General features: G+C 59.8%; 47 protein-coding genes and 1 pseudogene. 28 read left to right on the top strand and 20 right to left on the bottom strand.

The window, feature by feature from the left end:
• Positions 1-16 precede the first annotated feature (16 nt).
• The 8 genes from ACEWPJ_RS14925 to ACEWPJ_RS14890 form a co-directional block, all read right to left on the bottom strand.
• Positions 17-1,159 carry a serine hydrolase domain-containing protein gene (locus ACEWPJ_RS14925; RefSeq protein ID WP_416513912.1) on the bottom strand — a complete coding sequence of 381 codons (1,143 nt, stop codon included), beginning with the start codon at positions 1,157-1,159 and terminating at the stop codon, positions 17-19.
• Complete coding sequence (locus ACEWPJ_RS14920; RefSeq protein ID WP_416513911.1) at positions 1,156-3,246, bottom strand: acetate--CoA ligase family protein; 2,091 nt, start codon at positions 3,244-3,246, stop codon at positions 1,156-1,158. Before ACEWPJ_RS14920 ends, ACEWPJ_RS14925 begins: the two co-directional genes overlap by 4 nt.
• A complete protein-coding gene (locus ACEWPJ_RS14915; RefSeq protein WP_416513910.1) occupies positions 3,243-4,403 on the bottom strand; it encodes an acyl-CoA dehydrogenase family protein in 1,161 nt (386 codons plus the stop codon). Before ACEWPJ_RS14915 ends, ACEWPJ_RS14920 begins: the two co-directional genes overlap by 4 nt.
• 12 nt (positions 4,404-4,415) lie before the next feature.
• Positions 4,416-5,213, bottom strand: coding sequence for an ABC transporter permease (locus ACEWPJ_RS14910; protein WP_416513909.1), 798 nt, complete (start codon positions 5,211-5,213; stop codon positions 4,416-4,418).
• A complete protein-coding gene (locus ACEWPJ_RS14905) occupies positions 5,210-6,058 on the bottom strand; it encodes an ABC transporter permease (protein ID WP_416513908.1) in 849 nt (282 codons plus the stop codon). The genes ACEWPJ_RS14910 and ACEWPJ_RS14905 overlap by 4 nt, the downstream gene beginning before the upstream one ends.
• 56 nt (positions 6,059-6,114) lie before the next feature.
• Positions 6,115-7,221, bottom strand: coding sequence for an extracellular solute-binding protein (locus tag ACEWPJ_RS14900; RefSeq protein WP_416513907.1), 1,107 nt, complete (start codon positions 7,219-7,221; stop codon positions 6,115-6,117).
• 75 nt (positions 7,222-7,296) lie between these two features.
• Positions 7,297-8,298 (bottom strand): ABC transporter ATP-binding protein, encoded by a 1,002-nt coding sequence (locus ACEWPJ_RS14895; RefSeq protein ID WP_416513906.1) that lies wholly within the window; start codon positions 8,296-8,298, stop codon positions 7,297-7,299.
• On the bottom strand, positions 8,291-9,181 hold the full coding sequence (locus ACEWPJ_RS14890) for a 3-keto-5-aminohexanoate cleavage protein (protein ID WP_416513905.1): 891 nt from the start codon (positions 9,179-9,181) through the stop codon (positions 8,291-8,293). The genes ACEWPJ_RS14895 and ACEWPJ_RS14890 overlap by 8 nt, the downstream gene beginning before the upstream one ends.
• Positions 9,182-9,324: 143 nt before the next feature.
• On the opposite strand from ACEWPJ_RS14890, the gene ACEWPJ_RS14885 reads away from it, so the two are divergent.
• The gene (locus ACEWPJ_RS14885; protein ID WP_416513904.1) at positions 9,325-10,371 is read left to right on the top strand and encodes a GlxA family transcriptional regulator; all 1,047 of its coding nucleotides are present in this window, start codon (positions 9,325-9,327) and stop codon (positions 10,369-10,371) included.
• Here ACEWPJ_RS14885 and ACEWPJ_RS14880 read toward each other — a convergent pair.
• Genes ACEWPJ_RS14880 through ACEWPJ_RS14865 form a run of 4 tightly spaced genes read right to left on the bottom strand, consistent with a single transcriptional unit; the run spans position 10,353 to position 14,685 of the window.
• Entirely contained in the window at positions 10,353-11,300 is a 948-nt protein-coding gene (locus ACEWPJ_RS14880; protein ID WP_416513903.1) for a 3-hydroxyacyl-CoA dehydrogenase NAD-binding domain-containing protein, read from the bottom strand. The genes ACEWPJ_RS14885 and ACEWPJ_RS14880 overlap by 19 nt on opposite strands.
• Positions 11,300-12,103 (bottom strand): carnitinyl-CoA dehydratase, encoded by an 804-nt coding sequence (locus ACEWPJ_RS14875; protein WP_416513902.1) that lies wholly within the window; start codon positions 12,101-12,103, stop codon positions 11,300-11,302. Before ACEWPJ_RS14875 ends, ACEWPJ_RS14880 begins: the two co-directional genes overlap by 1 nt.
• Before the next feature lie 4 nt (positions 12,104-12,107).
• Positions 12,108-13,148 (bottom strand): LLM class flavin-dependent oxidoreductase, encoded by a 1,041-nt coding sequence (locus tag ACEWPJ_RS14870; RefSeq protein WP_416513901.1) that lies wholly within the window; start codon positions 13,146-13,148, stop codon positions 12,108-12,110.
• A gap of 55 nt (positions 13,149-13,203) precedes the next feature.
• Entirely contained in the window at positions 13,204-14,685 is a 1,482-nt protein-coding gene (locus ACEWPJ_RS14865) for an aldehyde dehydrogenase (RefSeq protein WP_416513900.1), read from the bottom strand.
• Positions 14,686-14,930: 245 nt separating this feature from the next.
• Between ACEWPJ_RS14865 and ACEWPJ_RS14860 the strand changes: the two genes are divergently transcribed.
• From ACEWPJ_RS14860 to ACEWPJ_RS14820, 9 genes are all read left to right on the top strand, one after another.
• Positions 14,931-15,698 carry an alpha/beta fold hydrolase gene (locus tag ACEWPJ_RS14860; RefSeq protein WP_416513899.1) on the top strand — a complete coding sequence of 256 codons (768 nt, stop codon included), beginning with the start codon at positions 14,931-14,933 and terminating at the stop codon, positions 15,696-15,698.
• Entirely contained in the window at positions 15,695-17,803 is a 2,109-nt protein-coding gene (locus tag ACEWPJ_RS14855) for a CoA transferase (protein ID WP_416513898.1), read from the top strand. Before ACEWPJ_RS14860 ends, ACEWPJ_RS14855 begins: the two co-directional genes overlap by 4 nt.
• 13 nt (positions 17,804-17,816) lie before the next feature.
• Entirely contained in the window at positions 17,817-18,419 is a 603-nt protein-coding gene (locus ACEWPJ_RS14850; protein WP_416513897.1) for an amino acid synthesis family protein, read from the top strand.
• 319 nt (positions 18,420-18,738) lie between these two features.
• Complete coding sequence (locus ACEWPJ_RS14845; protein ID WP_416513896.1) at positions 18,739-20,268, top strand: ABC transporter substrate-binding protein; 1,530 nt, start codon at positions 18,739-18,741, stop codon at positions 20,266-20,268.
• A 2-nt stretch (positions 20,269-20,270) separates the two neighbouring features.
• On the top strand, positions 20,271-21,233 hold the full coding sequence (locus ACEWPJ_RS14840) for an ABC transporter permease (RefSeq protein WP_416513895.1): 963 nt from the start codon (positions 20,271-20,273) through the stop codon (positions 21,231-21,233).
• Positions 21,230-22,054 carry an ABC transporter permease gene (locus ACEWPJ_RS14835; RefSeq protein ID WP_416513894.1) on the top strand — a complete coding sequence of 275 codons (825 nt, stop codon included), beginning with the start codon at positions 21,230-21,232 and terminating at the stop codon, positions 22,052-22,054. The genes ACEWPJ_RS14840 and ACEWPJ_RS14835 overlap by 4 nt, the downstream gene beginning before the upstream one ends.
• The gene (locus tag ACEWPJ_RS14830) at positions 22,051-23,685 is read left to right on the top strand and encodes an ABC transporter ATP-binding protein (RefSeq protein WP_416513893.1); all 1,635 of its coding nucleotides are present in this window, start codon (positions 22,051-22,053) and stop codon (positions 23,683-23,685) included. Before ACEWPJ_RS14835 ends, ACEWPJ_RS14830 begins: the two co-directional genes overlap by 4 nt.
• Positions 23,686-23,693: 8 nt before the next feature.
• Positions 23,694-24,770, top strand: coding sequence for a hypothetical protein (locus tag ACEWPJ_RS14825; RefSeq protein ID WP_416513892.1), 1,077 nt, complete (start codon positions 23,694-23,696; stop codon positions 24,768-24,770).
• A gap of 104 nt (positions 24,771-24,874) precedes the next feature.
• Positions 24,875-25,480, top strand: coding sequence for a helix-turn-helix domain-containing protein (locus ACEWPJ_RS14820; protein ID WP_416513891.1), 606 nt, complete (start codon positions 24,875-24,877; stop codon positions 25,478-25,480).
• A 3-nt stretch (positions 25,481-25,483) separates the two neighbouring features.
• On the opposite strand, the gene ACEWPJ_RS14815 is transcribed toward ACEWPJ_RS14820, so the two are convergent.
• From ACEWPJ_RS14815 to ACEWPJ_RS14800, 4 genes are all read right to left on the bottom strand, one after another.
• A complete protein-coding gene (locus ACEWPJ_RS14815; RefSeq protein WP_416513890.1) occupies positions 25,484-27,010 on the bottom strand; it encodes a trimethylamine methyltransferase family protein in 1,527 nt (508 codons plus the stop codon).
• 217 nt (positions 27,011-27,227) lie between these two features.
• Positions 27,228-27,809, bottom strand: a complete 582-nt coding sequence (locus ACEWPJ_RS14810) for a thiamine pyrophosphate-dependent enzyme (protein WP_416513889.1) — start codon at positions 27,807-27,809, stop codon at positions 27,228-27,230.
• Complete coding sequence (locus ACEWPJ_RS14805) at positions 27,806-28,354, bottom strand: decarboxylase (protein ID WP_416513888.1); 549 nt, start codon at positions 28,352-28,354, stop codon at positions 27,806-27,808. The genes ACEWPJ_RS14810 and ACEWPJ_RS14805 overlap by 4 nt, the downstream gene beginning before the upstream one ends.
• Complete coding sequence (locus tag ACEWPJ_RS14800; RefSeq protein WP_416513887.1) at positions 28,354-29,448, bottom strand: pyridoxal phosphate-dependent aminotransferase; 1,095 nt, start codon at positions 29,446-29,448, stop codon at positions 28,354-28,356. Before ACEWPJ_RS14800 ends, ACEWPJ_RS14805 begins: the two co-directional genes overlap by 1 nt.
• 253 nt (positions 29,449-29,701) lie before the next feature.
• Here ACEWPJ_RS14800 and ACEWPJ_RS14795 point away from each other — a divergent pair, with 253 nt between their 5' ends.
• The 6 genes from ACEWPJ_RS14795 to ACEWPJ_RS14770 are packed head-to-tail and all read left to right on the top strand — an operon-like array spanning position 29,702 to position 36,240.
• A complete protein-coding gene (locus tag ACEWPJ_RS14795) occupies positions 29,702-31,111 on the top strand; it encodes an aldehyde dehydrogenase (protein WP_416513886.1) in 1,410 nt (469 codons plus the stop codon).
• Between the two features lie 33 nt (positions 31,112-31,144).
• Positions 31,145-32,503, top strand: coding sequence for a Rieske 2Fe-2S domain-containing protein (locus ACEWPJ_RS14790; protein WP_416513885.1), 1,359 nt, complete (start codon positions 31,145-31,147; stop codon positions 32,501-32,503).
• Positions 32,500-33,135 carry a hypothetical protein gene (locus ACEWPJ_RS14785; RefSeq protein WP_416513884.1) on the top strand — a complete coding sequence of 212 codons (636 nt, stop codon included), beginning with the start codon at positions 32,500-32,502 and terminating at the stop codon, positions 33,133-33,135. The genes ACEWPJ_RS14790 and ACEWPJ_RS14785 overlap by 4 nt, the downstream gene beginning before the upstream one ends.
• The gene (locus ACEWPJ_RS14780) at positions 33,135-33,761 is read left to right on the top strand and encodes a hypothetical protein (protein WP_416513883.1); all 627 of its coding nucleotides are present in this window, start codon (positions 33,135-33,137) and stop codon (positions 33,759-33,761) included. Before ACEWPJ_RS14785 ends, ACEWPJ_RS14780 begins: the two co-directional genes overlap by 1 nt.
• Positions 33,758-34,951 carry a DUF1116 domain-containing protein gene (locus tag ACEWPJ_RS14775; protein WP_416513882.1) on the top strand — a complete coding sequence of 398 codons (1,194 nt, stop codon included), beginning with the start codon at positions 33,758-33,760 and terminating at the stop codon, positions 34,949-34,951. Before ACEWPJ_RS14780 ends, ACEWPJ_RS14775 begins: the two co-directional genes overlap by 4 nt.
• Entirely contained in the window at positions 34,948-36,240 is a 1,293-nt protein-coding gene (locus ACEWPJ_RS14770; protein ID WP_416513881.1) for an amidase, read from the top strand. Before ACEWPJ_RS14775 ends, ACEWPJ_RS14770 begins: the two co-directional genes overlap by 4 nt.
• Here the strand turns inward: ACEWPJ_RS14770 and ACEWPJ_RS14765 are convergent.
• From ACEWPJ_RS14765 to ACEWPJ_RS14755, 3 genes are all read right to left on the bottom strand, one after another.
• On the bottom strand, positions 36,237-37,628 hold the full coding sequence (locus ACEWPJ_RS14765) for an MATE family efflux transporter (RefSeq protein ID WP_416513880.1): 1,392 nt from the start codon (positions 37,626-37,628) through the stop codon (positions 36,237-36,239). The two genes, ACEWPJ_RS14770 and ACEWPJ_RS14765, sit on opposite strands and share 4 nt — an antisense overlap.
• Before the next feature lie 6 nt (positions 37,629-37,634).
• The gene (locus tag ACEWPJ_RS14760) at positions 37,635-37,760 is read right to left on the bottom strand and encodes a hypothetical protein (RefSeq protein ID WP_416513879.1); all 126 of its coding nucleotides are present in this window, start codon (positions 37,758-37,760) and stop codon (positions 37,635-37,637) included.
• Between the two features lie 137 nt (positions 37,761-37,897).
• Entirely contained in the window at positions 37,898-38,788 is an 891-nt protein-coding gene (locus tag ACEWPJ_RS14755; RefSeq protein ID WP_416513878.1) for a LysR substrate-binding domain-containing protein, read from the bottom strand.
• 210 nt (positions 38,789-38,998) lie between these two features.
• Here ACEWPJ_RS14755 and ACEWPJ_RS14750 point away from each other — a divergent pair, with 210 nt between their 5' ends.
• Genes ACEWPJ_RS14750 through ACEWPJ_RS14735 form a run of 4 tightly spaced genes read left to right on the top strand, consistent with a single transcriptional unit; the run spans position 38,999 to position 43,911 of the window.
• On the top strand, positions 38,999-40,249 hold the full coding sequence (locus ACEWPJ_RS14750; RefSeq protein ID WP_416513877.1) for an FAD-dependent oxidoreductase: 1,251 nt from the start codon (positions 38,999-39,001) through the stop codon (positions 40,247-40,249).
• A 12-nt stretch (positions 40,250-40,261) separates the two neighbouring features.
• Positions 40,262-40,519 carry a sarcosine oxidase subunit delta gene (locus ACEWPJ_RS14745; protein WP_416513876.1) on the top strand — a complete coding sequence of 86 codons (258 nt, stop codon included), beginning with the start codon at positions 40,262-40,264 and terminating at the stop codon, positions 40,517-40,519.
• Entirely contained in the window at positions 40,509-43,415 is a 2,907-nt protein-coding gene (locus ACEWPJ_RS14740; RefSeq protein WP_416513875.1) for a sarcosine oxidase subunit alpha family protein, read from the top strand. The genes ACEWPJ_RS14745 and ACEWPJ_RS14740 overlap by 11 nt, the downstream gene beginning before the upstream one ends.
• Before the next feature lies 1 nt (position 43,416).
• A complete protein-coding gene (locus ACEWPJ_RS14735) occupies positions 43,417-43,911 on the top strand; it encodes a sarcosine oxidase subunit gamma (RefSeq protein WP_416513874.1) in 495 nt (164 codons plus the stop codon).
• 148 nt (positions 43,912-44,059) lie between these two features.
• Here the strand turns inward: ACEWPJ_RS14735 and ACEWPJ_RS14730 are convergent, their stop codons facing one another.
• Positions 44,060-45,478, bottom strand: a complete 1,419-nt coding sequence (locus ACEWPJ_RS14730) for a helix-turn-helix domain-containing protein (protein ID WP_416513873.1) — start codon at positions 45,476-45,478, stop codon at positions 44,060-44,062.
• Between the two features lie 302 nt (positions 45,479-45,780).
• Here ACEWPJ_RS14730 and ACEWPJ_RS14725 point away from each other — a divergent pair, with 302 nt between their 5' ends.
• The 8 genes and pseudogenes from ACEWPJ_RS14725 to phbB all read left to right on the top strand — a co-directional run bounded on the left by ACEWPJ_RS14725 (position 45,781) and on the right by phbB (position 57,563).
• A complete protein-coding gene (locus ACEWPJ_RS14725) occupies positions 45,781-47,313 on the top strand; it encodes an acyl-CoA carboxylase subunit beta (protein WP_416513872.1) in 1,533 nt (510 codons plus the stop codon).
• 11 nt (positions 47,314-47,324) lie between these two features.
• Positions 47,325-49,325: an acetyl-CoA carboxylase biotin carboxylase subunit gene (locus ACEWPJ_RS14720; protein WP_416513871.1), complete on the top strand. Its 2,001-nt coding sequence runs from the start codon at positions 47,325-47,327 to the stop codon at positions 49,323-49,325.
• 48 nt (positions 49,326-49,373) lie between these two features.
• Positions 49,374-51,518 carry a methylmalonyl-CoA mutase gene (scpA, locus tag ACEWPJ_RS14715; protein ID WP_416513870.1) on the top strand — a complete coding sequence of 715 codons (2,145 nt, stop codon included), beginning with the start codon at positions 49,374-49,376 and terminating at the stop codon, positions 51,516-51,518.
• 26 nt (positions 51,519-51,544) lie between these two features.
• Positions 51,545-51,733, top strand: a pseudogene (locus tag ACEWPJ_RS14710) (hypothetical protein); the annotation flags it as partial.
• 95 nt (positions 51,734-51,828) lie between these two features.
• Complete coding sequence (locus tag ACEWPJ_RS14705; protein WP_416513869.1) at positions 51,829-53,724, top strand: propionyl-CoA synthetase; 1,896 nt, start codon at positions 51,829-51,831, stop codon at positions 53,722-53,724.
• Between the two features lie 28 nt (positions 53,725-53,752).
• Positions 53,753-54,937, top strand: coding sequence for an acetyl-CoA C-acyltransferase family protein (locus tag ACEWPJ_RS14700; RefSeq protein WP_416513868.1), 1,185 nt, complete (start codon positions 53,753-53,755; stop codon positions 54,935-54,937).
• Between the two features lie 93 nt (positions 54,938-55,030).
• On the top strand, positions 55,031-56,797 hold the full coding sequence (locus ACEWPJ_RS14695) for a PHA/PHB synthase family protein (protein WP_416513867.1): 1,767 nt from the start codon (positions 55,031-55,033) through the stop codon (positions 56,795-56,797).
• Positions 56,798-56,837: 40 nt separating this feature from the next.
• The gene (gene phbB / locus ACEWPJ_RS14690) at positions 56,838-57,563 is read left to right on the top strand and encodes an acetoacetyl-CoA reductase (RefSeq protein ID WP_416513866.1); all 726 of its coding nucleotides are present in this window, start codon (positions 56,838-56,840) and stop codon (positions 57,561-57,563) included.
• The last annotated feature ends 108 nt before the right edge of the window (positions 57,564-57,671 follow it).

Raw genomic sequence — 57,671 nt, 5'->3', positions numbered from 1 at the left:
TTGCTAGAAACGGCTCCTACCCTGACCCACAGCAGACCAGCCGTAAAATACGCGCGACGTTGCTCATGTAGTCGTCGTCATAGCCGGCTTCGTTCTCAAGAACGCTAAGGAATGCGCAAGACGTGCCGGTTTTCATGTCGACCATCAGAAACTGGCCCCCATACCCCGCATGACCCACCACACGACCATCTGTCATGGTTTGGTTTGAATATCTCAGCCACTCTTTGGGTGGCGTCATTTCGGGTGTAGGTCGCGTAAGGCTATGCTCCAGAAAGGCCGCATTGCCGATGGGCTGGCCATGCAGATTGTGGCCTTTGCGCGCCAGAAACAATCCGAACCGGGCCAGATCACGCGCGCTTAGACAGCCGCCACCCGAAAACGCAGGGTGGCCGTCTGGGCTGCAACTGATGTGAAAAGCACCTTCATAGCCCACGGCGTCAGCTATCCGCTCGATATGCGCAGCAAGCGGGATGGGCGAGACCTCCGCGGCGATCAACGTCAGCACATCGGTGTTCGCGGATTTATACTCTGCCTGCGAACGCGCCGCAGTCGCCCGGAAACCGGTAATGCCGGACGCAAAATCCCCGAGCGTGATTTCTTCAAGGCCGGGGCCCGGCAGGCGCCACCCCAAAGCAATCTCTTCAAGGTAGCAATCCGACATTGGGTCACTGTAGTCTTCGGTAAAGTCATTGGTGACGGCCATATCCAACAAGGCCTGAACCGTGGCATCGCGGTAACCCGACCCGATGCCGGGCAGATAGTCCGAGACTTTTGCGTCAAGTGACAGCAGCCCCTGTTCCAGCAATTGACCGATAATCAGGTGAATGTGCAGTTTCGTCACCGATTGAATGGAATGGGGCTGCGTTGTCGAAAAATCGGGCGCGGCGGCCTCCATGACGATCTCATCGTCGCGCAGGCAACAGAATGCTGAAAAGGCGGGGTGTTGGATAAGGCTGGCCAGTTCCGGAACCTGCTTTGTCAGGTCTTGCGCCGCAGGTTCCAGCATAAGCACGTCACGCGACCGCACCATAAAAGCACGGCGAAAAAGGCGATGTGCATTGTGGAAACCGTGGCGGCGGTGGGCTGGCTGGTTCCAGCGCTGCTTGTTGTCGGGGCCGACCGAGAGGTCCGGGTTTGGGGTGGTTTTATGCGTGCTCATTGGGGTATCACATGGATCAGCGCATCAACTGCGACGATGTGGTCCGTGTATATGAACATCGGGTTAATCTCAATTTCGGACAGGGCCTCATGTTCCTGAACGAAGACACCACAAAGATGGTGCAGCGCTTTAGTAACCTTGTCGAGATCAGCGGAGTCGCGACCTCGAAACCCGTTCAGCAGACGCGCAACCCGCAAGGATTTCAGAGCCTCGGCGATCTCCGCCGGTGTCGTCGGCAGCAGAAGTGTCACGGCATCACCGACAAGTTCGGTTAACACCCCCCCGCTTCCCATCACCAAGGCCGCACCGAATTGCGGATCAGACCGTAGGGTCACGATCATCTCCGCCAAAGGCGGTCGCAGCATGGTTTCAACCAGAAAACTGTCTGTCACAGACTGCGGGTCAAAAGCCCGGATCGTTTCTGTCATCTGGTTGAGTGCAACAGCCAACGCCGCCGCGTCCGTAACGCCGAGGGCCACAGCCCCGGCCTCTGTCTTATGGGCAAGGTGCGGCGACATCATCTTGAGCACGACGGGATAGCCGACTTCAGCGGCAGCGTCTTCAGCGTCTTTGGCGGTCACGGTCCTGCCTTCAGGGACCGCGACCCCGCGTGCTGAAAGCCACGACTTTCCTGCATCCTCGGTCAACATCTGCGGCGCGGCCAGCGCACCCACCGCCAACAATGGCGCGGGCCGCGCGGCCGTGATGCGTTTGCGCCGTTCCGACCACGTTGCGGCATCTCGGATTGCGTTCAATGTTTCATGGATCCCCTGCATTGGGGCCACCCCGAGCGAGATCAGATGCCGACGCGTATCTTTGTCGAGATTCTCGGGCAGGGTTGCGCAGATCGCGGCTGGAATCGCCTGTTCCTTGGCCGCTTGTGCAAAGGCTTCGGCGTCATTCTGATAGTATAGTTTTGAGGCATCCAGCCCCTCCGCCGGATAGTCTTGCACCAGAACCGCGGCATCCGCTGCGATAGATTCCATCGCCTTGGCAAAGACCGGATAGGTGCGATCCGCCTGTCCCCAGATCGGCGTCGTGTAGTCCAGCGGGTTCGACACCGTCGCAATGTCGGGCAACAGATCGGCGAGGGCCGGGTTCTCATCGCACCTGACCTCAGGGAAGGTCAGCCCGATCTTTTCGGCGTGATCGGCCAGCATCGTGGCGCCACCGCCCGAGCAGGTAAACCCCGCGACAGCGGGCCCAGCCGGAGCGCCCACGACACAGAGATACTTCAGCGTTTCCAGAAACTGCGCAGGGCTCGTCACGCTGATCACACCTGACCGCGCAAACAGTGCTTCGTAAAGGTCATCCGGTCCCGAGAGTGAGCCTGTGTGGCTTACCGTCAATGTCGCGCCGATGGCTGAGCTGCCTGTCTTGAGCGCCACCACCGCGACGCCCTGCTCAATCGCCTTTAAGGCCGCACGTTCAAAGGCCGGGATGTCTTGCAGCCCCTCGATATGCAGCCCGATGGCGCGCACCGCCGGGTCGTCTGCGAAAACGTCCAGAAAATCTTCCAACCCCAACACCGCCTGATTGCCCGCCGAAACCATGTAGGCCAACGGCAGGGAACGCGCGCTCATCGTGATGTCTGACGAAAACATACCCGACTGGGTGATGATCGCGGCGCCGTATCCGGGGGTCCAACCGCCATGTTCGAAAGACCAAAGCGCTGTGTTGTCGATGTAGTTGATCAACCCGTAGCAGTTAGGCCCGATCAGGGCCATGTCACCTGCTGCCCCAACCAGTGCCTGTTCAGCCTGCGCGTCGCCTGTTTCCTTGAACCCCGCCGAAAAGCACACCACGCCGCCGACGCCCATAGCTGCCAATTCGCGCAGTGCAGCGACGACACCGCCCGCTGGAATAGCAAGGTAAACCGCGTCAGGCACCCCCGGCATATCAGCGATAGAGGGCACGCAAGGCACACCGTCCAAATCAGCACGGTTTGGGTTCACCGCCCACATTTGTCCGGCGAACCCGCGCCTGTGCGCCTCGCGCACCGCGATTGTGGCGTCCCGCCCGCCGACAAAGGCGATATGGCGCGGCCTGAGCAGACGTTGGAAATTCGCGCGACGTTCCGGGGTCATGCACCAAGGGGCCGCAGGATAGAACGTGTGATGATATGGCGTTGGATTTCGCTGGTGCCGTCCCAGATGCGCTCCAGCCGACTATCGCGCCAGAAGCGCTGGATCGGCAGTTCTTCCATCAAGCCCATGCCGCCGTATATCTGCACCGCGTCATCTGCAATCTTGCCCAGCATTTCCGAGCAGAAGACCTTGATCATCGCCGCATCCGCATCGCTCATCACGCCTTTCTCGGCCCGGGCGACGGTATCTTGGACCATCAGGTCAGCCGCCCGCAGTTGGATTGCGCCATCGGCCAGCCGGAACCCCGTGGCCTGAAACGCGCCGATGGGTTTGCCGAACTGCTTGCGCGAGGCGGCCCATTCGGTGGCCATCTGAAGGATACGTTCCGCCTTGCCGCAGCAGGTCGCCCCGACCCAGATACGCCCCATGCCAAGCCATTTGCCGGACAGTTCCAGCCCCGTGCCCTCTTCGCCCAGCACTTGGCCGGGACCAAGGCGCACGTTGTCGAAATGAAGCTCAAACGTCTTGTAGCCCCGGTAGCTGACGCATTTCGTGCCTTCGCGGCAGTCGAAACCCTTGGTACCTACATCTACCAGAAAGGCAGTCACCCGTTTGCGCGGGCCGCGCGGGGTTTCATCCTTGCCCGTGGCGGCAAAGACGATGGCGAAATCGGGCATACACGGGCCCGAGATAAAGTGTTTGGACCCATTGAGTATCCAGTCATCTCCATCCCGTCGCGCGTTGGTTTTCATGCCCATCACGTCTGATCCGGCGTCTGGTTCAGTCAGGGCAAACAGCTCGCGTTTTTCACCGCGCACGGCGGGAAACAGGTATTGTTCTCGCTGATCGCCCTCGCAGGCCATCAACAATTCGGTCGGCCGCGCGGCCCAGCTTTGCAGCGCGTGGCTGGTCTTGCCATATTCGCGTTCAACCCGTGACATCGGGCCATAGCCCAGACCACCGCCGCCCACGTCTTCGGGCAGGTTGCAGGCAAAAAGCCCCAGTTCATGCGCCTTGGCTTCGATCCGACGGCCAATTTCTTCGGGAACATGGCCCAGACGGTCGACCTCCTCCTCATGAGGATACATCTCGGTTTCCACAAAGCGGCGGACAGTGCTGACCAACAGGTCGGTTTCGTGACTGGTTTCCATGTTCATTCTTAGCCTCGTCTATTTGGCCTCGGATTTGGCATTGCGGCGGGACATGATCGAAAAAATCACGAAGGCGATAATGGTGATGGCGATCAGCACGACGGCGGCGGCGGCCACGGTTGGATCGGTGTTTTCGCGGATGCCGTTCCACATCCGGCGCGGCAGCGTGTAGACGTTGTATTTTGAGATGAACAGCGTCACGACAATCTCATCCCAGCTAAGGATGAAGGCGAATAGCGCCCCTGCAAAGACACCCGGTTTGATCGAGGGCAGGATCACCCGGCGCATAGTCGTCCAGTTAGAAGCGCCGAGATTTTTTGAGGCCTGTTCCAACTTCGGATCAAACGTCGCCAGCGATGCGCTGACAGTGATCAGCACCATAGGGGCCGCCAAAATCGTATGCGCGAAGATCAGCCCGGCATAACTGTCAAGCAACCCAAGCGGTATCCACAACCGATAGAACGCCATGGCCGAAATGATCTGCGGGATAATCAGCGGCAGCAGCAGGAAGGCGCGCACCAATTCCGAGTACTTCGACGACACGCGCCACAGTCCGATGGCACACAATGTCCCGAGGAAGGTCGCCAACAGGGACGTTGACACCGCGATCACTCCGCTTTGGAAAAAGCTCGACAGCCACTCCTCAGACGTGAACAGTTTTTCGAAATGGCGCAGGGACAGCTCATCCTTGGGCATCGAAAGGAACCGTTTCGGCGTCAGCGATACCGGAATCGCGATCAACGCCGGCGTCGCCAGAAACAGCAGCAGCACCCATGCGCCCACGCGGTTGAATTTGGCGAACAGACCCGAGGTCATCGCGCCGCCCCCCCGAACACCGTGCTGAGCTTCATGAAGCGCGACATTACCCACAGCATTGCCAGCACGCCGAACAGCATCAGGGCCGCAAGCATCGCCGCTGTGCCCCACTTCAGCGTGACCAGCAATTGCACCGAGATGTATTCCGCCACCATCAGCACCTTGCCCCCACCCAGCACGGCGGGCGTGACATAGAACCCGAGGCTAAGGATGAACACGAGCAGCGTCGAAGCGACCAGCCCCGGCGTGGTCAGCGGCAGGTAGATGCGCCAGAACGTCTGTGTCCCGGTGGCCCCCAGATTGCGCGAGGCATCCATCACTCGGGTATCAAGCGATTGCATCGACACCAGCAGCGGCAACACCGCGTAAGGTATCATATAGTGCACCATGCCGATCAGCACGCCCAATTCGTTGCGCATAAAGGCAATGGGTTCGGCGATCAGCCCGATGTTTTCCAGCGTCCCGTTCACCAGCCCCTTGCGCCCCAGCAGCATCAGCCAGGAAAAGGTGCGGACAAGAATGGATATCCAGAAAGACACAAGCAGCAGCGTCAGCATGTAGTTCTTCTGGCGTCGGTGGCAGTGCACCATGGCGTAAGCGATGGAATAGCCTAAGATCACGCTGAACAAGGTGGTGATGATACAGATGCGCACCGTGGTCCAGACAATGCGGATCAGCGCATCGCTTTCCCCCAATTTGGCGTAGTTGCCAAAACCTGGCTCGGGGTCGGTCACGCTCAGCCACAGGATGTTCAGGATCGGCCCCAGATACAGCGCCACCACCATCGCCAGCAGCGGCGCGACGATCAACCATCCGGGATGTATATGTCGGGTGACGGCTTGCATGAGGTAAAGCAGCTGGGTGCGTGCCGCCGGATCAAATCGGCAGCACGTTTGTCAGCTTAGCTGATCGCTTCGAGGAACGCGTTCACGGCATCCCCGCCATTATTGCCCCACCAATTGGGATCGTTATAGACGATCTTGTCGATGTTCCTGGCCGACGTAATGGCGTAATCCTGTTGATCCTCCGGGATCTGGTCGAACGCCTCGGGGTTTGAGGGCGTCATGCCCAGACAATCAAGCAGCGCCAGCTGCGCGGGGACTTCCTGCGCGGTTGCGATGAACTCCATCACGGCGGCCCCGGCCGGGTTGCCCTTCGGCACGATGTAGGCACCGGGCATCGCCATGGCCTGATTGTTCACCAGCTTGTAGCGCCCATCGGTATCGTTTTCGATGTTGCGACCCCGGTTTTGCCAGACCATCCCCATGGAGACTTCGCCGTTCACGACCATGGAATGCGCCTCGGAACCTGATCCCCAATAAAGGCTGTCGTCCTTGATAGACGTCACCTTGGCCAGCGCACGATCCATGTCGAGAGGATAAAGCGCATCACCTGCCACGCCGTCCGCCATCAAAGCCGCCTCAAGCGAGCCATTGGCCCATTTGTAAAGCGAGCGCATACCGGGGAAATTAGCGGTGTCAAAGAAATCCGCCCAGTTCTGGGGGGGATTGTCGCCATAGGCTTCGGTGTCATAGACGAACGCGTATCCATAGAGGATCACGGAAACACCATGCTCCAGCGCGTAGCCAGGCAGAGTCTTGTCCTTGGACACGACCGAGTAATCAATCGGTTCAAGGTGGCCGGTTGGCCCCAGCGATACGGCGTTGAACAGGTCCGCATCCGCCACGTCCGCCGTGACATTACCGCTGTCGACCATTTCCCTGATCTTGCCTTCCAGCGGGCCGGAGGTGTCGAACTTCAGCCCCTTGCCGGTCTTGGCCGTGAAGGCATCCCCGATGGCGGACCCATGGCATTCCTCGGACTGGCCACCCCAGTTCCACATCACCACGTGATCAACCGCAGCCTTTGCATCGCCCGCCATTACAGCGTTCAGCGCAACGCCTGACGCCCCGCAAAGCGCCAGAAACGTGCGGCGGTCCATGCGGCCTTCCTTGTAGGCGTGGGCGCTGTCTTGCAGCGTTTCTTTCATGAATTGTTTATCGTGCATTTTCTTCCTCCTATTGGGCCCGGATTTGCCCGGTTTCTTCGTCACGACGCCTTTGTGGCGCTCTGTCTTGGGGCCTCAGCCCGTCATCAATTCGACCGCTGCTTCGTCTGTCCAAAGCAGATTGACCGCATCCCCGGCGCTCAGCGTCTCGTTGTTGCGCCAGACGTCGATATCAACTTCAATCTCGGTCCCGTCTGCCGCATCCACAATGACGCGCTGCATGGACCCGAAGTAGGTGACAGACCGCACCGTCCCGCCCAGCCGCGCGTCGGCATGTCCAGAGCCGAGGCGTAGATCAATCTTTTCGGGACGCAGGGCGCAGGTTTTGCCATTTTGTTGAATGAAGTTCGATTTCCCAAGAAAACTGGCTGTGAAGCGGTTGATCGGCCGCTCGTAAAGATCCTTGGGCGTGCCGACCTGTTCAATCGCGCCATCCCGCATGATCACGATACGGTCCGACATCGACAACGCCTCTTCCTGATCGTGGGTGACGTAGATGAAGGTCGTGCCGACGCGACGGTGAATGTCCTTAAGCTGTTCCTGCACCTCGACGCGCAGTTTCTTGTCCAACGCGCCAAGGGGTTCGTCCAGCAGCAACACCGGCGGCGCGAAACACAAGGCCCGTGCCAGCGCGACCCGTTGCTGTTGCCCGCCCGACAATTGCCCCGGCTTGCGGTCTGCAAAATCCTGCAACTGGACGAGTTCCAGCATCTCATCGACACGCGACTTGATCTCTGCCGCGGGGCGTTTGCGCACGCTCAGCGCATACCCGATGTTGTCGCGCACCGTCATATGCGGGAACAGCGCATAGCCCTGAAACACCATGCCAAAGTTGCGCTTTTCCGCAGGCACCTCAGCGATTGAGGCTCCGTCCAACGCGATATCCCCTTCCGAGATATCGAGGAATCCAGCAATCATCATCAAAAGCGTGGTCTTGCCGGACCCTGATGGCCCAAGCAGCGTCAGGAACTCTCCCTTACGGATATCAAGGCTGATATCATTGACCGCCCGAAACGTCCCGAACAACTTTGAAACGTTGCGGACCTGTAAGCTGCCGGTTTGGGTCGGATCAGCCATCCGCGCCCCGCAGGTTCAGCTTGTTGCGGGCCTCTTGCGGCGTGACCACGCGGCCCCCCATGCGTTCGATGATTTCGCGGGCTTTCGTGACCAATTGCCCATTGGTCGCAAACACACCACGCTCCAGATAGATGTTATCCTCAAGACCCACACGGACATTGCCCCCCAGCGCAACCGAGGCGGCCACCATCGGCATTTGCCCCCGGCCAATGCCAAAACTCGCCCAGCTCGCCCCGGCAGGCAATTGCGCTTTCATAGCCGCCATCGTTTCAACCGTCTGGTCCGCGCCCCACGGAATGCCCAGACACAACTGGAACATTGGCGGGGCATCAATCAGACCCTCATCGACCATCGCCTTGGCAAAACGGATATGGCCAAGATCGAAGACTTCCAATTCGGGCTTCACGCCCCATTCCTGCACCATTGCCGCCATCTTACGCAGTGTCGGCGGGGTCGAGATATAGATCATGTCCGTGTCGGAAAAATTGAGCGTGCCGCAGTCAAGCGAGCAGATATCCGGCAGACATTCCTTGATGTGGGCAAGCCTTTCTTCGGGGCCGATCATATCGGTGCCGGGGCCGGGCATTGCAGGATTGGCCGGGTCAGACACCCAGTCGCCGCCCATGCCCGCGGTCACATTGATAACCACGTCCGTGTCGCTGTCGCGCACGCGGTCCACGATTTCCTTGAACAGCTTTGGGTCACGAGAGCCCTGCCCGGTTTCCGGGTCCCGCGCGTGGATATGCGCGGCAGAGGCACCGGCCTTAGCCGCCTCAATCGCGGCGTCGGCAATCTGCTTTGGCGTGACAGGCACATGGGGGCTTTTGCCCGTCGTATCACCAGCGCCGGTGACAGCGCAGGTCAGCACAACGTCGTAGTTCATCTATAAAAGCCCCCCTTTGCCTCAGCTTGGCGCGGACTCGATCAAGAAAGGTGTCGATTATCCGACGAAGTTGGGGCTAATATGACGAAAAAACGCACCATCCGCTAAAGGCTGATCCTGTGAAAATTGATATGAAACCTGAAATGCGGCGCGCGCCGAACCATGCTGTTTTCGTTGTGGTTCCACGGTTCAACATCACCACGCTGATTACGATGATCGAAACCATGCGCATTGCGAATTACCTCGCGCCGGAGCCTATTTTTTCATGGGACATCGTGTCCTTTGACGGGGCCGAAGTGGTGGCAAGCAACGGCATGGCGACAACCGTTACCACCAACACGGACGCCTTGCCCCAAGCGGAATTCGTATTCGTTCTTGGCAGTTGGGGGACAGAACACTACGACAACCGCACCCTGACGGCCTGGCTGCGCAAACGCGCGCGGGATGGTGCAGGCATCTGCGGCGTCGAACTGGGCTGCTATATCGTGGCGCGGGCCGGGTTGCTGGATGGCAAACCTGCGACGCTCCATTGGTCGTGGCTCAGCGGGTTTCGGGAACGGTTCGACCGGGTGGACGTTCAGGAATGTCTGTTCACTATCGAGGGACGGATCATGACCTGTTCCGGGGGGCTTGCCGGAGTTGATCTGATGTTGCGCCTCATCGAAAGCAGTCATGGCAGCGGCTTTTCCGGAGAGATTGCCGACCAGATGCTATATCATCCCATCCGCACGGCCGGTGCGCCCCAGCGCAGCACGATGGGACGCAGCACCGAAACGATGTTGCCACTGGTGCGCGAGGCGATGACCCTGATCGAAGAGAACATCGAGGAACCGCTGAGCGTTCCGGAAATCGCTGAAACGCTCGACGTTTCACAGCGGCAGTTGGAACGCCAGTTCAAGAAACACGTGGGCTGCACGGTGGTGCAATTCGGGCTGCTGAGGCGATTGCAGAACGCCCGACTGTTGTTGATTTCGACCGACCTCAGCGTGCGTGAAATCGCGACGGCGTCCGGGTTCAACACCCTTTCGCATTTCGCGTTTTCCTTTGGCAAATTTTTTGGCCGCCGCCCTTCCGAATACCGCGAGGCTTGGCCCGCGAACGAACCGGCGCCAAGCTGGCCGGGCTCCTTATCGGATTTCCTGTCGACGCTCAGGGATATGCCCGGTCGCGCTCAGCCCGACCGCGACTGACGCAGCGCGCGTAACACGGCGACGATCTCTCGGTCCCGTTGTGCGGCCATATCCTCAAAATGCCGGTCGCCGGCGATGGCGTTGCAGCCATCCACCATGCGGTCCCGCAGATCGCGGGTCAGCTCGGGCGCTTCCAACCGGGTCCAAGGCAGTTTCAGGGCCGGGCCGAACTGATCGAGATTCGTCGCCATGCCGCCTGCCCCACAGGCCACGTGAAACGCCATGCACTGTCCCTGACTGACCATGCGTGGCGCGGGGCCGTTCATCAACGCGATGTCGATGTCCTCTGGCGTTGCTTCGCCGTTGGCCACCATATGCAGGGCCTCGCGCCACAACGCCTCTTGCAGGCGGGTGGCCACGAATCCGGGGATTTCCTTTTTCATCAACAGAGGCGCCTTGCCCGCGATTTCGTAGAACCGCCCCGCCCAGTCCACCGCGTCTGGGGCGGTCTTGTCCCCGCCGACGATTTCAACCAGCGGCAACAGGTAGGGCGGGTTGAACGGATGCCCGATCACAGTGCGTTCCGGGGTGGCGCAAGTGGCCTGAATCTCTGTCATTGTCAGGCCAGAGGTTGACGACCCGACCACCACGGACGGTGGCAGAATATCCCCCATCCGCTTGTAGAGGGCTTGTTTGATCTCCAACCTTTCCGGCGCGCTTTCCTGAACGAACTCGGCCCCGTCCAGTGCGTCTTCCAGATCGGTTACGATCCGCAAAAGATCTAACGAGGCCCCTTCAGCCAGTCCCAGATCCGTCAGGGAACCCCACGCAGTTTGCAGGATGGAGTTGAACGCATCTCTCTCTGCCTCGTCATGCAGATAGGCGGTCACGTCATAGCCACGCGCCAAAAAATGCGCCGCCCAGCCGCCGCCGATGGGCCCCGCGCCAATGCTGGTCACGCGGGTTATGCTGCCGGGATCAGGGTACATCATTCGCCCTTGAACCTCGGTTCGCGTTTTTCGACGAAGGCGGCGACGCCTTCAGCGGCATCGTCCGATTTCAGCATCTTGCGATATACCGGCATCGGGTCCGTGCGCATCTTGTGAAACGCCTGCTCCAGTGGCACGCATTCGATCTCGCGTTGCACTTCCTTGACCGATTGCATCGCCAAGGGGGCCGACCACGCGATGGAGGCTGCCCATTCGCGCGCGGCATCCATCAACTGTTCTTTCGGCACGACCTTGTTGACCAACCCGTAATGCGCGGCTTCCGCTGCGGTCATGCGACGGCCCAACAGGAACATTTCCATCGCGATGTTATGGGGGATACGGCGCGGCAGGCGTTGCAATGCGCCCGCATCCGGCACAATTCCCAGCGGCATTTCGGGCAGCCCGAATTCGACGTGATCCGCGGCAATCAACAGATCGCAGCCCATCGCCATCTCGAACCCCCCGCCAATCGCAAGCCCGTTGATCGCGGCGATGACGGGCTTGTTCAGCGCCCAGTTCTCGGTGAGCCCCGTAAACCCTCCGAAGCCATATTCATCGGCCTCCCACCAGTTATCGAGCTGCATCTCACCATCGTTCAGCGCCTTGAGATCCCATCCCGCCGAAAAGATTTTCTCGCCGCCCCCCGTCAGAATGGCGCAGCGCAGGTCCTTGTCCTCGTGCAACTCCTGAAACGCAGCCGCCAAGGCCTGCGACGTCGGCACGTCGATGGCGTTGACCTTGCCGCGCTCCAACGTGACCTCCAGAACGTGGCCGTCCCGGTGGACCTTTACCCCATCCGACATCTCTCTATCCTTCCTTGAACTCAGGCATGACCTCTTCGCAGAACATCTTGAGAGAGCGCTGCTGCGACGCGTGATCAAGCCCCATCGAGGCGTAGTAGATAAACTCGTTCACGCCCAATGCCTGATAGCGCTTCAGCTTTTCGATGACCTGATCGGGCGTGCCAAACATCAGGTTTTCCTCAAGCATCGCCGGATCGTATTGGTCGCGCCCCTCCAACTGATTCAGCGGAATAGACGCCGGAAAACCATTATGCACGTCACCGGCATTGCGAAACAGGTTCTCGAACTGGCTAAGCACCGTGCGAATGGCGTTAAGCGCGACTTGCCGGTCGGCTTCGTTTCCGTAGACGCAGGAATGCCGCATCAATGCGAACCGGGGTTCCCAGCCGTTGTCAGTCTTTGCAATCGCCTCGTCCAGTTGCTGCTTGTAAAGCTCGGCCTCGGCGAACGGACGCGTCAGGGGCCAGCAATTGACATGGCATTTGTTGCGGATCGCGTAGTCATAGGTGATGGGTGACCGCGCGGCGACCCAGACCGGAACGTCCTCCTGCACGGGCTTCGGCACGGACGTCGACGTCGGAAACTGCCAGTATTCCCCGTCATGGGCATAATCCCCCTGCCACAGTGCGCGCACCGCAGGCAGCATCTCTTGCATATAACGCCAAGCGTCCGATTGCTTCAGGCCCGGCTTCATGCGGTCGAATTCGCGCTGATACGCACCCGATCCGATGCCGAATTCCAACCGCCCGCCGCTGATCAGGTCGGTAAACGCCGCCTCTCCTGCCAGATTGATCGGATGCCAATAGGCGGCGGTCGCCACCGCGGTGCCAAGGCGAATACGGCTGGTTTCGGTCGACCACCATGTCAGCAATTGAAACGGGTTGGGTGCGATGGTCATTTCCAGCGCGTGATGTTCTGCCGACCAGACGATGTCGAAATCGCCCTGTTCGGCAATCTGAACCATCTCAAGCGTGTGGCGGGCGACATCTTTCATATCCAGACTGTCGTCAATCCGCTCCATGTTCACGGCAAGTTGGAATTTCATGTCTGGTCCTTTCGCAGCCTAAGGGCGTTTGGGGAGTAGGTAGGGATCACGCGGGTCATCGCATGACAAACGGGTTCGCCATCGGCGCATCCGACGTATTCATCCAAATCGTCTTGGGCCGCGTGTAATCATAGATCGCTTGAAACCCGCTTTCGCGGCCATAACCCGACCCTTTGACCCCGCCAAATTCGGCAATCGGCGACACCACGCGATAGGTATTCACCCAGACAATCCCTGCCCGCACCGAATTGGCCATGCGCAACGACCGGGCAGAGTCTTTGGTAAAGATACCCGCCGCCAGCCCATGTTCGCTGTCATTGGCAAGCGCCAACACCTCCTCCTCGGTCTTGAAACGCTGCACGGACAGAACAGGGCCAAACAGTTCCGTGTCGACAATCCGCAGATCCTGACGCGGGCATTCGATGATCGTGGGCTCGTAAAACAGCCCCGACATGCCATCGGGCTGCTTGCCACCCACCAGAACCTTGCCGCCCTCTTCTTCGGCGTGGGCAACCTCGCGCTGGATATGTTCCAACTGGCCGGTGGTGCATAACGGCCCCATCTGGGTTTCCTCCGCCAGCGGATCACCGATGACAATCTCGCGCGCCTGCGCGGTCATCTGTTCAAGGAATTCATCCGCGATATCTTCTTGCAGATAAAGCCGCGATCCCGCTACACAGCTTTGCCCTGTTGCGCCGAAAATTCCCGCGATGGAGGCGTTCACAGCGCTTTCGATATTCGCATCGTCAAAAACAATGAACGGGGATTTGCCGCCCAGTTCCAGCGACACTTCGGCAAAGTTGCGTTTGACGTTTTCAAGCACATGCCGCGCCGCGTTCGGACCGCCCGTAAACGACACCCGTGCAACCAGCGGATGGCTTGTCAACACGCGACCGCAAGGCTCTCCGTGGCCTGCGACGATGTTGACGACGCCGGGGGGAATGCCAGCCTCTTCGATCAGCTTGCCAAATTCCAGCATCGCGGCGCTGGCGTGTTCGGACGCCTTAAGCACCACGGTGTTGCCCGCCGCCAGCGCCGGGCCGATCTTCACGGCGACCAAGAACAGTTGCGAATTCCACGGCACCACGGCTGCCACCACGCCCAGGGGTTCGCGCTTGGTAAAGACAAACATGTCGGGTTTGTCGATCGGCAAGGTCTCTCCGCTGACCTTGTCCGCGCACCCGGCGAAAAAGTGGAAGAACTCAGCGATGTATTTCGCCTGCCACCGGGTTTCCTTAAGCATCTTGCCGGTATCGACAGACTCCGTGCGGCCCAGCCCTTCGGAATGGTCGGCCAACAGATCGCCCAGTTTGCGCAGACATTTCCCGCGTTCGGTGGGCGTCATCCCCGCCCAAGGCCCGGTGGTAAAGGCGGCGTGGGCGGCCTCGACCGCTCGGTTCACGTCGGCTTCGGTCGCTTCGGGCACGCGGCTCCAGATCTTGCCATCCGCCGGGTTTACGCTGTCGAAGGTGCCGCCATCTGCGGCATCGACCCACTCCCCGTCGATCAGCATCTGATAGCTTGTGATATTCGCCATGGCGCAATGCTCCCCCTTATGTGCCTTTCCATTCATGTCCGCTTTCGCGTCGGATGTGCCGGAAAATACGACATAACGTGTCGAAAAAACCAAAGGTTCGTCGCAGCGATCAGGGCAGGCTGGCCGCGAGGGAGGCGCATCCATGGCCCGGAAAATGCAAGTTATCGGTGGCACGGTCGAGGTGGAGGCGGTCGCTTGTCGACCGCTTGACGATGCCTAAGGCACCGAATGGCACTGCATATCGGTTGAGCGGACCAGCGACCGGTCCGGTCGTGGTGATGATCCACGGGCTGGGATTGAATCAGGACTGCTGGCAATGGACCACCCCGGCGTTCGAGGATGACTACCGCGTCCTGACCTACGATCTTTACGGTCATGGACAAAGTGCGCCGCCACCCGAAACGCCCAGCCTTTCGCTGTTTTCAAATCAACTGGCCGCGCTTTTGGATCATTGCGGGGCCCAGTCCGCAATTCTCGTCGGTTTCTCTCTCGGTGGCATGATCGCGCGGCGCTTTGCGCAGGATGCGCCGGGCAGAACCCGCGCGCTTGCAATCCTGCATTCGCCGCACAAACGCAGCCCCGACGCGCAGGCCGCAATCCTCAAGCGGGTCGCGCAGGCCCGCCATGACGGGCCTCAGTCAACCGTAGAGGCGGCGCTGGAGCGTTGGTTCACCGCCGATTTCCGACAGGCCAATCCAGACATGATGGACGAGGTCCGCCGCTGGGTGACAGCCAATGACATCGCCATCTATCACACGATCTACCGTGTGCTTGCCGATGGGATCGACGAAATCGTGGCACCCACGCCGCCAATCACCTGTCCAACGCTGGTCATCACCGGGGTCGAAGACTTTGGCAACGGCCCCGAAATGACCCATGCCATTGCGGCCGAAATCCCCGGTGCGAAGGCTGTGATCCTGCCGGGCTTGCGTCACATGGCACTGGCCGAAAATCCCGCCGCAGTGAACAACCCATTGCGGGCTTTCATTAATCGTCTGGATCTCACCTCATGAGTACGAAAATCCTCCAGGGCCTACGTGTGTTGGACCTAAGCCGTATGTTGTCCGGCCCCTATTGCACCATGCATCTGGCCGACCACGGGGCCGAGGTGATCAAGATCGAGGGCGGCGCAGGCGATACCAGCCGGGGCAACGGTCCCTTCCGCGACGATGATCCGTCGCACGACTGGGCTGGCTATTTCGTCAGCCTGAACCGAGGCAAGAAAAGCGTCGCACTTGATCTGAAATCGGATGAAGGCCGGGAACATTTCCGCGCGCTCGCCGCAACGGCGGACGTGGTGGTCGAGAATTTTCGCCCCGGCGTGATGGATCGTCTGGGCCTGTCCTATGAATCGCTGGCCGAGTCGAACCCCCGGCTGGTCTATGCCGCGATCCGGGGCTTCGGTGATCCGCGGACCGGGGAAAGCCCGTATGCGACATGGCCGTCCTATGACGTAGTCGCGCAGGCCATGGGCGGGCTGATCGCGATGACCGGACCGGACCCCGATACGCCGACCAAAACCGGACCCGGCGTGGGCGACATCTTCGCCGGGATGATGATGGCCTTCGGCATCATGGCGGCGCTGCGGGAAGCCGAGGCCACCGGCAAGGGGCAGTTCGTCGACGTCGCCATGTACGACGCGATGATATCGCTCTGCGAACGCATGGTGTATCTGCACGACATGACCGGGAAAGTGCCGCAACCGGAAGGCAACGGGCATCCGTTTCTGACGCCGTTCGGCCTTTATCCTGCTGCTGACGGTCATGTCGCCTTGGGGATCGTTGACGATGCGTTCTGGCAGCGTTTGGCGACGATCATGGAGCGGGAAGAACTGGGGACAGACCCGCGTTTTGCCAGCCGCGCCCTGCGGGCGCAGAATGCGGCAGAGGTGGATAAGCTGGTCTCGCGCTGGACCTCAGGGCGTAGCAAGGCCGATCTGACAACCCTTTTGGGCGGACAGGTGCCGTTCGGTCCGTTGAACACCATCGCCGATATCGCCGCGGACCCGCATGTTGCGGCGCGCGGAATGCTCGCACAGGTCAAAGGCCCGGACCCGGCGCATAAGCCCTGGACAGTCGCCGCCAACCCCCTGCGGTTCGGTGCGCATGGTCACGGCGAACTTGCCGCACCACCAGCCCTGGGCGCGCATGACGCGATCCTGAAGGGTCTGGACCCGGTGCAACCGATGGACGCCGACTCAATACGCAAGCTGCGAGATGCCTTTGGCCGCTTCGCGACGGGGGTCACGGTCGTGACGACGCGTCAGCCCGACGGCACACCGCGCGGTTTCACGGCGAATTCATTTACGTCCGTTTCGCTCGACCCGCCGCTGCTGCTGGTGTGTATCGGCAAGCGTGCCCTGTCATGTGACACTTTCGCCGGGTGCGATAACTTTGCGGTCAACATCCTGGCGGACGATCAAAAGGAAATCTCGGGTCTTTTCGCCTCGCAATCCCCGGACAAGTTCGACACCGCCGACTGGCACCCGGATGCGCAGGGGATTGCGATTCTGGACGGGGCCCTGACCAGTTTCAGCTGCGCGCGCCACAGGCTCGTGGATGCGGGCGATCATCTGATCCTGATCGGGCGGGTGCTGACGTTCGAGACTGGGGACGGCCAACCGTTGGGCTATTACAAGGGCGCCTATTTCGACATCGGGCTCGACCGCGCGCTGACCGATGCGGCGGCCTCGGGGGGCGGCCGACTGGGCGCGGTCCTTGAATGCGAGGGCTGGCTTTTGCTGGCTGAAGAGCCCGACGGCGGGATCACCGTTCCCACTGCTCCGATCAAGGACAATTCCGTCGATGGGTTGGTCAAGACCCTCACGTCACTGGGGCTGTCGCCCGAACTGACGCATCTTTACGCTGTTTACCAAATCACGCGGGCCGACACACAGCGGATCATATACCACGGCACGGTCCGCGGTGAACCATCCCAAGGTCTGCAATACTTCGACCTGAACGCATTACCGCTCGACCGCGTCGGGAACGACGCCGAACGCTCCATGCTGCGGCGCTATGCACAGGAAAACCGGCACGGCAGCTTTGGCATTTACCACGGAACTGAGGTGGAAGGCGTGGTGCACACACTCGCCGGACACCGAAAATATCATATCTGACAGGAGAGACTACATGCTTCCCGAATTGCGCAAGGTCGTCACCTTTGACGAAGACATCCATACCGAAGGAGGCCGCGCATCCGATCCCGTATTGCGGATGATCGGCGTTGCCGCCGTGGTCACGAACCCCTGGTCCGGGCGTGGTTTCGTCGAAGACCTGTCACCCGAAATCAGGCGCATGGCCCCGGTGCTGGGAGAGATGCTGTCCGATCGGCTGATTGCGCTGGCCGGATCGGGGGACGCAATCGAAGCCTACGGTAAGGCCTGCATCGCGGGCACCAGTTGCGAGGTCGAACATGCCTCCGCTCTGATCCACACGCTGCAATTCGGGAATTTTTACCGCGAAGCCGTCGGTGCCAAAAGCTATCTCGGCTTCACGAACACACGGGGTCCAGCGAACACGCAAATACAGATCCCGTTGATGGACAAGCACGATACCGGGCGACGGTCGCATTATCTGACGGTGCAATTCTCGATCTACGATGCGCCGGCGGTTGATGAGCTTGTCGTCGCGCTTGGCGCCGCAACCCGCGGGCGCCCGCATCACCGCATCGGCGACCGATACTCCGATCTGGCAGCCTTGGGTCGGGACGTCGAAAATCCCGCTGGCGTCTGAATTACCGCCGACCCTAACCGCAACTCGAAACGCGGCGGACCATTGAAACTCTCTCAAAAGAACTGGCACCGCATCACATCTGACTGAAGCCACCGAACAGGCCTGCCGCGGACGATGACGGCAGATAAAAAGTAGACAAATGTTCACCCTTATGCAAGAAATTGAGTAAAGGGAACCACGACATCTTCATTCAAGATGTCAGAACTTTTGGAAGAACGGCGTGGCCGAACGTGGCATCAGCCGGTCTCCCTCGCAAGAATAGTAAGAACTTGCGCACCGCCTGAAACGGTGCAGATCGCCAATTGAATGGGAGGCTACTATGATTAAACGCAGAGACTTTCTGAAAACCTCGGCGGCAACGGCGGGATTGCTCGGCCTGAGCGCCACCCTGCCGGCCCGCGCAGCAGCAACCAAGGGCGGGCATCTGGTGATCGGAACCACCGGCGGCAGTGCCGGAGATACGCTCGACCCGACCAAGCTGACCTCAGTCGGTCACGGTGTCATGGGCTACACGCTTGGCAACTGCCTGACGGAGATTGAGGAAGGTGGCGAACTGGTTGGCGAACTGGCGGAAAGCTGGGAATCCTCTTCCGATGCGGTCACCTGGACGTTCAGCCTGCGACAAGGCGTAACCTTCCACAATGGGCAGCCGATGACGGCGGCCGATGTGATTTATTCCATCAACCTGCACCGGGGTGAGGATTCGACCTCTGGCGCCAAGGGCCTGCTGTCGAATATCGCGGATGTGACGGCGGACGGGGATCATACGATCGTGGTGACGATGACGGCCGGAAACGCGGATGTGCCCTATTTGATGGCGGACTTCCATCTGCTGGTCGTGCCTGCCGGCACCGAGGATTATTCAGCCGGAGTGTTTACCGGCCCCTACATGCTCAAGGAATTTGTGCCCGGTGAACGCCTGAGCGCGACGCGTAATCCCAACTACTGGAAGGCCGACCGTGCGCATGTTGAGTCAATCGATGTGCTCTTTGTCGACGACACGACCGCCCGTATCAGCGGTTTGATCACGGGCGAAATTCACATTGCGGGCCGTGTTGACCCGCAATCTGCCGCACTGATCGACGGTGCGCCGGGTGTTCACACGGAAAACCATCCGGCTGCCGGGCATCGCCCGCTGCTGATGGCTTGTGACCGTGCGCCCTTTGACAATCTGGACCTGCGGCTGGCGGTGAAGTATTCGCTGGACCGTCCGCAAATTCTGGAAAACGTGATGGCCGGGTTTGGGTCATTGGGGAACGATCACCCGATCCCGCCCTCTGATCCGTTCCACGCGGCCGACATACCGCAACGTAAATACGACCCGGACAAGGCCGCGCATCACCTGGGGAAGTCAGGGTTTGATGGCACGCTGGAGCTACATACCTCCAACACCACGTTCTCGGGGGCCGAAGCAATGGCGGCGCTGTTCCAGCAATCCGCCGCGGCGGCTGGGCTGAAAGTGGATATCAAGCGTGAGCCGGCGGATGGGTTCTGGTCTAATGTCTGGATGCAAAAGCCCTTTGTCAGCGGCGCATGGGGCGGACGCCCCACGGCGGATATCATGCTGACCACGGCCTATTCGTCCGAAGCCTCCTGGAACGATACCGCATGGCGGCGCGACGATTTCGACCAGAAGCTGGCGATGGCCCGGGCCGAGACGGATTTTGACACGCGCAAGGCGCACTATCACGATCTGCAACTCATGATCCACGAAGATGGCGGCGCGGGCATTCCGTTCTTTGTCAACAACGTGGACGGGGTGCGGGATGAAGTGAAGGGCTTCTATCCGGCCGGCTCATTCGAACTGTCGGGGATGCGCGTGGCAGAACGTATCTGGCTTGAAAGCTAGGAGTGTCTGACACCTCGATTACGGCACTGGTCCTGAAGCGGTTGGCTTCGGGGCTGGTGACGTTGTTGATTGTGTCGCTGCTGGTGTTTGTCGGCACGGAAATTCTGCCGGGCGACGTCGCACAGGCCGTGTTGGGCCAGCAGGCCACCCCCGAAGCGGTTCAGGCCATTCGCGACGAACTGGGGTTGGAGCGCCCTGCCCTTATACGATACTTCGAGTGGCTGGGTGGTTTTGTCCAAGGCGATCTGGGTCGGTCGCTGGTCAGTGGTCGCGAAATTTCGGAGATGATCGGGCAGCGCCTGCGCAACACCTTCTTTCTGGCAGCCATGGCGGCTGTGATTGCGATCCCGCTGTCTGTGGGACTGGGCCTGCTCGCAGCCCTTTATGAGGGGCGACTGACGGATAAGAGCATCAGCATTTTCACGCTGATCTTCGTATCGCTGCCCGACTTCCTGCTGGGTTATATCCTGTTGCTGGTGGGTGCCGTGGTCTTGGGCTGGTTCCCGGCCTTGTCAAAACTGACGGACTCCATGACGTTCTGGCAGCAGCTCAACGCGGTTGCCCTGCCCTGCCTCACATTGGCGCTGGTGACGTCGTCGCATACCATGCGCCTGACCCGTGCGGCGGTGCTGTCGGTCATGCACCAGCCTTACGTAGAGATGGCCGCGCTCAAAGGTGCCTCGCGCCGACGCATCATCCTGCGCCACGCCCTGCCCAACGCGTTGTCCCCCATCCTCAACATCGTGATGCTGACGCTGGCTTTTCTGGTCGTCGGCGTGGTGGTTGTCGAGGCGGTCTTCAACTATTCCGGCATGGGGCGGTTGATGATCGATGCGGTCTCGAAACGAGATATGCCGCTGGTGCAGGCCTGCGGGCTGATCTTTGCGTCGGTCTATGTGCTGCTGAACCTGACGGCTGACATTTTGTCCCTGCTGACCAATCCCCGTCGCAGGAGGCCGAAATGAACCAGCTGCTGCGCGATCTGGATACCGGGGCCCGCATTGGGCTGCTGATCGTGCTGGGGTTTCTGGCGGCGGTCTTTGTCGGCCCCTTCATCATTCCCTATTCCGAGGTTGAGATCGTCGGTTCCGTCTTTTCGCCGCCCAGTGCCGCGCATTGGCTGGGCACGGACAATGTCGGGCGCGATCTGTTGGCACGTATTCTGGCGGGCGGGCAGATGACGATCATCATTTCGTTTCTGGCGACCTGCGGTGCCTTTGCCATCGGTGTGCCGCTTGGCATTGTTTCGGCCATTCTCGGCGGTTGGTTTGACTTGACCGTCACGCGCATAGTGGATGCGTTGATGGCGTTCCCTGGGCTGATCCTTGCGCTGATACTCCTGTCGGCCCTCGGCACCTCTCTGCCCGCGCTGCTCTTGGTGATGTCGGTGCTTTCTTCGACCATCGTGTTTCGCCTGACCCGGGCGGTTGCCGCTGATGTGGCGGCAATGGAATACATCGAGATCGCCCGCCTGCGCGGGGAAAACATGCGCTGGTTTCTGTTCAAGGAAGTGCTGCCCAATGTGGTCCCGACCCTGCTCACCGAATTCGGATTGCGCTTTGTCTATGCGGCGATCCTTATCTCATCGCTGTCCTTCCTCGGCATCGGTGTGCAGCCGCCCTATGCGGACCTTGGCGGGATGGTCAAAGAAAACTCCCTCGCGATCACCTTTGGTCGTCCGGCTCCCATCCTGCCGGCCCTCGCGCTCGCGATCCTCGCGATCGGGATCAATCTGGTGGTGGATGGCCTGTTGAAACGCAACGCTGATCTGGACCTGCACAAATGACTGAACCGCTTTTGCAGATGCGTGATCTCAGGATCGAGACAGAAGTCAATCCGCGCGACAAAAATGCCCGGCCGGTCGAGATCCTCAAAGGCATCGATCTGACCCTGAACCGGGGCGAGGTCCTGGGCCTGATCGGTGAATCCGGGGCGGGTAAATCCACCATCGGGCTGGCGGCGTTGGGTTTTGCCCGGCGCGGCTTACGGCTGTCCGGTGGCGAGGTCTGGCTTGACGGGAAAGAGCTGCGCCGCGCGCCCGAAGATGTGCTTCGCAATATCCGGGGGCAGAAGGTGGCCTATGTCGCGCAAAGTGCGGCGGCGGCGTTTAACCCCGCCCACCGGCTGTTGTCTCAGGTGCTTGAGGTGACGAACATCCACCACCAGATGGACACCGGAAAGGCCGCCAAACGCGCGGTGGAGCTGTTCGGCCGCATGGGCCTGCCCCACCCCGAAGAGTTCGGTAAGCGCTATCCGCATGAGGTTTCGGGCGGTCAGTTGCAACGGGCGATGACGGCGATGGCACTGGCAGGCGAACCTGATCTGCTGGTCTTTGACGAACCAACCACCGCGCTGGATGTCACGACGCAGATCGACGTTCTGGCGATTATCAAGGACGTGATCCGCGACTTCGGCAGTGCCGCCCTCTACATCACCCACGACCTTGGGGTGGTGGCGCAGATCGCCGACCGGATCAAGGTGCTGCGCCATGGGCAGGAGGTCGAAGAACAAGAAACCGCCGCTCTGCTGGCAAACCCGCGCGAAGACTACACGCGCGACCTGTTGAATGTGCGGCGCGCCTCGACCGACGCGAACGGCACCGACAGGGATGAAACGATCCTCGCGCTCGATCATATCGATGCCGCTTATGGCGCGGTGCAGGTGCTGTGGGATGTGTCCGTCGCATTGCGACGCGGAACCTGTCTGGCGATTGTCGGAGAATCCGGCAGCGGAAAATCCACGCTGGCGCGCGTGATTATGGGGCTGCTGCCACCCGTGAAGGGGCAGATCACCTATCAGGGGGACGCATTGTCCGGCGCGCTGGTCGGCCGGTCGACAATTTCGCGCAAGGCCATCCAGATGGTCTATCAACTGCCTGACGTCGCCATGAACCCCCGCCAGAACGTCGGAGAGATCATAGGCCGTCCGGCGCAGGTGTTCCTGGGCCTGTCAAGAACCGCCGCGCGGGAACGCGCCAAGGAACTGCTGGAACTCGTCGATCTGCCGCCCGACATGATCGACAGATTCCCCAACCAGTTGTCGGGCGGACAAAAGCAACGGGTCTGCATCGCCCGCGCACTGGCGGCCGAACCTGATACGGTCATTTGTGATGAAGTCACGTCGGCCCTTGATCCTCTGGTCGCGGAAGGCATCACCGAGTTGTTGCTGCGGCTGCAACGCAAACTGGGCGTGTCCTACATCTTTATCACCCATGATATGGCGATGGTGCGCGCGATCGCGGATGACGTGGTCGTCATGCAGAACGGGCGGGTGGTTGAGCAGGGTCCGAAGGATACCATCTTTGAGCCCCCCCATGCCGACTACACCCATCTGTTGATCTCCTCGACACCCGAGATGAGAACGGACTGGCTTGAAACGGTCTTGCAGGAACGTCGCATGGAAGCGGCCGGAAACTAGGGGGACGGATGGCATTTAACCCAAGGGCAGGAGCGAAATCGCTGATCGAGGACGCGATCGGTGCAAAGCCGGGTGACACACTTGCCATCGTGGCGGAAGACCCCGGATTGGGTATCTATGACGCGCTGGTGCCCGATTGCGTGGCCGAGGTCGCAGGCACCCTTGGGATCAGCACAACAATCATTCCCGTGGGCGATCACGCCGGGCTTGAGGACATTCCCCCCGAGGTCGCTGACGCGCTGAACACTGCCGATCATGTGCTGTTCCACTCCCGTCTGGGCGACACACTGCGATTTTCGAATATCCCCGGTCAGGCCAGCAAGACGATGAGCTATGCGCTGGATCTGTCGATCCTTGGCGGGCCGTCCTGCACCGTGCCCCACCGGGTAATGGAGGAGGTTCGTGCGGCCTATGACCGGATCGCCGATACGGCGGAAACCTGGCGGATCACCTGCGCGAACGGCACGGATATCTCCGGCACCCAAGACATCGCCCGCGTGGCCCGTGGCGAGGCCGAGGACTTCACCGTTACCCGGTATCCGGTCTGTGCGCCGCGCCCCCTGCCCTGTGACACAGCAAACGGCGTCGTGGCGCTTAGCCATTGGTTGATGGCATCGGGAAACCGGCAATACCCCGATGACGAAGTGCTGCTTCCCAACCCCGTGCTGGGCCATGTCGAGAATGGCCGCATCAAGGGGTTCGACGGCCCCGCCGATCTGGTGGCCCAGATTGAACGCCACTACCTACGGGTTGGCGATACCTTGGGCATTGATCCCTGGATCGTGCACAGCTGGCATGCGGGGATAAATCCGGGGACCAGTTACCCGATCAACGGCACACATAACATCGAACGCTGGGGCAAGGTCGCCTTTGCCAATCCGCGCTACCTGCACTTTCACACCTGTGGCGGCTACGCACCGGGAGAGATCGCGTGGTCGATATTCGATGCCGATGTGACCTTTGGGGACGTTCAGATGTGGGACAAGGGTGAGTTGCTGTTTCTAAATGGCCCGGAAGTGCGGGACATTCTCGCCAGCAACGACCTTGGACAGCTTGAGTTCTACCGCAACATCGGGATCGACTGACCACACAACGCGTCAGGCTTCACCGGTGGCATGCGGTGGCGGTCTGCATTACATTGCCCCCAGCCCTGAGCGGGATAGGCTGCGATATTGATAGGATCACGAGCTTGGACCAACACTCTTCACATGACACACCTCCTGAGAAGGTTGACCTGTCTGTCACGGTCGGCCATGCGGTAAAGCGGCAACGCGAAATTGCGCATATATCCCTGCGCAAACTGGCAGAGCTTTCGGGGATTTCCTCGGCGATGGTGTCGCGCATCGAAAACGGTCAGGTCTCGCCCTCGTTGACGACGCTGGAATCGTTGGCCGATGCGCTGTCATTGTCCGTCATCACCTTCTTTGCGGACAGCGTTCAGACCGCCGATGTGATCCACGTAAAGGCGGGGCAAGGGCTGCCCGCAACCCGCAGCTTTGCGGATCACCAGCACGAATTTCGCATTCTGGGGCGACACCACAAAAACCCGCTGGAGTTCGAAGCAGCGTCGGTTACTCATGGGCGACGCAAGGACGATACATATCCCAAATACATCAACCGAGGTTATGTCTTTGTGACGATCACCAAGGGGGAATGTATCTATCAATGCGGGGACGAGGAGTTTCCCATGGCCGTCGGGGATTCCCTGAGCTTTGATGCCGAATTGCTGCACGGCCTTAAAGAGGTGATTACCAAGTCGGTCACCTTCTCGACCATTTCCGCCAAGATTGTCTGATCGCTAGGCGGCGTTCTCCGCCGAAATCTCATGTTTGCGGCGGGCGACAAAGTCCTTCAACTGGTCTTCCACGCCGGCATCCATCGGTGGTCTTTCATATTCGGCCAGCATCTGTTTCCAGATCCGGTTGGCGCGGATTTCGGCGGATTCACCGCCCTGCTCCGCCCAAGTCTCGTAATTGCGCGTGTCGGTCAAAATCGGATGATAGAACGCATGTTCATAGCGTTCGAGCGTATGGGGTGAGCCAAAGAAATGCCCGCCGGGACCAACCTCTTTGATTGCGTCAAACCCCAGCGTGTCGGTGTTGACCAGCATCGGCTGCATACTTTCGGTCATAAGCTGCAATATCTCGGCATCGAGGATCAGCTTTTCATATGACCCCGATAGTCCTCCTTCGAGCCAGCCAGCGGACGCGAAGATGATGTTGGCGTGGCCCATGACAGCGGCCCAAAGGCACATTTCGGTTTCATAGGCGGCCTGAGCATCCACGGAATTGGAGCCGGTGTTCAGGGAGGATCGGAATGGCAGCCCATAGTGCCGCGCAAGCTGGCCGGAGGCCCACGTCGTCTTGGCAAACACCGGTGTCCCAAAAACAGGCGATCCGCTGCGCATGTCCACATTCGTCAGATAGGACCCGTAAACAACCGGCGCGCCGGGCCGAACCGCTTGCGCCAGGGCACAGGCTGCCAGCGCCTCTGCGTTCTGGACAGATAAGGCACCGGCCTCGGTTGCCGGGCTCATCGCGCCTGCCATCGTGAAGGGTGCAATGATCAGCGGCTGACCAACCCGCGCCATTTCGACAATGCCTTCGGCCATGGCCGTGTCGATCATCAGGGGGGAATTGGTATTGATCGGGGCGGTGATTACGGGACGGGCGGCAAGGCCGTCGTCGTCGCACTGCATCATGATCTTAGCAATCTCGATCGCGTCCCTGGCACGGGTTTGTCCGTTGCTCCAGAACTTCCAAGTCTTGTCAGTAAGCGTTGCATGGGCAAAGGCCACGTCCAGATGCCGCGTTTCTGCGGGCAGGTCGAGCGGTTCAAACCCGCCACCGCCCGCCTGATGCACGGCGTTGATAGCATGAACCAGTTTGACGTATTCGCGCATTTCCTCAAATGTCCCGGCGCGTCGCCCCCGATCAAGATCATTGGCGAATGGCGGGCACATGACGGATGAAAAAACGATCTCGTTTCCGCCCAGCGTCAGATTGTAGTCAGGGTTGCGGGCATGAAGATCAGCCGTTGCCGGCGCGAGGGAAACCAGCTCCATCACTCTGTCGGGATCAAAGCGCACCATCTCTTCCGCCTCATCGACCGTGCAGCCGGCCTGCGCCAGATAGCTGCGGGATCGCGCGTCCAGCACCCTGATCCCTATATCGCTCAGGATGCGCATGGAATTGTCGTGGATTTGTTGCAGCTGATCTGGTGTCAGAATTTCGATCGGCGCATAAGGGTTCTTGAACCGCCGCCACGGTGTCTGCTCAAGCCCGGCATTCGGGTCCCTGCGTTTTCGGGTGGAACGTCGTGCCATGGGTGCTCCTACATCGGCCCTGCGCCTTTTTGGAATGGAAATTCCCGTGCCTCGGCAAATCCGGGCTGGTTCAGGATCGGGAAACGCGTCACCGGACGACCATTCGCTGGCAGCCTATGGGAACGTTGCTTTCAGAGCAACATATTACTTTTCATGCAACACTTCTTTGAGGCCTTGCTGTGCCCGACGTTTCGTCAAAGCGTCATAGGCCGCCACGCTATGCCGGTACCTTACGCGCAAGTGCGCGGCGAAAACGGGTGCGGGCTTCGGCACTGTGGATATGGTTGTAGTCTCTGGGATAATCCTCCCCCGCGACCCACTCAAGGGCTGCAAACTGCGGTCCGGGCTGGGCGAAGATGCGCGGCAGCCCATCTCGAAAGCCCTCCAGCGTCGAGATGCTGCGCGATCCCGCGTATCCTGCCGCTGTCGCCAGTCCCGCAAAGTCCACGGTCTCGGCCCCCGGCAACGGATGCGCGCCGTTTACTTCATAGACCCGGTTCGCCGACAGGAAGTGATAGAAATTGGTCACACCGGCATTGGCAACGGTGACCAGCGATCCAAGGTTCATCAGCAGGCTGCCGTCCCCGTCCAGCACGATCACGCGGCGGCCCTTATTGGCCAAAGCCAGCCCCAATCCGTGGGAAGACGCCTGCCCCATCGCCCCCACCGCGACGTAGTTCAGGTCGCGCGGGTTCAGCACCAGCCAGTCAAAACAACTTTGATAGACTGCCACGACAATGTCGTCCTGTGCCACATGGGGGATCAACGCGCGCAGGGCGTCGTCACGTCGGAACGTCATGCTGCCTCCGGTGGTCGGCCAATCAGAAAGATGTGGGGGCGGGATTGGGCATAAGCCGCCTCAATCGCGGCCGGGATATGGGTCACGTCCCCCGGCTCTTCGATCGGGGAATGTGACAGACCCATCGCATCCAGCACCGGGCGGACAATGCGCACCCCGTAGGACGCCGAGGCATCGGGATGCAAATGGGGTTCCTTCCCCTGCAAACCCACCAACATCACGATTGGCAATTCGTAATCCACACCAATCGCACGAATGGCATTGAGAGAATCCATCAACCCGGTTTGCTGCATCATCAACACGGCCCGCGTGCCGTTATATGACATCGCGCCACAAATGCTGACGCCTTCGTCTTCCTTGCAGATCCGTGTCAGGCGAAAATCCGGGTCTTTCGAGATCGGCCAGAGCAACCCGTCGCTGGTGACGATATCGGGTAGGGCTACGATCTCGCCTATACCTGCGGCCTTGAGCTGACTAATGATCCCGGAGCCTGACGGATGTGCAATATGCGGCGCCTCAGGCGATGAAGGGGCGGCAACACCCATCAGGACGCCCCCGCCAGGAATCTCGCAATCGCATCGCGCACCAGCGTCATGTCGGTCGGATGCCCGATCGTAATGCGGATGTAATCCCTATAGGCCGGGGCCACCATGCGCCGGATCGCAATGCCCTGCTGGCGAAGCACGGTGTCACAGGCCGCGGCGCTGAAATCAGCATCGGGCATGTGAACCAGAATGAAATTGGTTTGACTGGGAATCACTTCCAACCCCAGATCGGTCATTTGATCGGTCAGCCAACAACGCCCCTCAAGGTTGGCGGCACGAACGGACCGAACATGCTCAACATCATCCATCGCGGCAATCACCGCCGCGACAGAGGGGGAGGCCACGGGAAATGTCAGCGCAAGACGGCGAGCGGTGTCAACAACATCTTCGGGCCCGTAGAGCCAACCGACGCGTGCGCCAGCAAGACCATAGATCTTTGAAAACGTCCGACACATGACCACATTCTCAGCCTCCTCGACCAGCACATGCCCCGGTTCATAGTCAGGTGCGTCAACATATTCCTCATAAGCGCAATCCAGAACCAGCAGTGCAGTGTCAGGCATCGCCGCGTGCAGCTTTCTGACTTCGGCACCAGTCAGATAGGTGCCCGCCGGGTTCTCGGGGTTGGCCAGATAGACGATCCGCGTCCGCTCCGTCAAACCTGCAATCAGGGCGTCTACCGACGGTTTGAAGTTGATGTCCGGCACCGACACGACATCGGCATCATTGGCATGGGCATAATTGGGCACCTTGAGGTAGCTGTTCGCACTACGCAGTAATTCGGTGCCCGGCCCCAGATAACCACGGGCCAGCCGGGCCAGCAGGTCATCCGAGCCTTGCCCCGTGGTGATCCGCGCGGCGTCCAGCCCAAAATGTTCTGCCAGCGCGGGCACAAGGAAATGATCGACGTTTTCCACATATCTTTCGATGTTTGCCGCCGCAGCACGCGCGGCCTGACGTGCAAACGGGCTGGCCCCGAACGCGCTTTCGTTTGAATTCAGCAGGATAGAGGCCGGCGGCACAGCGTCAGCTTGTCCCCCGATCATATGCGGCTTTATCCGCTCTATCCCCTGCTTTGCACGAGAAACGGCCATCGCTTCCTCCGGCTCACTTTTCAATACATCACATAGGCAGTATGATTAATCAATTCACTTCCAAAAATATTATGATAGAAGACTTTTACCAGCATCAGAATGAAAGAAGCGCACCGCCTTGCCCGCGATATCGGACAGCCTGATCTTAACAATCGACCCGGGGGCACCCGGCCGACATGTTACGGCAAAGGAAAACTGAATGCAGGTTTTCTCCCCTTTCATTGATGGCGCCGATGTCGATTGGGAGGGTCCAATGATTGACAGCATTGACCCGGCAACCGGTAAGGTCTGGAGCAAACTGGCCCGCTGCGGCGCGGTTGAGGCGGACGCAGCAATCCGATCCGCTGACCGCGCCTTTCGCAGCGGTCCATGGGCGGCAGCCGACGCCGAAACCCGCGCGGCAATGCTGGAGGGTTTGGCCGATGTGCTTGAAGCCCGTTGGGAAGAACTTGTCGAACCAGAGGTGCGCGACAACGGCAAGCGGATCAGCGAAGTGCGCGGCCAGTTTGCAGGGCTGCACAGTTGGTATCGCCATTTTGCCAATGCCGCGCGACACTTGGGGCCGGAGCCGCAGACCAACACCATCCCCGGTGTCGAAAGCGTCGGACACCGGATTCCCTACGGCGTGGTCGTCGCGATAACGCCGTGGAATTCACCGCTGATGATCCTTGCGTGGAAACTTGCCCCGGCACTGGCGGCGGGCAATACTGTGGTTGTCAAACCGTCCGAGATGGCCACAGCCTCTACCGTCGCCTTTGCCAGAATGGCCTTTGAGGCCGGATTGCCCGAGGGCGTGCTGAATGTCGTGACGGGCCTCGGCCCTGAAGTGGGCGAAGCGCTGGTCCGCCATCCCCTGACCCGCAAGGTGACGTTCACAGGCTCTGTCGCTGGGGGCCGCAAGGTTGCAGAAGCCGCAGCCGCGGGGGTGGTGCCGACAACGCTGGAACTGGGAGGCAAGTCCGCTCAGGTCGTGTTTGCGGATTGCGATCTTGAGAGCACCGTGAACGGAGTCATGTCCGGTATCTTCCTGTCAAATGGACAGACCTGCGTGGCGGGTTCCCGGTTGATTGTTCAGTCCTCCATCAGGGACGCTTTGGTCGCCCGATTGCTCGAATGCGCCCGCGCGTTGAAACCCGGTGATCCGATGGACCCCGCGACGCAGATCGGCCCGCTCGCCAACGCCCCGCATTTCCAGAAAGTCACCACGATGATCGCCCGCGCGAAAGAAGAGGGCGCGGACTGTCTGTTGGATGGCATCGAGACAGGAAAAGGACAGGCCGGATATTACGTCGGCCCCACGATTTTCGACAAGGTGACCCCCGACATGCAGCTGTGGCGCGAAGAGGTGTTCGGGCCGGTGCTGGCAATCACATCGTTCGAGGACGAGGCGGAGGCGATCCGATTGGCCAATGACACCAATTACGGCCTTGCGGGCGGCGTTTGGACCAGCGACGCTCAAAAAGGCCAACGTGTGGCAGAGGCCATTCATACCGGCACGGTCTACATCAACCATTACCGCAGCGTCGACCCGGGCAGCCCGGTCGGCGGCGTCAAACTGTCGGGTTATGGACGAGAGCTGGGGCCAGAGGCCATCAAAGACTTCCTGCAAACCAAGTCCATCTGGACGGGGTCCCAACCCGTCCCAGATCCCTTTTCCGCGTGACAGCACCTGCACCAAGAGTCGTCGGAGACCCCTATGAGTGAGACATTCAAAGCCCCAGAGGGTGATTTTCGCGGCCATGATCGCCAATCGGTCTGGTCACAAACCCCGGACCCGGAACTGACCGAAATTGGCCCCGGGACACCCTGCGGCGAATACCAGCGCCGGTTCTGGCTGCCCGTCGCGATGACCGATCAGGTGAGCGATCTGCCCTATCGCATTCGTATTCTGGGTGAAGATCTGGTGCTGTTCCGTGAACCCGGCGAAGGCAAGTTGGGCCTGACACATCTGCACTGCGCGCACCGCAACATGAGCCTTGAGTTCGGCATTATCGAACCGGGCGGCATCCGCTGTTCTTACCACGGCTGGAAATACGGGCTGGACGGCACAGTGCTGGAAACGCCTTGCGAGCCTCCGGCCTCACAGGTCAAGAAAAAGGCCTGTCTGGGTGCCTACCCCGTAATCGAATACAAGGGCTTGGCATTCGCCTATATGGGCCCCCACGCCGAACAGCCGCCTTTCCCGGTGATCGACACCTTCGACGAAGAGGGGGACGAGATGCTGCCCTCTCTCATTAAATCCCCCTGCAACTGGCTACAAGTGATGGAGAATGCGTGGGACCCTTTCCATGTGGTCTACCTGCATACTCTGGCGGTGCGGTCACAATTCATCGATGCCTTCGCGGAAATGCCGATGATCGAGTTTCATGAGGCGCAGTTTGGTGAGTTCTACACCAATGTTCGCCGGGTGAATGATTTCGTCTGGATACGGGTCCATGACCACATGATGCCCTCCTTCACGCAGAACGGCGCGCATTTCCCGGTGCCGGACCGGTCGCGCTATTTCGGGCGCTGCGGGTTGTCGCGCTGGGTCGTGCCGATCGACGACACCCACACGCAGGTCGTGACGTGGCGGCATTTCCGCGACGGCGACGACCCGAAGGGACTGACGGACAAATCCAAGGTGGGCTATGGCTCAACCGATTTTTACGGCCAAGACCCCGACCGCCCCTACGAGATGCGCCAACGCGATCCGGGCGACTACGATGCTTGGGTGTCGCAGGGACCGCGCAACATCCACAGCCGCGAAAACCTCAGCTTTACCGACCGGGGCGTCGCTAAGGTCCGCCGCATGTTGCGCAAGGAAATCCGGTCATTGGCGGACGGCAATCCGGTGAAACATCCCACAGATGATTACGACGGCATCCTGCCCACCTACGCGGGCGACACCATTCTGCGCATTCCGCTGCAAGAGGGCCGGGACGATGGGGCAGTGCTCAAGGAGATCTCCTTTGCCGTGGCCGGGATTTTCAAGGATGGCGACAAGCAACCGATTGAGGATCGCAAGGGCTTCATCATCGACGCGCTCAAAACATACGAGGCAAGCTGGACATGAAACGCATTTCTCACAATCCCGGGCGGGTCGAATGGGCCGGCGAAAATCCGGGCATCTACCTCAAGACCGATCCGGCATCCGCGCAGTATGACACGCTGGCCCTGTTCTTTCGCGTTGCGCTCTCGTCTTACGGGCGTGGTCACGCGGCCATCGTACTGGGCGCACCGGATGAGGCGCGCGGCTGGCCTCATGTTCCCAACCTCATCATGACCGACAATCAACGTATGATGCGCTGGATCGTCGACGGCTGGGTCACAAAGATGCCCACCTTCATCGGCAAGGCGGGCCTTGGCGCGATGACGTGGCTGGACTGCGATGCGGTGGAAAAGCGCCCCGGCGATTTGAAGGCGCGCTACAGCGAAACCCTGCGCGGGTCTGGCGTGACGCTTGAGATGATCTGGCAGGACATGGGACCACCCCTGCCGGTCGAGGTGACGGCGGAGAACTCCGCCACCAAGGAACATGAGATGTATTCGGTGTTTCTTGAGGCGAAAAAGGCCGAAATCAGGATCAACGGCACAGCCTTGCCCGGTCAGGTGGCGGATCGCCAATTCTTTGGCCGTACCATGTCCACCGCGTTTCTTGCCTTTTCCGAGACATGGGTCACCCCTGCAAACAAGGGAGCCGCCTGATGCCATTGAACGAACCAGTCACCCCCGGCGTCGTCGATTGGACGGGCGAAAACCCCGGCATTCTGCTGAAGGACGCGAATGGCGATTTCTCGGCCATGGCGCTGTTTTTCCGCGTTGCGTGGTCGCCCGTCGGTCAGGGTCAGGTGCTGCTTCTCTATGGCACGCCCGGCGCGGTCGAGGGCGCGGCAGAGGCGCCCAATGTCATCCTCAGCGACAACGCCGCGCTGACCGCCTACCTCAAGGAAAATTTCATCGGCAAGCTGACGGCCTTCGCCAATGCGCCGGCCTTTGCTACTCTACCCGAGGTCGCGGCTCAGGTCGTGCGCAGTTCCGGCGATCCGATGGGGCATCGATATGCCGAAACGATCAGTGCGGCGGGCCTAACCGTGGAACTGGTCTGGGAAGAGCTTGAACCGCCCCGCGCGCTTGAGCTGACCCCGGACCAAGTCGGCACGGGCGAACATACGATGTTCACCCTGTTGGTTCCCGCGCAGTCTGCACAGATCATCGTCAACGGTCGGGCCTTGCCGGGCGAAATCGGCCAGCGCGTGCAGGCCGGTTTTGAGACGACGACGGCATTCCTCTACTTCTGCGAAACATGGGTCATCCCGCCGGAGGAAACATGACACTGCATCCCGCAGATCAATTTGCCTTTGACCGGGCGATGGTGGCGCAGCCGGTGTGGAATCGGTTCAACACAGCGGCGGATGCGGTGGACCTGCCTGAAAACGTCTTGCTACACGCCGGGCCCGCCTTTGATGCGTTCGACATGATCACCGAACCGATCCTCAATTCATGTTGCGTGGCCGCCGTGTTCGAAGGGTTGGCTAAGGATTTCGATCAGGCCGAGGCGATGATCCTGTCGGGTGAAATCGTGCTGCAACCGGCACAGGATCACGACATTGTCACGCCTTTGGCCGCTGTGGTGTCCGCCTCCATGCCGCTGCACACGATCTACGATGCCTGGCGCGGGACGCAGCGGGTTTATGCGCCCATCAATGGCGGATCGCGCCCCGCGATGCGGCTTGGCCTGCGGTCGGAGGCGGTGCTGGATCACATTCGCTGGCTCAATACCCGCTTTCTGGATGTGCTACAGGCGGGATTGGCCGAAGGGATTGCGCTGGTGCCACTGGCCGTCGTCGGGCTGATGGGCGGAGACGATTGCCATGGCCGCACGCCTGTGGCGGCACAGGCGCTGATCCACGAGTTGAAGGACCGCACACCGGGCGGGATCACGGATGAGGACGTGCTGGACTTCATGGCGACCTCGCCTTCGCTGTTCCTGAACCTGTGGATGGCGGCGACAAAATGCATGATGAAACTGGCCGAGGGCATTGACGGATCGAGCTTTGTCACCGCCGCCGGTGGCAACGGGCGCGAGGTCGGCATTCAGATCTCCGGCCTACCGGGCCAGTGGTTCACGACGCCCGCCAGACCGCCGAAAGGCACATTCGATGTGGACCTACCCCAAGACCGTGCCCTGGGTGCAATTGGTGATAGCGCCGTGGTCGAGGCCTTTGGCCTTGGCGCCATGGCCATTGATCTCAGCCCCGAACAAAAGGCCGGGCTAGGGGCTTTTCTGCCTGAAGACGCGCAAGCCCGCACATCGGGGTTGTCAGTGGGGGCACATCCCTATTTCGGTGCGCTCGATATCCGTTTGGGCAGCACGGCGCGCGGGGCGGTCGCTCAGGGTGCGGGTCCGGTCATCGGCTTGGGCATTCTCGACCGCGAGGGGCATGCCGGGCGGCTCGGCGGCGGGATTTACGACATGCCAGTCGCCCCCTTCGCCGATGCACTTGCCGCCTTGTCAAAATGACTCCGCTCAACGAACTCAGCGCGACCGAAATTGCGTGCCATATCCGCGAGGGGCGCACAACACCCAGCGATGTAATGACGGCCCATCTGGATCGGATCGCCGCCCGAGAAGCAGAGGTGGGCGCGTTTCAATACCTTGACGCGGATGCCGCGATGGCCCGCGCGCAGCGTGCAGACAGACAGCCACCAACCGGGCCGCTGCACGGCGTACCCTTTGTTACCAAGGACATTATCGACACGGCAGACATGCCGACAGGCTGGGGCTTTGCCCCCTACGATACGCGGCAACCCACAAGAAACGCCGCTTGTGTGGAGGCGCTGATCGCCGCTGGTGCCGTGCCGATTGGCAAGACCGTCACCACGGAGTTCGCCTATTTCCGACCCGGCAAGACGGCCAATCCTCATCATCTGGACCACACACCCGGCGGGTCCTCTTCCGGCTCGGCGGCCGCTGTGGCGGACCATATGGCACCGCTTGGTCTGGGCTCGCAAACCGCAGCATCGCTGATCCGGCCTGCCGCCTATTGCGGCGTGGCGGCGTTTCGCCCGACGCTTGGTGGCTTTCCTTTGGCGGGTGTCATGGGCCTGTCGCCTGCACTGGATACGCTGGGCGTTCTGGCACGCGGCGTTGCGGACCTGTCGCTTGCCACCGAAGTCTTGAGCGGCCAACGCCTGCCCCCGCCCCCGGCGTTTGAAGACGCCCCACCCCGGATCAGTCTGATGCGCGGGCCACATTGGCAGGACGGCAGTCTTGAGATGCGCGATGTCTGCGTTAGGGCCATGACCGCGCTCGAAACTCAGGGCGCCGAGGTCGGCGACATCGCCCACCCAGACATTTTCGCGGCGCTGACAGAAGCCCAGATCACCGTCATGGGATATGAAACCGCGCACACGCGGGCTGCAGAGTTTGACCAATATCCCGACGACATCAGCCCCCAGTTTGCCGCGCTGGTCCGTGCGGGCCAAGCGGTTGATGAACGCAGCTATCAGCAGGCGCTTCGGACGCGTGAGCGGGCAAACACCCTGCTGAATGCCCTGATGGGCGATGTGGATGCCCTGCTGGTCCCGTCCGCCCCGGGACCGGCGCCGCATGGATTGGCGGCAACTGGCGATCCACTGTTTTCGCGGATGTGGAACCTGCTGCAAGTTCCGACCGTGGCGCTGCCCTATGGGAAAACGGGAACAGGGCTGCCTCTGGGAATACAATTGATCGCAAGGCGGGGGGATGACGCGCATCTTTTGGCCGTGGCCGAGAGGGCCGAGCGCGCGTTTGCCGCTTGCCCGTTTTAAGGCACCATCTGCACTGAACCCAGCCGCCACAATCCACCGATTTCCTTACGGGTAATCACGGTGGCGATCCACAGCGCTACCGCCAGACCACTCAGAACCGCGCAGGCGACACCGAACCAGACACCATATTCGTCAAAGCCCCAAAGCCCGACAAACACCCAGACAAAGAACGCGATGCCAAATCCCTGCCGATACAGGCTGATCCAGACCGTCCAGATGGGCCGTTTCAAAGCCTGCAGAAGCGAATTGATTGAAAACAACATCATGTAGGCGGGCAATAGCAGACTATCCACACGCAAATAGGCGACGCCCACGCGGATCACCTCTGGATCGTCGGAAAACAGTCTCAGGAACTGCTCACCGAAAATCCACAGGATCGGACAGGAAATGGCCGCCATCACCAAACCCACCTTCCAGCAGAAATACACCGACTCCCGCACGCGGCCATACTGACGCGCCCCAAAGTTCTGCGCGATAATGGGCAGCAACGCGCCGGTCACGCCGAGAATGGGCAGCAACAGGATCTGTTCAAGCCTGATGGCGACGCCATAGCCTGCGACGGCGTGCTCTCCAAAACCTTTCAATGCGTATTGCATGACAAAGCCCGACAGGAACATCACGAGCATGGAAACAGCCGTTGGCAATGTCTGCAGGCCGATTTGTCGGAACTGGTAAATCCGAGGGGCGAAATGCGCGGCCCTGATACGGGCCATATTACGACGCCGCAGGACCTGAACGATCATATAGATCATCACGCCCGACTGGCTAAGCACCGTTGACGCCGCCAACCCGTCAAAGCCCAGACCGGGGATCACACCCGGTATGCCGTAGATCATCAGGGGGTTGAGGCCAATATTGGCGAAAAACGCGACCAGCAGGGCGCGCTGCAATGATCTGCTATCCCCGTGCGCTTGCAGGATACCGTTACATGCAAACGCAAGCAGGAAGGCGGGCAATGCGAAGGACAGGACTTGGAAATATCTTATCCCCGCGTCCCGATATGCGCCCGGTTCGCTCACAAGCCTGATGGTCGACGGCCCATACCAGAGTCCGGCGATTGCAAGCAGCACCGCGGCAACCAGGCCAAAGCACATGCCCTGTGCGGCCACTCGTCTCGCACTTTTTCTCTGCCCTCCGCCAAGCGCATTGCCGACGAGCGCCCCCATCGCCGCGCCCAAGCCGACACCGACCGACAAGGCGATATAAAATGCCTGATACCCGAGCGCCAACCCAGCCTGCGCGCTTGTGGACAGCAATCCGGCAAAGAACATATCCACGACGTTGTAGAGAGTGTTGAACAACATGCCCAAGGCGGCGGGCACCGCTAGCACCCGAAAATGTGTGGCAATTGACCCTGTTGTCAGATCGAGATCCAGAGGACTTGCCATGAAGCGCTAAGGTCTCTCTGCCCGAACGGACAGAAATCCAAACCGGTCGCTGCGCACGTCGGCAAAACCGTGAATCAACTCGACGTCATCCATCTTGCCCCGCAAGCGGGTGCGCTTTTCAGTGCGGAGCATCGGCGCCCTCATCCGAGAGCATATCGATCCATGCAGACATCTATTGCCCCTTCCCGTGGCAGATGGTGAAACATCCCGAACCAGAGTACGATTTGCGAAGCCTTATATTGAGGCCCGTTGAACATTAAGCAACTGCGTTAATCGCCGGTGTTCCGGCTGCTGCGTATCATCTCTAGAAAATCCTGCACGGGCGCTGACAGACGCCGGTTCTTCGGCCAGATCAGAACCGCCTGCATGTCCAGTCCGGCCTTGAACGGAAGCGCAATGCACCCCGGAATATCGTCCATCGCATGTGATGTTGCCACCACCGACACCCCCAGCCCCCGCGCAACAAGTTGGCAGATCGCATCCGACGTGCGGGTTTCAAACCGCAACTCGCGGGTGACACCCGCCGCCTCGAAAACGCTGTCGATGTCATGTCTGAACCGTGATCCGGCCATGTAGCTGACAAAGCACGCGCCGTTCAGATCCTTCGGCGCGATTTGAGATTTCGACGCCAGTTCATGCTCCTGCGGCAACACGCAATAAACGCTGCCTTCCTGCAACGGCATATGCTCCAGCGCAGGGTTGTTGGGCACGCTGGTCGTCAGACCGAAATCATGGCTCTGGGACACCAGCCATTCGACCGTATCGTCATTGGCTTCGATCTCCATGCACATCTTGACCTGCCTATGCACATCCGCAAAGCGCGCGATCAGGTCAGGGGCCAGCCCCCCGGCAAAGCTGGGGATCGTGACAAGTTGCAGCGCCGTATGCCCAAAGCTGGCAATCACACTGGCCGCGTTCTTGATATGCTCCATACCGGTAATCGCCTGCCTGACCTCGCCCACAAGCATCCGCCCCTCAAGCGTCGGGACAAGCACCCTGCCCTGTCGCGTGAAAAGCGCAAAACCGACCTCGCTTTCCAGATCTGAAATCAACCGGCTGATCGCAGGTTGCGAGACCCCCAATTGCGCCGACGCCCCGGTCACGCTGCCAGACGAAACAACAGCGCGAAAGGCATCCACCTGCCGGAAAGTAATATTCATCTGCATGTCCCTGCATTTTCAACAAACAGTAGTTCAAATATGGGGTGCAGTTAAGACGAAAGGACCCCGGTTTTATTCGCGTTCAGCAAAGCCGTCACTCAAGACGATTTCCATCTCTGATTTCCCGACAAAAAAATTGTTCCATTCCAGGCCGGAAAGCCCCCAAGGCCGCTTGACGATTGTTTACCAATAGTAAAATATGTGCTTATCATGCAAAACTATTCAATCGCCGCGTTGGTGCGTCATGGCATCAACAGACACACCACTTGGCCCAAAGCGTGGCGCAGCCCGCCGTTGAAGGACTGCTATGACGTCGTGATCATCGGCGCGGGCGGTCACGGGCTGGCCACGGCGTATTATCTGGCGAAGGAACACGGGATCACCAACATCGCAGTGGTCGAACGCGGGTGGCTCGGCGGCGGCAATATTGCCCGCAATACGATCACCATCCGTTCCAACTACATGCGGGATCAGTCGATCCCCTTCTACGTCAAATCGGTCGCCTTGTATGAAGCGATGACCAAAAAGCTGAACTTCAACATGATGCACTCCAAGCGCACCATGATTGATGTCATCCAGAACTATCCCATGATGCGTGATCGGCGGCGGCGCCAGCATATCATGGATATTTACGGGTCAACTTATGAGCGGATTTCCGAGGCCGAGGTTCGCAAACGCATTCCGACGCTGACCGGCGGCGGGCCGAGATCGCGCCTGCCCGTGATTGGCGGCATGGTTCATACGGATGCCGGCGTGAACCGCCATGACGCGGTCGCCTGGGGCTATGCCCGCGCGATTGACGCATTGGGCGGGGAAATCCATCAGCAGACCGCCGTGGAAAGTCTTGTGCGGGGGACGGACGGCGCAATTGAAGGCGTCCAGACCAATCGCGGCATGATCCGCGCCAAGAAGGTCGCGGTTGCTGTTTCCGGTCATACCACGACCCTGACAGAGACCGCCGGGCTGAAACTGCCCCTGCGCACGATGAACCTGACCGCTTTCGTCTCGGAGCCTGTCAAACCGTTGGTCGATGTGATCGTGAACTGCCCCGACGCAGGCTTCTATTTTAGCCAGTCCGACAAGGGCGAGATGGTCATCGGCGGCGCGCCCGACATGGGCCAGTCGTTCCGGCGTGACATCAAACAGCATGTGTTTGAGGACACCGTTTCAGCAATGCTGTCGCTGTTTCCTTCGTTCAAGAAGCTGAAGCTGATGCGTCAGTGGGGAGGACATCTGGATATTGCGAAGGATGCCTCTCCAATCATGGATGAAACCGATGTGCCGGGGTTATTTGTCACCGCCGGGTGGTGGGGCGGCTACAAGGCCATTCCCGCGGGCGGTCTGACGCTGGCGCATCTGGTGGCGACGGGTCGGCCGCATGCGTTGATGTCCGCCTTTACCCTCAAACGTTTCCGTCACCTCGACTACGTGATGGAAACCGGCACGACGACCGCAAGATAGGAGCAGCCCGCCATGATGAACATCCCCTGCCCCTTTTGCGGCCCCCGAAACGAAGCGGAATTCGCTTTTGGCGGCCCGGTCAAACCGCATCGCCCAGATCCGAACGCCGTCAGCGACCGGGAATGGACGGACTATCTGACGCAGGTTCCAAATCCGCTTGGCCCGGTTGAGGAACGCTGGTGGCATGTCAAAGGCTGCGGCACATGGCTGACCATCTGGCGAGACACCCGCACCCATGACATTGTGGAGGGTCCGGGCGATGCAGGCTGACCGTTTGCAGAATGGCGGTTTGATCGACCGCACCAAACCGCTGAGTTTCACCTTCAACGGGCGGTCTTATCAGGGCTTTGAAGGTGACACTTTGGCCTCAGCCCTCTTGGCCAACGGCATGCGTCTGACCGCCCGCAGTTTCAAATACCACCGCCCGCGCGGGATCGTGGGATCGGGGGTCGAGGAACCCTCGACACTGGTTGAGCTTATGGGCGAGGACGCCTCCGGCAACCGCCCCGTCACGACGGTTCCCCTGCGTGACGGTCTTGTGGCAAAATCCGTCAATTGCTGGCCCTCACCGGAGCTGGATATCGGCGCGATCAACCAATTGTTCGCGCGGTTCATCCCTGCCGGGTTTTACTACAAGACCTTCAAGTGGCCGAACTGGCATTTCTATGAGCCTTCCATCCGCAAGGCGGCGGGACTGGCGGGCGCGCCTGCCGAAGCTCCCAAAAACGGACATTTCGAGAACCGCTATGCCCATTGCGATCTATTGATCGCAGGCGCGGGTCCGGCGGGTCTGATGGCGGCATTGGTGGCGGGCCGCGCCGGACAGCACGTGATGCTGGTGGACGAAGGCACGCAGCCCGGCGGCAGTTTGCTGAATCGGAGCCTGTCGATTGACGGAAAGCCCGCGATGGAATGGGTCCACGCGGCGGTGGCCGAACTGGCGACAATGCCCAATGTGCGGCATCTTCAGGATGCCACCGTCTGGGGCTACCGCGAGCATAATTTCGTGATGGTGAACGAACGCGCACCTGAACAGGAGTCGATCCTTGAACGAAACTGGCGCGTCCGGGCCAAGCAGGTCTTGTGTGCGACGGGCGCAATCGAACGCACGCTCGTTTTCGGCAACAATGACCGTCCCGGCATCATGCTGGCCTCTGCCGTTCAGGCCTATGTCAATCGCTACGCCGTCCGCCCCGGCAAACGCGCTGTGATCTTTACCAACAACAACTCCGCCTATGCGGTTGCGGCGGACATGCTTGCCGCGGGGATCGAGATCGCAGCCATTGTCGACAGTCGCGAAACCGTGCCCGACGCAGCCCGCGCCGCCGTGCCCGAAGTAGAAATTCTGGCCGGTCACGTCATCACGACCGTCCATGGCAGGGGCCGCGTCAAGGCGGTGACCGTCGCGCCCGCGAAAGGCGGCGCAGGTCGCAAGCTCGGCTGCGATCTGGTGGCGATCTCCGGCGGGTGGAACCCTGCGGTGCACCTGTGGTCCCAATCGCGGGGCAGCTTGACCTATGATGAGGAGCTGTCCACCTTTCGCCCCGATAAGGCCGCCCAAGCCGCAACCTGTGCGGGGGCCGCAAACGGCGACCTGACGCTGGCGGACGCGCTGCGCGGCGGTGCGGAAGCTGGTGCAAACGGCGGCATGCTCCTCGATATCCCCGCTTCCGACGATCTGGACTACAGCGTCGATCCGCTCTGGCGCGTCGAAACGGCCAGTGGCAAGGCGTTCCTCGATTTGCAAAACGATGTCTCCGTCGACGACGTGCATCTGGCCCTGCGCGAAGGCTATGACAATGTCGAACATGTCAAACGCTACACCACGGGCGGCATGGGGATAGATCAGGGCAAGGTCGGCAACATCAACATCATCGGCACCGTCGCCATGCAAAAGGGCCTGCCGCTGGATGAGGTCGGCACCACCACCTTCCGCGCCCCTTATACGCCCGTGTCTTTCGGTGCGATTGGCGGTATTCGGGAAGAAAGTGTCGCCCTGCCCTATCGCCATACGCCGATCACCGCCTGGAACCTCGCCCAAGGTGCATTCATGTACGAAGCCGGTGCGCGCTGGCGCCGCCCGGGATATTTCCCGCAGGACGGCGAGGAATTTCAGGATGCGGTCAACCGGGAATGCCGTGCCGTTCGCAATGGCGTGGGCGTCTATGACGGCTCCCCCCTCGGCACGTTCGAGTTGAAGGGGCGCGATGTGGGGCGCTTCCTCGATCATCTCTACACAAATATCATGTCCAGCCTGAAACCGGGCCGCGCCCGCTATGGCCTGATGCTAAGCGACGACGGACTGGTGATGGATGACGGGGTGGCCCTACGGTTGTCCGAGGATCGTTGGATCATCTCGACCTCCACCGGTCATGCAGATGCAATGAACGGCCATATGGAGGAAATCCTGCAAACAGAGTTCCCCGACTGGAACGTGTTTATCACCACCGTCACAAGCCAATGGAACAACGCCACCATCTGCGGCCCCAAAGCCCGCGAAGTCATGCAGGCGCTTGGCACGGATATCGACATCTCGCCCGAAGCTCTGCCGTTTATGGCCTTCTCGGATGGACATGTCGCAGACATCCCGGCGCGCGTGGTGCGTGTCAGCTTCACCGGAGAGCTTTCGTTCGAGGTCAACGTCGCCCCGCGCGACCTGCTGCGCCTGTGGGAGAAGATACTGGAAGCTGGCGCGCCCTTTGGCATCGCGCCCATCGGATCAGAAGCAAGCCATGTGCTGCGCGTCGAAAAAGGGTTTCTATCCTTGGGCCACGAAGTTGACGGGCCGATCGATCCCTTCGATCTTGGCCTTGGCTGGGCGATGTCCAAGAAGAAACCCGACTACCTTGGCAAACGCTCTGTTGCGCTGCGCCGCGCGGGCACGTCCAATCGGCGCGAACTGGTGGGCGTGATCCCCGAACCGGATCGCATGATCCCGGAAGGCGCGCCCCTGACACCGGGCGGGGACCGCAAACCAACCGAAGGCTTCGTCACCGCCTGCGTCTACAGCACGGTGCACGAACGTTGGGTCGGGCTGGCCTTGCTGGAAAACGGCCATTCCCGCCACGGTGAAACCGTGCATGTGCGTCTGAACGACGCGGTGATCCCCGCGCGGGTCACACCGCCGATCCACTATGACGTTGACGGCGAAAGGCTGAGGTCCTGATATGACATATGACGCCCGGATAGAGCGCCTGCCGATCTACGCCCTGTTTGACCTCAAAGGGCCGCAGAAGGAGCTGAACGCTTGGTGTAAAGACAGATTGAGTTTCCCGAACGACCCCAACACGCGCACGCGCAACGACAGTGCCAGCCTGTGCCATATCGGTCCCAACCGCTGGCTGCTGCGCGACGCGCTGGAAAACGAGGCCGCCCTGATCGACGCCTTGAAGCCCGAAACCGCACCCGCCGAGATCTCTATCGTGCGGGTCTCAGACACGCAAACCTTCTTTCGCATCACCGGCCCCGACGCGGCAGAGGTCATGTCCATCGGCTGCCCGCTTGACCTGCACGATGCCGTCTTTGCCCCCGACGCCAGCAGCTATACTGAATTCTTCGGCGTCAAGGCGCTGGTGCTGCGCTGCGAAGACGGCTTTGAATGCGCGGTCGAGCAAAGCTATGGCAACATGATCGAGGATTTCCTGACCCGCGCGATGGCGTGAGGATCACATCCTGATCTGAAATCTTCGATCTACGATCCGCGTCTCAAACACCCGCATGGGCCGTGTTGGCTCAGGCTGGACAAATGTGTCCGGTCGATAGGGTGCCGTTCGGCTGTATGAAAGCTCGCGACACAGCCAAGACGAACCGCTACTCAATCCGAAACGGCACGATTCTGCGGGTGTGGGTGTCGACCAGGATATTGCGATCAATCGGTGGGACCGCCCTTTGCGGACATTCTGTGCGGTTGCAAATTCGGCATGAGATACCGATCTTGTCGTAAGCCTCAAGCAGGTTTACCTTGAGGTCGTCACCGTAAACGATGTCTTTCACGTATTCGACCGGGCTGCCAAGGGCGATGGCATATCGTCTGATAGGCGCGTTGAACCCCTGGCCTCTTTTCGTAATCGTTCTTGCAATACACACATAGCGTTCACCGTCGGGTGTTTCGGCCAGTTGCCGCACGATTTCTCCGGGCGTTTCGAATGCCTGATGAACATTCCACAAAGGACATGCACCGCCATATCTGGCGAACTGCAAACGGGTCGTGCTGTGGCGCTTTGTGATTGCTCCTGCTCTGTCGACACGCATGAAATAGAACGGCACACCTTTCGCCCCTGTCCGCTGAAGCGTGCTCAGACGGTGCGCAACCTGTTCGAGGCTGGCACCAAATTTGCTCGCCAAAAGCTCCAGATCATGGCGAAGGTCCGAGGCTATGGCGAGGAATTCTCCGTATGGCATGATCGTGGCCCCGGCGCTGAAATTTGCGAGGGCCATACGTGCGATCGAACGTCCTTCCGGGGTTTGAAACCCTGCCTCGTCCACAATCCTGTCAATCTCATCCGTATCTTCCAGCAAGGCGATTTGATGCCAAAGCAGGAAGGTCTGGCTGGGTTCCGGGTGCGCCGTATTGATAATCAGACGCTTTGAGTCCGGGTGAAGTTCACTGAGTGTTTCCCCGGGCAGTTTTCCGCGTTCGAACGAAACTGAAATACCATGTTTTTCAGCCAGACGGTCGACTGCGGCGGATTTGTTTTTAATTCCATCGATTCCCACTTCGCGCGCACGGGCCTCGGCGGCCTTATCTAGGCTGTCAAAGTAGTTGTCGCTATAGTGAAAAAAGTCCCGCACCTCCTCATATGGCAGCGGTATAGCCGGAATCTGACCCTTTTCCAGAATGTCGTTCAGCGAAACCAGGCTATTCTTAAGGTTTTGATAGCCGGTGTGGAAAGCAAGAAGGGCACGAACAAACTCCGGCGCGTGGGCCATTGCCGCTTTCGTCTCTTGTTTCGAAGGGCGGTGCCCCGCCAAAATCGGTTCTGCAAGGGCTTCATTCAGATCTGCAGCAAGACGAATGCTCTCATCCTCGGCAAAGGATGTCAGGTCAATTTCGAAGTTATCAACAAGTGCCAGCATGACCGCAGCCGACAACGGTCGTTGATTGTTTTCCAGTTGATTCAGATAGCTAGCTGATATGCCAAGCCGCTTTGCGAAATCTCTCTGAGATAGATTCTCATCTTTTCGCAAGTTACGAAGTCGGGCACCAGCAAAGAGTTTACGCTCCGCCATGAGCGTGTTCGCAAGTTTGCATATTGTGGCCTTTTTGGTAGTGAACGCTTCGCATGCACGCCATTATTCATTTCCAATCAACGTTCTTGCTATGCCACGTTGCCTACCACGGTTTGCCCGCAAAGCAAGTAAATCTCGATTCTCAGCGCTAATCGCGAGGCAAGTTGAGGGGGCGTCGGCTACCGCAGAGGTTGTCTACGCGCTCCGAACGAGACCGCAATAATGTTGCCGTTTGTTGCTCGTTAAACCAACGACCAAGCCACTTTTTTGACTCCGTCAATGATGAAGCATGGGATGCTGCGATGATAGAAACAATCGAAGAACTCGAAGGGCGGCGGACCGAGGCCTACGCAGGTGGCGGGCAGCACCGCATCGACGCCCAGCACGCCAAAGGAAAACTGACTTCGCGGGAACGCATCGACGTCCTGTTGGATGAAGGCAGCTTTGAGGAATTCGATACGTTCGTGGCGCATCGCTGTACCGATTTCGGCATGGATGAGGTCAAGATGCCGGGCGACGGAGTCGTCACCGGTTGGGGCACCATCAATGGTCGGCAGGTCTATGTCTTCAGTCAGGATTTTACCGTCTTCGGCGGCAGCTTGAGCGAAACGCACGCCCAGAAGATCTGCAAGATCATGGATATGGCAATGAAAGTCGGCGCGCCGGTGATCGGGCTGAACGACTCGGGCGGCGCGCGTATCCAAGAGGGTGTTGCATCACTGGCGGGCTATGCCGAAGTATTCCAGCGCAACATCATGGCCTCGGGCGTCATTCCGCAGATCAGCGTTATCATGGGCCCCTGTGCAGGCGGTGCGGTCTATTCGCCTGCCATGACCGATTTCATCTTCATGGTCAAAGATACCTCCTACATGTTCGTGACGGGCCCGGATGTGGTCAAAACAGTCACCAACGAACAGGTGACGGCAGAAGAGCTGGGCGGGGCAAGCACCCACACCCGCAAATCCAGCGTGGCCGATGCCGCGTTTGAGGACGATGTTTCCGCTCTGGCCGAAGTGCGGCGTCTGGTGGACTTCCTGCCGCTAAACAACCGGGAAAAAGCACCGGTGCGTCCGTTCTTTGACAAGCCGGGCCGGGTAGAGCAGTCACTGGACACACTGATTCCGAATAATCCCAACCAGCCATACGATATGGTCGAACTCATTCGCAAAACCGCGGATGAGGGCGATTTCTATGAGATTCAATCAGACTTCGCCAAGAATATACTGACTGGGTTTATCCGCCTTGAGGGTCAAACCGTCGGTGTGGTAGCAAACCAGCCAATGGTGCTGGCGGGGTGTCTGGATATCGACAGCAGCCGCAAGGCCGCGCGGTTCGTGCGGTTCTGTGATGCCTTCGAAATCCCTATCCTTACCTTCGTCGATGTGCCGGGGTTCCTGCCGGGGACGTCCCAGGAATATGGCGGCGTCATCAAGCACGGGGCCAAACTGCTATTTGCCTATGGTGAGGCGACCGTGCCGAAAGTAACGGTGATTACTCGCAAAGCCTATGGCGGCGCCTATGACGTGATGGCGTCCAAGCATCTGCGCGGCGATGTCAACTATGCCTGGCCTACGGCCGAGATCGCGGTGATGGGCGCCAAGGGCGCGACCGAGATCATCCACCGCACCGATCTGGGTGATGCCGACAAGATCGCAGCCCATACGAAGGATTACGAGGACCGCTTCGCCAATCCTTTCGTCGCCGCCGAACGCGGCTTCATCGACGAAGTAATCATGCCACATTCCACCCGGCTTCGTGTCGCGCGAGCCTTTGCTGCCCTGCGGACCAAAAAGCTAAGTAACCCGTGGAAAAAACATGACAATATTCCACTTTAGAGGGCTGTTTGATGTTTAAGAAAATACTCATCGCAAACCGGGGCGAAATCGCTTGCCGCGTGATCAAATCTGCCCAAAAAATGGGCATCAAAACGGTCGCGATCTATTCTGATGCTGATCGGGATGCGCTTCACGTCGAGATGGCCGACGAGGCGGTGCACATCGGCCCGCCCCCCGCGAACCAATCCTACATCGTTATCGACAAGGTCATGGACGCAGTTCGCCAGACCGGGGCCGAGGCCGTGCATCCCGGCTACGGTTTTCTAAGCGAGAACAGCAAGTTCGCTGCGGCGCTAGAGGCCGAGGGCGTCGCCTTTGTCGGTCCTCCGCGTGGTGCGATCGAGGCGATGGGCGACAAGATCACCAGTAAGAAAATCGCGCAGGAGGCCGGGGTTTCCACCGTGCCCGGCGTGATGGGCCTGATCGAAGACGCCGACGAGGCGGTGAAGATCAGCAACGAAATCGGCTATCCGGTGATGATCAAGGCCAGCGCCGGCGGTGGCGGCAAGGGTATGCGCATCGCTTGGAACGACGACGAAGCGCGTGAGGGCTTTCAGAGTTCGAAGAACGAGGCGGCCAGCAGCTTTGGCGATGACCGGATCTTCATCGAAAAGTTCATCACCCAGCCGCGCCATATCGAAATTCAAGTACTGGGCGACAAGCATGGCAACTGCCTCTATCTGAACGAGCGGGAATGCTCGATTCAACGGCGCAACCAAAAGGTTGTGGAAGAGGCGCCCTCCCCGTTTCTCGACGACGAAACGCGCAAGTCGATGGGCGAGCAAGCGGTCGCCTTGGCGCAGGCTGTCGATTACTGCTCAGCCGGGACGGTGGAATTCATCGTCGATGGGGATCGCAACTTCTACTTCCTTGAGATGAACACGCGACTGCAAGTCGAACACCCGGTCACAGAGCTGATCACCGGCATCGATCTGGTCGAACAGATGATCCGCGTGGCCTATGGCGAAAAGCTGGCACTGCAGCAAAAAGACATCGGAATCAACGGCTGGTCCATCGAAAGCCGACTTTACGCCGAAGACCCCTATCGCGGCTTCTTGCCGTCGATTGGCCGCCTGTCGCGCTACCGCCCGCCTGCCGAGGTGGAAGAGAAGGACAAGGCCGTACGCAACGATACCGGCGTGTTCGAAGGCGGCGAGATCAGCATGTATTACGACCCGATGATCGCCAAGCTGTGTTCATGGGCGCCCAACCGCGCTGACGCCATCGAAATCATGCGCAACGCGCTGGATGAGTTCGAGATTGAGGGGATAGGCCATAACATTCCGTTCCTGTCTGCGGTGATGGACCATCCGCGTTTCATTTCGGGTGACATAACGACCGCTTTCATTGAAGAAGAATATCCCGAAGGCTTTGGCGGCGTCACCTTGGATGACACAGCGCTGCGCCGGATCGCGGCGGCGGCCTCTGCCATGCATCGCGTTGTGGAAATCAGGCGCGCGCGGGTGTCTGGCCGGATGGACAATCACGAACGCCATGTCGGCGAAGATTGGATAGTGCGCCTTCAAGATCAGAGCTTTCCGGTTGAGATTTCGGCAGATCGCGATGGGTCAACCGTGACTTTCGACGATGGCACGAACGCCCGCGTCACATCCGATTGGGTGCCGGGCCGCAGTCTGGCAATCGTCGAGGTCGACGGCACGCGCATGGCGCTGAAGGTAGAGGGACGAACAGAAGGGTTCCGCATCCGTTATCGCGGTGCCGATTTGGATGTGACGATCCGCACCCCCCGCATCGCGGACCTGGCCGAATTCATGCCGGAGAAAGTGGCCGCCGACACCTCAAAACTGCTGCTTTGCCCGATGCCGGGATTGATCGTTTCCGTCAACGTCACCGAAGGCGAAAGCGTTCAGGAAGGTCAAACCCTCGCCAGTGTCGAGGCCATGAAAATGGAAAATATCCTGCGCGCCGAACGTGCCGGGGTCGTGTCGAAGATCAACGCTGCACCGGGTGACAGCCTGGCGGTGGACGACGTGATTATGGAGTTTGAATGAACACCTACTGATACCTGCACGCGCTTGGTCCTTGGAGGAGGAAGACCAATGTCTGACAAACTTGAAAACTGGAAAAAGCTTGCTGAGCGAGAACTCAAGACGCGGGCAGTAGACGACCTGATCTGGGAGACCCCCGAGGGAATCAAAGTCAATCCGGTCTACACCGAGGACGACTTGAAAGACGTGACGCATCTCGGCTCAATGCCGGGCGAAGCGCCATTTCTGCGCGGGCCGCGCGCCACGATGTATGCTGGCCGACCATGGACGATCCGGCAATATGCGGGCTTTTCGACGGCCGAGGAGTCAAACGCGTTCTACCGCAAGAATATCGCGGCGGGGCAACAGGGCTGCTCTGTCGCCTTCGATTTGGCCACGCACCGGGGCTATGACAGCGACCACCCTCGGGTTCAGGGTGACGTCGGCAAGGCTGGCGTGGCGATTGACAGCGTCGAGGACATGAAGATCCTCTTCGATGGTATCCCGCTCGACCAGATGTCCGTCAGCATGACGATGAATGGTGCGGTCATCCCGATCCTTGCCAATTTCATTGTCACGGGTGAAGAGCAAGGCGTTGATAAAGCACAGCTTTCCGGAACCATTCAGAACGATATTCTGAAGGAATTCATGGTCCGCAACACCTATATCTACCCGCCGGAACCGTCGATGCGGATCATCTCGGACATCATCGAATACACCTCCGACAACATGCCGCGGTTCAACTCGATCTCGATCAGCGGCTACCACATGCAAGAGGCCGGTTCGAACCTTGTGCAAGAGCTTGCCTTCACACTCGCGGACGGTCGCGAATATGTGCGCGCAGCCATCGCGCGGGGCATGGACGTCGACAAGTTCGCTGGGCGTTTGAGCTTCTTCTTTGCCATCGGCATGAACTTCTTCATGGAAGCCGCCAAGCTGCGCGCGGCGCGGTTGCTGTGGTCGCGGATCATGGACGAATTCGATCCGCAGAAACCGCAGAGCCGGATGCTGCGCACCCATTGTCAGACCAGCGGCGTCAGCCTTCAGGAACAAGACCCCTATAACAACGTAATCCGCACAGCATACGAGGCGATGTCGGCGGCCCTTGGCGGCACCCAAAGCCTACACACCAACGCGCTGGACGAGGCGATTGCCCTGCCCACAGAATTCTCAGCCCGGATCGCACGGAATACTCAACTGATCCTGCAGGAAGAAACCGGCGTGACCAATGTCGTCGATCCGCTGGCGGGCAGCTACTATGTCGAGAAACTGACGGCAGAACTGGCCGAAGCGGCATGGGAGCTGATCGAAGAAGTCGAAGACATGGGGGGCATGACCAAGGCAGTCGCCAATGGCATGCCCAAGCTGCGCATTGAAGAGGCAGCCGCGCTGCGTCAGGCCGCCGTTGACAAAGGCGATGAGGTAATCGTCGGTGTCAACAAGTATCGTCTTGAAAAGGAAGACGATATCGAAGTTCGAATGATCGACAACGAGGAAGTTCGCCGCGCGCAGGTGGCTCGGCTGGAGCGCATTCGCAAGACCCGCGATCAAGCGGCGTGCGATGCGGCGCTATCGGCGCTTGAGAAGGGTGCGCGGGGCAACGGCAACCTTCTGGCGCTGGCAGTGGACGCCGCCCGCGCCCGCGCAACCGTCGGCGAGATTTCCGACGCGATGGAGAAGGTCTTTGGCCGTCATCATGCCGAGATCAAGACACTGGCTGGCGTCTACAGCTCTGCCTACGATGGTGACGAGGGCTTTGCCCAGATCCAGCGCGATGTAGAGGCGTTTGCCGACGAAGAAGGCCGCCGCCCGCGCATGATGGTCGTCAAGATGGGCCAGGACGGGCACGACCGCGGGGCCAAGGTGATCGCCACCGCCTTTGCCGATATCGGCTTTGACGTGGATGTCGGTCCGCTATTCCAGACCCCAGAAGAGGCGGCGCAGGATGCTATCGACAACGATGTGCATGTCGTCGGCATCTCAAGTCAGGCCGCTGGTCATAAGACGCTGGCCCCACAACTGATTGAAGCGCTCAGGGCAAAGGGGGCCGAAGATATTCTCGTGATCTGTGGCGGCGTGGTGCCGCAGCAGGATTACGACTTCCTCAAATCCCGAGGTGTGAAGGCAATCTTTGGCCCTGGCACCAATATCCCGGATGCCGCCCGCAACGTGATGGCCTTGATTCGCGAGGCCCGCACAGCCGGGGCGGCGGCATGACCGAAAGAACACCCGCCGAGCAAGCCCAGCGTGACCTGTCACTGGTCTATTCGCCCGGCGTGGCACGGGCCTGCATGGACATCCATGAAAATCCAGCGGACGCGTTTCGCTATACCGGCAAGGGCAACAGGGTGGCCGTGATCTCAAACGGGACAGCAGTATTGGTGCTGGGCCACATCGGCGCGCGGGCGTCCAAGCCTGTGATGAAAGGCAAGATCGCCGCTTTGGCACGAGCGCCTGTGGCCAGCTACGGCTGAACAAAATGTCTGGGCAGCAATGCCGTTGGCGAAGGAAACGAAGGAGCAAGCTAATGACCTCATACAAAGACGTATATTCAGAATGGGAAAACGATCCCGAGGCGTTTTGGTTGAAAGCAGCCGAAGAAGTCGACTGGTACACCAAGCCGACCAAGGCACTGGATGACAGCAATGCACCACTTTACCAGTGGTTCACGGATGCCAGCACGAACACCTGCTGGAACGCGGTCGACCGACATGTCGAAGCGGGCCGTGGCGATCAGGTTGCAATCATTCACGACAGCCCCGTCACCGACAGCAAAACCAAGATCACGTATAGCGAGCTTCAGGAAAAGGTCGCCGCTTTGGCCGGGGTTCTTTCCGAACGTGGTGTCGCCAAGGGGGACCGCGTGGTCATCTACATGCCGATGGTGCCCGAAGCACTGGTGGCCATGCTGGCCTGTGCCCGGCTGGGCGCAATTCACTCGGTGGTCTTTGGGGGCTTTGCGGCCCATGAGCTCGCGGTTCGGATCGAAGATGCCAAACCCAAGGCCGTTATCGCCGCATCTTGCGGGATTGAGCCGGGGCGGATCGTGGAATACAAACCCCTTCTGGACGGCGCGATAGAGATTTCGGCGCATAAGCCCGATTTCACGGTCATCCTCGGACGTCCACAAGCGGAAGCGTCGATGATTGAAGGGCGCGATGTGGATTGGGCCGAGGCAACCGCGAAGGCCAAACCCGTGAAATGCGTCCCGGTGGGTGGTGCCGATCCGCTTTATATCCTCTACACCTCCGGGACCACCGGGCAGCCCAAGGGCGTGGTGCGCCACAATGGCGGGCATATGGTGGCGTTGTTGTGGACGATGAAGAATGTCTACAACGTCAAACCCGGCGACGTGTTCTGGGCGGCTTCAGATGTAGGCTGGGTCGTCGGCCATAGCTATATCTGTTATGCGCCGCTGCTGATGGGGTGCACCACATTGGTGTTTGAGGGCAAACCAGTTGGCACCCCTGACCCCGGCACTTTCTGGCGTGTGGTCGAAGAGCATGACGTCAAGGTGCTTTTCACGGCACCGACCGCTTTGCGCGCTATCAAACGCGAAGACCCCGAGGCCAAGCACGTAAACCGCTACGACATGAGCGGATTACAGGCGTTGTTCCTGGCCGGCGAGCGGGCTGATCCCGACACCATCAACTGGGCACAGGAACATCTGAAAAAGCCGGTGATCGACCATTGGTGGCAAACCGAAACCGGGTTTGGCATCGCGGCCAATCCGCTGGGGATCGAACAGCTGCCGATCAAGCCGGGTTCACCCGCCGTTCCGATGCCGGGCTACAAGATCGAAATCCTGGATGAGGGCGGCCATCCGGTGCCGACCGGAACGCTTGGGGCGATTGCCGTCAAATTGCCGCTACCTCCGGGCACGTTGCCCGGACTCTGGAATGCCGATGACCGGTTCCGCAAATCCTATCTGGATCATTTCCCCGGCTATTACGAGACCGGCGACGCCGGGATCATGGACGAAGATGGCTACGTCTACATCATGGCGCGCACGGATGACGTGATTAATGTCGCTGGCCACCGCTTGTCTACCGGTGGGATGGAGGAGGTTCTGGCCAACCATCCTGACGTGGCCGAATGCGCCGTGATCGGCATCGGTGATGCCCTCAAGGGGCAGGCACCACTTGGATTGATTTGCTTGAATGCGGGTTGCGATCGCCCTACGGAAGAGATTGAGAAAGAATGCGTCAAGCTGATCCGGCAGGAAATTGGCCCGGTTGCGGCGTTCAAACTCTGCATGGTGGTCAACGCATTGCCAAAGACACGTTCGGGGAAAGTTCTGCGCGGCACGATGGTTTCGATCGCTGACGGCACCGACTGGAAAATGCCAGCAACAATCGACGATCCCACAGTTCTGGATGAAATTTCGGGCAGGATTTCCGGGCTGGGCACTCCGGCACCCTGAGAAACATTGAATCAAGAAAGGAAAGACCATGACAAAAGACGTAGTAATTCTGGACGGGGTGCGCACCGCAATCGGGACGTTCGGCGGCTCTCTGGCGAGCCACGCGCCGACCACGCTGGCTGCCGCTGTCGCCAATGAAGCGATGAAGCGCAGTGGCGTTGACCCCAAGCAAATCGGTCATTCGATTTTCGGCCATGTGATCAATACCGAAGGCCGTGATATGTATCTTGGCCGGGTTGCCGCTGTCGAAGCCGGCATTCCGCCCGAGGCCCCGGCCTTGACCGTGAACCGCCTATGCGGTTCCGGTGCGCAGGCCATCGTTTCTTCGGCGCAGCACATCATGCTGGGCGACGTCGATTTTGCGCTGGCTGGTGGTGCCGAATGTATGTCGCGATCCCCCTATTCAAGCCAGTCGCCGCGTTTTGGTCAGAAGATGGGCGACGTCAGCATGACCGACATGATGATCGCCGCTCTGAACGATCCGTTCGGGGGTGGTCATATGGGCGTGACAGCCGAAAACGTCGCGGACGAGCACCAGATCTCACGCGACGATCAGGACGCCTTTGCCGCTGAAAGTCAGCGCCGCGCTGGTGTGGCCATTGAGGAAGGTCGGTTCAAATCGCAGATCCTGCCTATTGAGATAAAGGTCCGCCGTGAAATGGTGCCGTTCGACACCGATGAACATGCCAAACCTTCGACGACCGCGGAAAGTCTGGGCAAACTACGCCCCGCCTTCCGCAAGGACGGCTCCGTGACTGCGGGTAACGCGTCGGGCCTGAATGACGGCGCGGCGGCGGTTGTTCTGGCGTCGGCCGATGCAGCGGAAAAAGCAGGTCTGAAACCGCGCGCGCGCCTGTTGGGCTATGCGCATGCTGGTGTGCGCCCCGAGGTGATGGGTATCGGCCCCATTCCGGCGGTCACGACCCTGCTGAAAAAGCTGGATATGAACGCGGGCGATTTCGACGTGATTGAATCGAACGAGGCCTTCGCAGCACAAGCCTGCGCCGTGAACAAGGAACTGGGTTTCGACACCAGCAAGGTCAATCCCAATGGCGGCGCAATTGCACTTGGCCACCCGATTGGCGCCACCGGCGCGATCATCACGATCAAAGCGCTGAACGAGCTTGACCGGATCGACGGCAAGTATGGCCTCGTCACCATGTGTATCGGTGGCGGTCAGGGCATTGCGCTGGCGATCGAACGGCTCAACTGAACCTCCCCAGCCCGCTGCCGATCCTCCCCGGTCGGCAACGGGCCACCTTCGCCGCCCGCACCAATCGCACAACCTAATTGAAAGGAACGCCCCATGTCCCAACCAGATCCGCTTTCGGAAACGTTGAATGATCGGCTGGTGGAATACTGGAGCCTTATGCAAAGGGCTCAGGGGTTGTTCCTTCGCGCGGCCACTACGACTGCGGGCAAGGTGACGGGCGGCGAATTTTCCGTGGTGGATTCGGCCTCTGTCATGGCGGCCTACGCCAAGGTCGGCATGGAACTGATGACCAAGCCAGCCGACCTGATGGCGATCCAGCAAGCAGCTATAAGCAAAATGACCAACATCTGGATGGCCGGTTTGACCGGCACCGGAACCGAGGTCAAAGATCGCCGCTTCAAAGACGGTTCCTGGGACGCCGATCCCATCGGGCGGATGTGCCGCGATGTGCACTTGGCGCTGGAGGAAGCCACCCTGGACGTCCTCAACCGGTTTCCCAAGGGATCGAAAGAGCATCTAAAGGTCGAATTCTATACCCGTCAGATCCTGAGCGCCCTCGCGCCGAGCAATTTTCTGGCACTCAACCCGCAGGCCAAGCAGAAATTGCTGGAAACCGATGGGCAGAGCCTTCTGGACGGGTTCAACAACCTTCTGGATGATCTGGAACGTGGCGACGGGCGGCTCGACATTGCCACCAACGACGGAACCGCCTTTGTCGTCGGGCGTGATCTCGGCACCACTCCGGGCAAGGTTGTCTATCAGAACGATCTGATGCAGCTGATCCAGTTCGAGCCGACGACCAAAACACAGCGCAAGCGTCCGATCCTGTTCGTGCCTGCATGGATCAACAAATACTACATCATGGACATGCGCGAGAAGAACAGCTTGGTGCGTTACATGCTGGATCGGGGTCATACGGTGTTCATCATCAGCTGGGTCAACCCCGGCCCCGAGCATGCCGAGAAAAGCTTTGAGCATTACATGAACGAAGGCCCGCTGGCGGCGCTCGATGCAATCGAACAGGCCACTGGCGAGAAGAAGGTCAACATACTGGGCTTCTGCATCGGCGGCATTTTGGTCACGGCCACGCTCGCCTATCTGGCCGCCAAGAAAGACACTCGGATCGCGTCGGCCACGACGCTGGCCACGATGGTGGATTTCACCGACGTCGGCGAAATCGGCGTCTTCATCGACCATGACCGGTTGACGGCGTTACGCGAACATATGGCCAAGAAAGGTCACCTCGAAGACCACCACATGCGGGACATGTTCTCAATGATCCGCGAAAACGATCTGATCTGGTCGTTCCATGTGATGAATTACCTGATGGGCAACAAGCCCCCCGCGTTCGACCTGCTCTACTGGAATTCGGACTCCACCCGCATGCCGGCGGCCATGCTGCTTTGGTATCTTGAAGAGGTTTACCTCAAGAACGCCCTGCGCAAACCCGGCGGCCTGACATTGAACGGCACCAAGATCGACATCGGCAAGATCAAGACGCCCTGTTTCGTTCTGGCCACCCGCGAAGACCATATCGCACCCTGGACATCGGTTTATCCGACGACGGGGCTGCTAAGCGGCGAGATCAAGTTCGTTCTCGGCGGCTCAGGCCATATTGCCGGGGTGATCAACCCACCCGGCGAACGCGAGAAATACGGCTATTGGGAAAACCCGGACTACCCCAAAAACCCCGACGAATGGCTGGAGAATGCAACCGCATCCAAAGGGTCCTGGTGGCCCGCCTGGGCGGATTGGATCGAGGCAAAGGATCGCGCCAAACAGGTGCCCGCACGGGTGCCCGGCGACGGTGCGCTCAACGTGATTGAAGATGCGCCGGGGTCTTACGTCCTGGCAAAGTGAACACGCGGCAAGACGCAAACTATCAATGGAGGAGATTACCATGACGCGAACAGCACTGGTCACCGGCGGCAGCCGCGGTATCGGCGAAGCGATTTCCAAGGCTCTCAAGGCCGAGGGTTACAATGTCGCCGCCACCTACGCCGGCAATGACGAAGCCGCCGGGAAATTCACCGCAGAAACCGGTATCAAGACCTACAAATGGAACGTCGGCAACTACGAAGAAAGTGCCGCCGGTATCGCCAAGGTTGAAGAAGAGGTCGGCCCGATCGACGTTGTTGTCGCTAATGCGGGCATCACTCGCGACGCGCCGTTCCACAAGATGACCCCGGAACAGTGGCAACAGGTGATCGATACGAACCTGACCGGTGTGTTCAACACGGTGCATCCGGTCTGGTCCGGTATGCGCGAACGCAAGTTTGGCCGCGTAATCGTGATCAGTTCGGTCAATGGCCAGAAAGGCCAGTTCGCGCAGGTTAACTATGCCGCCACCAAAGCAGGCGACATCGGCATCGTCCGCTCTCTGGCACAGGAAGGTGCGCGTGCAGGCATCACCGCCAACGCTGTCTGCCCGGGCTACATTGCCACCGAAATGGTCAAGGCCATTCCCGAGACGGTTCTGAACGAGGCGATCATTCCGCAGATCCCGGCCGGTCGGCTTGGTGAGCCCGAAGAGATTGCCCGCTGCGTAGCTTTTTTGGCCTCGGACGACGCAGGGTTCATCAACGGCTCGACCATCAGCGCAAACGGCGCGCAGTTCTTCGGCTGACACGTCATCCGCCAACCATTCGGAGGAATACCCATGACCGACGCCACCCAAGACATTGATCCGATTGAGTCGCGCGAGTGGCAGGATGCTGTTGAGGATGTTATTGCG

It is taken from the genome of Aliiroseovarius sp. YM-037 (genome assembly GCF_048060095.1).
Taxonomy (GTDB): domain Bacteria; phylum Pseudomonadota; class Alphaproteobacteria; order Rhodobacterales; family Rhodobacteraceae; genus JBLUOA01.
The sequence above is the reverse complement of the archived record's forward strand: the minus strand, read 5'-3'. Positions and strand labels throughout refer to the sequence as shown.

Bases quoted from the DNA above. Each gene is read 5' to 3' on its own strand.
- ACEWPJ_RS14890 (WP_416513905.1), bottom strand. From the start codon at position 9,181: ATGAACTACGACGTTGTGCTGACCTGCGCTGTCACCGGCGCTGGTGAT.
- ACEWPJ_RS14835 (WP_416513894.1), top strand. From the start codon at position 21,230: ATGAACCAGCTGCTGCGCGATCTGGATACCGGGGCCCGCATTGGGCTG.
- ACEWPJ_RS14780 (WP_416513883.1), top strand. From the start codon at position 33,135: ATGCCATTGAACGAACCAGTCACCCCCGGCGTCGTCGATTGGACGGGC.
- ACEWPJ_RS14735 (WP_416513874.1), top strand. From the start codon at position 43,417: ATGACATATGACGCCCGGATAGAGCGCCTGCCGATCTACGCCCTGTTT.
- ACEWPJ_RS14915 (WP_416513910.1), bottom strand. From the start codon at position 4,403: ATGAACATGGAAACCAGTCACGAAACCGACCTGTTGGTCAGCACTGTC.
- ACEWPJ_RS14765 (WP_416513880.1), bottom strand. From the start codon at position 37,628: ATGGCAAGTCCTCTGGATCTCGATCTGACAACAGGGTCAATTGCCACA.
- ACEWPJ_RS14745 (WP_416513876.1), top strand. From the start codon at position 40,262: ATGATGAACATCCCCTGCCCCTTTTGCGGCCCCCGAAACGAAGCGGAA.
- ACEWPJ_RS14775 (WP_416513882.1), top strand. From the start codon at position 33,758: ATGACACTGCATCCCGCAGATCAATTTGCCTTTGACCGGGCGATGGTG.
- ACEWPJ_RS14885 (WP_416513904.1), top strand. From the start codon at position 9,325: ATGCGGCGCGCGCCGAACCATGCTGTTTTCGTTGTGGTTCCACGGTTC.
- ACEWPJ_RS14785 (WP_416513884.1), top strand. From the start codon at position 32,500: ATGAAACGCATTTCTCACAATCCCGGGCGGGTCGAATGGGCCGGCGAA.
- ACEWPJ_RS14705 (WP_416513869.1), top strand. From the start codon at position 51,829: ATGACCTCATACAAAGACGTATATTCAGAATGGGAAAACGATCCCGAG.
- ACEWPJ_RS14795 (WP_416513886.1), top strand. From the start codon at position 29,702: ATGATTGACAGCATTGACCCGGCAACCGGTAAGGTCTGGAGCAAACTG.
- ACEWPJ_RS14925 (WP_416513912.1), bottom strand. From the start codon at position 1,159: ATGAGCACGCATAAAACCACCCCAAACCCGGACCTCTCGGTCGGCCCC.
- scpA (WP_416513870.1), top strand. From the start codon at position 49,374: ATGTCTGACAAACTTGAAAACTGGAAAAAGCTTGCTGAGCGAGAACTC.
- ACEWPJ_RS14725 (WP_416513872.1), top strand. From the start codon at position 45,781: ATGATAGAAACAATCGAAGAACTCGAAGGGCGGCGGACCGAGGCCTAC.
- ACEWPJ_RS14880 (WP_416513903.1), bottom strand. From the start codon at position 11,300: ATGTACCCTGATCCCGGCAGCATAACCCGCGTGACCAGCATTGGCGCG.
- ACEWPJ_RS14830 (WP_416513893.1), top strand. From the start codon at position 22,051: ATGACTGAACCGCTTTTGCAGATGCGTGATCTCAGGATCGAGACAGAA.
- ACEWPJ_RS14730 (WP_416513873.1), bottom strand. From the start codon at position 45,478: ATGGCGGAGCGTAAACTCTTTGCTGGTGCCCGACTTCGTAACTTGCGA.
- ACEWPJ_RS14810 (WP_416513889.1), bottom strand. From the start codon at position 27,809: ATGACGTTCCGACGTGACGACGCCCTGCGCGCGTTGATCCCCCATGTG.
- ACEWPJ_RS14845 (WP_416513896.1), top strand. From the start codon at position 18,739: ATGATTAAACGCAGAGACTTTCTGAAAACCTCGGCGGCAACGGCGGGA.
- ACEWPJ_RS14740 (WP_416513875.1), top strand. From the start codon at position 40,509: ATGCAGGCTGACCGTTTGCAGAATGGCGGTTTGATCGACCGCACCAAA.
- ACEWPJ_RS14825 (WP_416513892.1), top strand. From the start codon at position 23,694: ATGGCATTTAACCCAAGGGCAGGAGCGAAATCGCTGATCGAGGACGCG.
- ACEWPJ_RS14750 (WP_416513877.1), top strand. From the start codon at position 38,999: ATGCAAAACTATTCAATCGCCGCGTTGGTGCGTCATGGCATCAACAGA.
- ACEWPJ_RS14760 (WP_416513879.1), bottom strand. From the start codon at position 37,760: ATGCTCCGCACTGAAAAGCGCACCCGCTTGCGGGGCAAGATGGATGAC.
- ACEWPJ_RS14695 (WP_416513867.1), top strand. From the start codon at position 55,031: ATGTCCCAACCAGATCCGCTTTCGGAAACGTTGAATGATCGGCTGGTG.
- ACEWPJ_RS14800 (WP_416513887.1), bottom strand. From the start codon at position 29,448: ATGGCCGTTTCTCGTGCAAAGCAGGGGATAGAGCGGATAAAGCCGCAT.
- ACEWPJ_RS14920 (WP_416513911.1), bottom strand. From the start codon at position 3,246: ATGACCCCGGAACGTCGCGCGAATTTCCAACGTCTGCTCAGGCCGCGC.
- ACEWPJ_RS14870 (WP_416513901.1), bottom strand. From the start codon at position 13,148: ATGAAATTCCAACTTGCCGTGAACATGGAGCGGATTGACGACAGTCTG.
- ACEWPJ_RS14755 (WP_416513878.1), bottom strand. From the start codon at position 38,788: ATGAATATTACTTTCCGGCAGGTGGATGCCTTTCGCGCTGTTGTTTCG.
- ACEWPJ_RS14815 (WP_416513890.1), bottom strand. From the start codon at position 27,010: ATGGCACGACGTTCCACCCGAAAACGCAGGGACCCGAATGCCGGGCTT.
- ACEWPJ_RS14770 (WP_416513881.1), top strand. From the start codon at position 34,948: ATGACTCCGCTCAACGAACTCAGCGCGACCGAAATTGCGTGCCATATC.
- ACEWPJ_RS14905 (WP_416513908.1), bottom strand. From the start codon at position 6,058: ATGCAAGCCGTCACCCGACATATACATCCCGGATGGTTGATCGTCGCG.
- ACEWPJ_RS14720 (WP_416513871.1), top strand. From the start codon at position 47,325: ATGTTTAAGAAAATACTCATCGCAAACCGGGGCGAAATCGCTTGCCGC.
- ACEWPJ_RS14875 (WP_416513902.1), bottom strand. From the start codon at position 12,103: ATGTCGGATGGGGTAAAGGTCCACCGGGACGGCCACGTTCTGGAGGTC.
- ACEWPJ_RS14900 (WP_416513907.1), bottom strand. From the start codon at position 7,221: ATGCACGATAAACAATTCATGAAAGAAACGCTGCAAGACAGCGCCCAC.
- ACEWPJ_RS14895 (WP_416513906.1), bottom strand. From the start codon at position 8,298: ATGGCTGATCCGACCCAAACCGGCAGCTTACAGGTCCGCAACGTTTCA.
- ACEWPJ_RS14850 (WP_416513897.1), top strand. From the start codon at position 17,817: ATGCTTCCCGAATTGCGCAAGGTCGTCACCTTTGACGAAGACATCCAT.
- ACEWPJ_RS14910 (WP_416513909.1), bottom strand. From the start codon at position 5,213: ATGACCTCGGGTCTGTTCGCCAAATTCAACCGCGTGGGCGCATGGGTG.
- ACEWPJ_RS14865 (WP_416513900.1), bottom strand. From the start codon at position 14,685: ATGGCGAATATCACAAGCTATCAGATGCTGATCGACGGGGAGTGGGTC.
- ACEWPJ_RS14790 (WP_416513885.1), top strand. From the start codon at position 31,145: ATGAGTGAGACATTCAAAGCCCCAGAGGGTGATTTTCGCGGCCATGAT.
- ACEWPJ_RS14700 (WP_416513868.1), top strand. From the start codon at position 53,753: ATGACAAAAGACGTAGTAATTCTGGACGGGGTGCGCACCGCAATCGGG.
- phbB (WP_416513866.1), top strand. From the start codon at position 56,838: ATGACGCGAACAGCACTGGTCACCGGCGGCAGCCGCGGTATCGGCGAA.
- ACEWPJ_RS14805 (WP_416513888.1), bottom strand. From the start codon at position 28,354: ATGGGTGTTGCCGCCCCTTCATCGCCTGAGGCGCCGCATATTGCACAT.
- ACEWPJ_RS14855 (WP_416513898.1), top strand. From the start codon at position 15,695: ATGAGTACGAAAATCCTCCAGGGCCTACGTGTGTTGGACCTAAGCCGT.